The following is a 57,671-nucleotide window of genomic DNA, read 5'->3' as shown; positions in this document are numbered from 1 at the left end:
CGGCGGCCGGCTGACCGTCGAGGTCAGCGCGGACCGGTTGCACGACGCGGTGGCCACCCAGCAGCGCACCGTGCCGCCCGCCGCGCGCCGGGCCGGCCGGGTGGGCGTCGCGGCCCGGGGCAGCGGCGCGGCGGCCGACAACGTGGGCGCGGCCAAGCTGTACACACCCGTCACACGGCGGGTCGCCGAACCCCGGACCGGACCGCTCCTGCCCGCCTACAGCGACGAGTTCGACGGCGGCACACTGTCCGACGCCTGGAGCTGGGTGCGCGGCCCGGCCGCCGGCGCCGCGCCGGGCGGCGGTGCCCTGTCCTGGCCGACGCAGAGCGCGGAACTCCACCTGGGCACCAACACCGCGTCCGTGCTGACCCGGCCGGCACCGCGGGGCGACTTCACCGTGGAGACCAGGCTGCGGCTGGCCTCGGGGCCGGCCAACCAGCAGGCGGGACTGGTGCTGTACGGCGGTGACGACCGGTACGTCAAACTCGTCCACGCCGTGCTGCCGCTGAGCCACACCGGCACAAAGGTCAGCCACGTCACCGAGTTCGCCAAGGAGGGCGCACGGCCCACCACGACGCCGCCGACCCCGGTCGCGTACGGGCCGATGTTCGGCGGCCCGGCCGCCGGGACGACCTGGCTGCGCCTGTCCTACCACGCCGACCGGGCCGGCGGTGAGCACGAGGTGCGCGCCGCGAGCAGCACGGACGGCATGCACTGGACCTGGACCGGTGTGTGGACCCTGCCCCACGAGCAGCCGCTCGGCATCGGCCTGGTGTCCCTCAACACGGCGGGCGCGACAGCCCGGTTCGACTACCTGCGCACCTACGGAGCACCGTGACCGCCGCCGGCACGGGCGGGGCCCGTCCCGACCGCGTACGGGTCGGTTCCCGCGGTGTTCACGAACTGGCCTTGTCCGGTGTCTATATGTGGTGTGGTTGATACCCATGTAGCCCCCTGACCCGCGAGCCCCCGCTCGCGGGTCCCTGTCAGCGGCTGTAGAGGACCAGTACACCCATGTGGAGATCCGTTTCGCGGCGTGCGCCGCGGCCCGGCGCCGGACGGCGCCGACTCCTGGCCGGCGCCCTCGCGCTGGGCACCGTCCTGTCGGGCCTGCTGCCCGGCACGGCAGCGGCGTCCAACAGCACCATCGACCCCTTCGACGCGGTCGACCAGTTCATCGGCACCCGGCTGGACACCAGCCAGAACAAGGGCAACAGCGCCTACGGAGACACCTATCCCGGCGCCACCGTGCCGTTCGGCATGGTGCAGTCCAGCCCCACCACCTACCGGACGAGCGACGGCGACCAGAAGGGCGGGTACGAGTACACCGCCGACCGGATCCGCGGCTTCGGCATGACCCGGCTGTCCGGCACCGGCTGCGAGGGCCGGTTCGGCGCGTTCGACTTCCCCGTCCTGCCGTACACCGGCGATCTGCCCGGCGGCGCGCTGCCCACGAGCCCGGCGACCCGCATCACCGACTACTACCTGCCGTTCAGCCACACCGAGGAGAAGGCCGAGCCCGGCTACTACTCGGTGCGCACTGATAACGATGTCAAAACCGAGCTGACGGCCAGCACCCGGGCCGCGGTCAGCCGCTACGACTTCCCCGGCAGGGCCGGCTCCACCCTGTTGATCGACGTCGCGGGCTCCAACAACCGCATCTTCGGCAGCCAGGTCAGCATCGAGGGCAACACGGTGAGCGGCTGGGTCGACGCCGCCTCCATATGCGATGTGGGCGGCCACTACCGCGCGTACTTCTCGACCACCTTCGACAAACCGATCCGCTCCTTCGGCACCTGGCAGGGCGGCACCGTCACCCCCGGGTCGACCAGCGCGCAGGGCACCGACACCAAGCACGGGGTCGGCGCCTACCTGGTCTTCGACAAGGGCGCCAAGGTGACCGCGAAGAGCGGGCTGAGCTACGTCAGCACCGCCGGCGCCGCCCTGAACCGGGACACCGAGGTCGGCTCGTCCGGCTTCGACAAGGTCCGCGGTCAGGCGGCCAAGACCTGGCGCAACGCGCTGAAGACCGTGACGGTGGACGGCGGTGGCAGGGACCAGCGGGTGAAGTTCTACACCGCGCTGTACCACGCGCTGCTGCACCCCAACGTCTTCGAGGACGTCGACGGCCGGTGGACCGGCTACGACGGCGAGATCCACCGAGTGGCCCGGGGACACCACCAGTACGTCACCTTCTCGGGCTGGGACACCTACCGCGGTCAGGCCCAACTGGTCGCGCTGCTGTTCCCCAAGGTCGGCGACGACATCAACCAGTCCATCGTGGACATGGTGCGGCAGACCGGCAGCTGGCCCAACTGGCCGCATCTGAACCAGTCGCAGCAGAAGATGAGCGGCGACTCCCTGCAGTCGCTGCTCGCCTCGGTGGACGCCTTCGGCAGCACCCACTACGACCGCTCCGCCGCGCTGGCCTCCATGGTCGCCACCCAGTCGCTGCCCGCCACCGCCACCAAACGGGCCAACGGCTACCAGTACTTCAGCACCGGGTTCATCGAGAACCGCAAGGGCAACTCGGCGACCTCCACGACGCTGGAGTACGCGATCGACGACTTCGGGATCGCCCAGCTCGCCGGGCGGCTCGGCGACCATGACGCCTACCGGACGTTCATGGCGCGGGCGCAGAACTGGCAGAACGTCTTCGACAGCCAGACCCAGCAGATCAGGCCCCGCGGCCGCACCGGCTTCGACCAGGGCTTCAACCTCGGTGAGCGCGGCGACCAGTTCGACCAGGCCACCGGCTACCAGTACGGCTGGCTGGTGCCGCAGAACGTCGGCACGCTGATCGAGAAGCGCGGCGGGGTCGCGAAGACCACCGCCGAACTGGACGAGCACACCAAGAACCTGGACGCCGGCGTGTACAACGTCACCGGTGCCTACCTCAGCAACCAGCCCAGCTTCTCCATGCCGTACGTCTACAACTGGCTGGGACGGCCCGACCGGACGGCCGACGTGCTGCGCCGTGCGACCACCGAGATGTACGACACCTCGCCGTCCGGACTGCCGGGCAACGACGACCTCGGCTCGCTGAGCGCCTGGTACGTGTGGGCGAACCTGGGTGTCTACCCCTCGATCTACGGCACCGCCAACCTGGTGATCTCCGCCCCGATGTTCGAGCACATCAAGGTGAAGAGCGCCGGCACGGGACGCACGATCACCATCGCGGCCGACGGCGTCGCCCACGGCCGCCCCCATGTCGACGCCCTCAAGGTGAACGGGCACCGCACCACCCGCTCCTGGGTGGGCGAGGACTTCGCCCGCAAGGGCGGCACCCTGAAGTTCACCATGGCGAAGACCCCCGGCGCCTGGGGTACCGGCGCGGGCGACGTGCCGCCGTCGTACACCGACGGCAGTGACGCCCGCAACAACATCGGGACCACTGCGGCGGGCCGGGGCAACCTCGGCTCGCTGGACCTGAGCGACAACTCGCTCTCGCGCGAGCAGTTGGCGGCGGCCGGTGCCACCCCGGGCGCGCGACTGCCCCTGGGCGACACCGGTGCCGTCTTCACCTGGCCGGACGCCGCGCCGGGCGAGCCCGACAACTGGATCCCGCACGGCCAGCGGATCGACCTGCACGACGCCCCGGCGACCGCCATCAGCTTCCTCGGCCTGGCCACCAACGGCCCGTCGCAGGGCACCGCGGTCGTCGAGTACACCGACGGCAGCAGCCGGCAGGTGCCGGTCCAGTTCACCGACTGGACCCCGGGCACCGCCTACCAGTTCGGCAACACCCCGCTGATCACCACCAATGGGCGCAACAACGTCTCCGGCGGCTCGGACAGCGCCCAGGCGAAGGTGTTCGCCACCGTGCCGACCGCGCTCGACCCGGGCAAACGTGTCGCCTCCGTCGTCCTCCCGCAGGGCTCGGACCGGGGGGTGATGCACATCTTCGACGTCACCCTGACCACCCGCTGACCGACCCGAGGCGCCCGCCCCGCACTGCCGCGGGGCGGGCGCCGCCGTTCCGGCCGGCCGACACGGAACCGCCGCCGCGGTCAGTGCCCGCGGTGGTCCTTGCGGTGCCGGTCGTGCGTGGTCTTCACGGTCCAGCGGTCGAAGTCGTAGACGACGCTCGTGCCGCCCGCCGAGGCCCTGAACCGGGCGCCCAGCTTGTCCTGGTGCAGCCAGGGCGTGCCGAACAGCGGGTAGGCGTCGTAGTCGATCGGTGTGCCGTTCACGAGGTGGGCGGCGCCGGGTGCGCCCGCCGCGGAGTCGAAGGTGAGGTCCAGGTCGTCGCGCTTCAGGCTGTGGTAGACGATCCGGGGACTGGTGTCGTCGATCCGGCTCACGTCCCAACTGGTCTTGCTGACAAGCGCGTTCGTGAAGGCGTCGAGGTCGGCGTACTGGGACCTGTCGGCGGTCTCCAGCACCCAGCCGTTCCGGTCGGCCTGGCTGCGCAGGATGTCGTAGCTGTAGCTGAGGGAGGCGGTGGGGTGGGTCTGCGCCGTCGTCTTCACCTTGTTGGCGGGGTCGTTCGGCGTCTGGTGGTACCAGGTGCCGGGCTTGACCGTTCTGTACGCGAAGTACATCGTGCCCGTGTCGGCGATCGTCCAGCCGCCGGCCTCACGGCGTTCCCGGATCGAACCGTTCGCGGGGAACAGCGCGTTGACGTAGTTCGACGTCTGGCCGCCGGAGGACCTGTAGACGCCGACCGCCGTGGGACCGTCCTGCATGATCCGGTGGTCGGCGGGCTGGTCGTAGGCGCCGATCGGGGCGTTGCGCTGGTCGGTGGAGAGCCGGAACAGCGGGTTGGCGGCGTCGGAGTGCCAGCGGAGCACCACCGGCAGGTCCTCGATCCAGTTGTCGACCCGGCGGTACTGGACCTCGGTGCCCAGGCCCCAGGTGGGCCGCACATAGGTGGTGCGGTAGATGTCCATGGCGCGCCCGCTGGAGTTCTGCAGGGTCGCCTTGTGCGAGGTGTACGCCTTGTCGGTCTTCCGGCCGATCCTCACCGCCAGTTCGGGCGGTGTGTAGGTCGTGCCCGGCCAGGCGACCAGCCCGGCGTATTCGAGGTTCGGGCGGTAGGCGGAGGGCGCGGGGTTGTCCGATTCGCCGACGCCCTGCTGGACGCGGTGGGCGCCGAAGTAGGTCCAGGCGAGCGTGGAGTGGTCGGCGGGCCGCCATGTCGGGTCGTTGACCGCGGCCAGGTCGCCCTTGGCCCGGCTCTCCGAGGAGATCATGTAGCCGTCGATCCAGTCGTTCGCCCACTCGAACCACATGACGTCCATCGCCATCTTCACCTGGCGGCGCAGTCCGTCGTCGTCGGCCCACTGGTAGAGGGCGTTGAGGCAGAAGTACGTCATGAACGTGTACTCGGGGCTCTGGTACTCCGCCCAGCCGCGGCGCACACCCGCGTTCACCATCTCCAGGACGTTCGCCTTGTTGATGGCCTTCAGCCGGTCCCCCGCGTTCCCGTTGAGGTCGACGAGGTCGGGGAAGTACTGGCCGACGAGGTATCCCGTGGCGTAGTTGCTCATCCGCAGGTTCTCGGTCTGCGGCAGCTTCTGGTAGGCGTAGGAGGCGAAGTAGTTCCGCACATGTCCGAGCATGGCGGCGTCGAACTGGTCGCCGGTCATGAGGTAGGCGTACATCTTCGCCATCGTCTTGTACTGCTCGTAGTCGTAGCTCTGGAACTGCGCGTCGAGTCTGGCGAGGTTCGTCGCCACGTTCTCGTGGTCGGCGAGTTGTGCGGTGTACGCCGCGACGTTGACGGCGCCGCTCTCCTCCTTCATGGCCTTGGTCTTGTCCCACAGCCACTGGGTCCGGGTCTGCCGGGTGCCGGGGTAGGGCGCGGGTTTCTCCGGCACGTACGGTCCGGTGGTGATGTCGAGGGGCGCGCTCATCGGGCTGACGTTGCCGCTGGCGTCCCTGGCCCGCACCGTGAACGTGTAGCGGGTGGCGGGCATCAGGCCGCCGATCGCCGCCGAGGTGGTGCCGCCGCCGACGGAGGCGGCCTGGTAGCCGTCGCGGAAGACGTCGTAGCCGGTCACGCCGAGGTTGTCGGTCGACGCGGTCCAGCCGAGCGAGACGGTGTCGGCGGACGCGCCCGCGCGGGTGAGACCGCCCGGTGCGGTCGGCGGCTCGGTGTCGGTGACACCCCCGCCCACCTCGTAGACACCCATGTCGTCGACGGTGATCGCCTCGTCGGTGCCGCCGGTGTCGACACGTACCGAGAAGCCGAGTTCGACCGTGGAGATCAGCCGCTGCCCGCCGTTGGGCACGATGGTGAAGCGGTACTGCTCGATGTCGGTGTCGTCGACGGAGGACAGGGCGCCGGAGGTGTCGGTGTAGGCGGAGGTGGTCGTGATGCTCACCGCCGGCACGGGGAACCGGGGCACCAGGTTGTTGTCGAAGTTGCCGAACTGGATCTGCGCGTAGATGTCCTTGGCGACCGGTTTGTCGCCGGCGGCGCTCCGCCTGAGGTCGTAGCGCAGGACGAACTGGCGCGCGGGGCTGCCGACGGGCTGCCGGTAGATCTCGTTGATGCGGTCCTTCAGCGTGCCGGTGGACCAGCGCCGGTAGAAGTAGCTGGAGAGATTGCTGCCCTGGGAGGCGTCGCGCAGTTCGAGGGCGTTGTCGCCGCCGACGCTCACGATCTGCTGGGACCCTCCCGACGCCGGGTTCAACAGGGTCAGCGGGCTCGTGCCGCCGTCGAGTCCGGTGTCCATGTCCGCGGCGAGGAGGTTGACGGGCGGGGGATCGTCCGCCGCCCGGGCGGCCGTGCCGGCTGCCGCGAGCAGCACCGCGGCGCACAGGCACGCCACCGTTCTCGTCAGGATGTTCATCATCATCCTTTCATTGGTGCGGGGTGAGCTACTTGACGGCTCCGGTGACCAGGCCCTTGCTCCAGAACGACTGCAGGGAGACGAACATGGCGACGACCGGCACGACCGAGACGAGGGCGCCGGTGACGACGGTGGTGTAGCTGATGGGGTAGCCCTGCAGTTCGCGCCAGCCGACGAGGCCCACGGTCACCGGCTGGAGCCGGGTGTCGGCGAGCATCAGGGAGGGCAGCAGGAAGTTCGTCCAGATCGCGACGAACTGGAACAGGAAGACCGTGACCATCGCCGGTGCCATGAGCCGGGCGCACATGGCGAAGATGCGCAGTTCCCCGGCGCCGTCGAGACGGCCCGACTCGATCAGCGCGTCGGGTACCGAGGAGGCGGCGTAGATCCGGCTCAGATAGACGCCGAAGGGGCTGACGATGCTCGGGATGAACACGGACCAGAAGGTGTTGATGGTGCCGGTGTAGCTGAACATCAGATAGAGCGGGATGGCCAGCACGGGCGCGGGCAGCAGCACCGCGGCGAGCACCGTGCCGAAGACCGCCTCGCGTCCGGGGAAGGGGAACTTGGCGAGGGCGTATCCGCACATGGCCGCCAGCAGGGTGGAGACGATGCCGCCGCCGACCGCGTACAGCAGCGAGTTGAGCAGCCAGCGCGCGTAGATGCCGCCCTGGGCCTGGAACAGTGTCTGGACGTTCTCCACGAGCGCGAAGTGCTTGCCGAACCAGAAGCCGTTGCCGGAGAAGATCTCTCCGTGGCCCTTGGTGGCGGAGACGACCAGCCACCACACCGGAAGCAGGAAGTAGACGGCGAAGAGGGACATGACGGCCAGGACGAGCAGCCGCGAGGCGGGATTGACGGTCGTGAGCGGATGGGTGCGCGGGCGCCGCGGTCGCGGCTTCCCGGTCTTGGTCTCTGGGCGGGTGGGCGGTTGCAGGGTGGCGGTCATCAGTCGACGCTCCTGGCCGATGCGCGGAAGACGAACACGGACAGCACGCAGATCAGGGCGCCGAGGAGCACGGACTGGGCGGCCGCGTAGTGGAAGTCGTTGGCCGACAGGGAGCGGAGGGCGGCCATGATCGGGGTGTATGTGGAGGACAGGTTGGGGGCCACCGACTTCATCGTGGCCGGCTCGTTGTAGAGCTGGAACGTGCCGATGATGGAGAAGACGAGGGTGAGCAGCAGGGCCGGCCGGATCTGCGGGACCTTGATGAGCAGGGCGGCCTTCCAGCCGGAGCAGCCGTCGAGTGCGGCGGCCTCCATCGTCTCCTCGGGGACCGCCTGGAGCGCCGCGAAGATGAGGATCGTGTTGTAGCCCGTCCAGGCCCAGGTCAGGATGTTGGCGATGGAGAACGGCAGGGCGCCGTCGCCGACGAAGCTGATGTCGATGCCCAGCGAGGCGAACCCCTTGGTGATCGGGCTGAGGGTGGGCGCGTAAAGGAACGACCAGACGAGGCCCGCGATCACGCCGGGCAGCCCGTAGGGCACGAAGTAGGCGATCCGGAAGAACCTGCGTCCCTTCGAGGCCGCCGAGTCGATCAGCAGGGCCAGGACGAGCGCGATGCCGAGCATGACGGGCACCTGGATGACGCCGACGAAGGCGACCCTGCCGAGGGAGGAGAGGAAGTCGCCGTCGTGGAAGGCCCGTACGTAGTTGTCGAAGCCCGCGAAGACGGTGTCGGCCCCGCCGAGGCCGAGGCCGGAGCGTTGCACGGTGAAGAAGCTCTGCTCCACGGAGTAGAGCGTGGGCACCAGGTAGACGATGACGAAGAGCAGGAGGAACGGCAGGACGAACGGCGCGGCTCGCCGGAACTCGCGCAGGCGGCGCCGCCTGGTCGTCACGGAGGACACGGTCACCTTTTCTGTGGAAGGAGGATGACGACGGCGCGGGGTCCGTGCGGCCGGCGGGCCCCGCGGGGGCCGGGCGGGCCGGGCACGGTCCGCTCCGGTGCGGCCGCGGCCCGCGGGCGCGGGTGACCGGGCGGCCGGCCATGACGGGCCGCGGACGGCCGACGGCGCGTCACGGCCCTTTCGCGGCGGTCATCCGCTGACGGAGAATCCCTGGGACCGCAGCGTGTCCAGGGTGCTCTTCTGGGCGTCGGTCAGTGCGTCCTGGATCGTGGACCGCCCGGTGTGCACCTTGCCGAGCCCGTCCCCGAGCGCGGTCGCGGTGGTGGACATGACCGGGCCCCACATCCAGCCGGTGTTCACCTTGGCCGCCTCGTCGCGGAACAGCCGGTAGATGGACTGGCCTCCGTAGTAGCTCTGCGGTGCGTCCAACGCCTTGTTGGCGAGGCCGGACTTGGAGGCCGGGAGGATGGCCGCGGAGGCGATCAGGTTGGACACGGACTCGGTGTCGGTCGACATCCACAGGGCGAACTCCGCGGCCTCCTCGGGCCTGTCGCAGTCCTTCATGACGGCCGTGGCCGATCCGCCCGAGTTGCCGACGGTGTCCGAGCCGTTCCAGCGTGGCATGGGTGCGACGGCCCATTTGCCCGCGGAACCCGCGGCGTTGTCGCGGATGAGGGAAGCGGACCAGACCGGGCCGACCTCCGCCCAGACCTTGCCCTTGCTCCAGGCCGAGTACAGCGTGGCGTCGAAGGCGGGGTAGGAGGTGACGAGTTTCTTGTCGAACAGCCCCTGCCAGTAGTCGGCGACCTTGGTGTTGGCGGCGCTGTCCAGCGAGACCGACCAGGCGTCGTCCTTGGCCCCGAACCAGGGGGCCCCGCCCTGCCAGGCGAAGCCGGCGTACAGATAGGGGTCGGTGGGGAGGTTCATGATGCGGGCCGACGGGTCGGCCGCCTTCACCGCGGCCGCCGCCCTGGTGAAGTCCTCCCAGGTCTTCGGCGGCGCTATGTGCGCCTTCTCGAAGAGGTCGGCACGGTAGAACATGGCCATCGGCGCGGTGTCGACCGGCACGCCGTACGCCTTGCCGTTGACGCCGACGTTGCCCCACACCCAGTCGGCGAACTCGGCCCGCTTCGGCTTCACGTAGTCGCTGACGTCCTTCAGGACGCCGGCGGCGAGGAAGCTGGCGAACGTCTCGTAGCCGACCTGTGCCAGGCAGGGCGCCTTGCCCGCCTTGGCCGCGGTGAACATCTTGTCGTAGCCGCCGGCCCCGCCGTCGGTGATCGCCTCGTACGTCACATGGATGTCGGGGTGGGTCTTGTTCCACAGCGCGACGGACTTCTCGTAGCCGGAAGCCCAGCCCCAGAAGGTGATCTCGGCGGGGCCGGTGGAGCTCGTCCCGGTGCTGCCGTTGCACCCCGTCAGCACGACGCCGGCGGCGACGGCCGCAGCGGCGAGTCTCGCCGTTCGCATGACCATGTCTGCCTCTTAACTCTCTGGTTTGTGCGGCTCTGGTCGAACGGCGGGATACTTGCATACAAGCAACGGGCATGCAACGATCCTGCCGTGAATTCCCCTGAAGAAGCACGCACTTGGGAGAGGTCGTCGGCCGACAGCGATCTTGCGCTGTCACCGGTCGTCCGGAGCCGGACGCGCACCCGGACGTCGGATCTCGTCTACGACGAACTGGTCTCGGCGATCCGCGAACTGCGGCTCGCCCCCGGGGCCTCCCTGTCGGAGACGGACCTCGCCAACCGCCTGCACGTCAGCCGCACTCCGGTCCGCGAGGCCCTGGCGCGCCTCGTCGACGCCGGGCTGGTCCATGTGGTGCCCCAGGTGGGCACCCGGGTGGGGCTGATCCGGCTGCGCGACGTCGAAGAGGCGCGCTTCGTCCGCGAGAGCCTGGAGGTCGCGGCCTTCGAGGTGGCGTGCGCCGAACCGGCACCCGACGTCACCGCGCTGCGCGAACTGCTCGACCGCCAGGAACACAGCTACCGCACCGAGGACTACGCCGCGTTCTTCGCCGCCGACGAGGCACTGCACAGCGAGATCTTCTCGCTCAGCGGCTACCCCGGGGCCTGGCAGGCCGTGCAGCGGATGAAGTTGCAGCTCGACCGGTTGCGCCGGCTCGCGCTGCCCGACGCCGACGCCATGCGGGAACTGATCGACGAGCACCGGCTGATCGTGGACGCGCTGGAGAACGCCGACGCGACCGCCGGCCGCGCCCTGATCAGCCGGCACGCCAGGCGCGCGCTGGAGCGCGGCCCGGCGCTGCGCGCCCAGTACCCGGGCTACTTCACCGAATGAGCACCACGACGGGCACCGCAGATCCGGGGCCCGGAAAGGACCTTGCCACGTGAGCAGATTCGACGGACGGACGGTGCTCGTCACCGGCGCGGGCTCCGGCATCGGCCTCGCGATGACCCGCCGGTTCCTCGACGAGGGGGCCACCGTGTACGCGGCGGACCTCGACCCCTCCGGTGCCCCGGACGGCAGCATCGCGGTGACGGTGGACGTGACCGCACCCGACTCCTTCGCGGCGGCGGTCTCCCGGGCGGTGACCGAGACCGGCGCGCTGCACGTCCTGTGCAACAACGCGGGCGCGTCCTCGACCACGGACCCCGTCAGCTGCACCGTCGAGGAATGGGAGCACACCTTCGCGGTCAACAGCCGCGGGGTCTTCCTCGGCACCAAGTTCGCGCTGCCGCACATGCTGGCCCAGCGGCACGGCGTGATCGTCAACACCGCTTCCGTGGCAGGGCTGGTCGGCCTGAAGGACCGTGCGGCCTACTGCGCCAGCAAGGGCGCCGTCGTCGCCTTCACCCGCCAGGTCGCCGTGCAGTACGCCGGAACCGGGGTGCGCTGCAACAGCGTGTGCCCCGGAACCGTCGACTCGCCCTGGGTGGGACGGCTGCTCGACGCGTCCGACGATCCGGAGCGCTCGCGCGCCCAACTCGTCGCACGGCAGCCGATGGGCCGGCTCGGCACCCCCCTGGAGATCGCCGCGGCGGCGCTCTATCTCGCCTCGGACGAGGCCGAGTTCATCACCGGCACGGAACTGGTCGTCGACGGCGGACTGCTCGCCGCCTGACGGCCGGCCCCTACCAGCGAACGGATCACCATGAAAATGATGCGGATCGGGCCGCCCGGCGCCGAACGGCCCGTCGCCCTGCTCCCGGACGGCCGGCACCTCGACATGTCGTCTCTCACCGACGACATCGACGGCACCTTCCTCGGCGACGGCGGACCGGACCGGCTGCGCGCGGCGATCAGCGCGGACGCCCTGCCGGAGACCGACGTCCGCGGGCAGCGCGTGGGCCCCCCGATCGCCCGGCCCGGCGTCGTCCTGTGCATCGGGATGAACTACGCCGCGCACGCCGCCGAGTCCGGCTCCGCCGCCCCCGAGTGGCCGGTGGTCTTCTACAAGTCACCGCACTGCGTCGTGGGCCCCGACGACGAGGTGCTGCTGCCCCGCGGTTCGCACAAAACAGACTGGGAGGTGGAGCTGGCGGTCGTGATCGGGCGCCGCGCCCGGTACCTCGACTCCCCCGCCGACGCGCTGCGGCACGTAGCCGGCTACGCCGTCTCCAACGACGTCTCCGAGCGCGCCCTGCAACTGGAGACCAGCGGCGGCCAGTGGTCCAAGGGCAAGAGCTGCGAGACCTTCAACCCGCTCGGCCCCTGGCTGGTCACCCCCGACGAGGTGCCCTCACCGCAGGCGCTCGGCCTGCGCTCCTGGGTCAACGGCGAGACCCGTCAGGCGTCCAGCACCAAGGACATGGTCTTCGACGTCGCCACGCTGATCCACGAACTCAGCCAGTTCACCGTCCTGGAACCGGGCGACGTCATCAACACCGGAACGCCCGAGGGCGTCGCGCTGTCCGGCCGGTTCCCCTACCTCGAGGAAGGCGACGTCATGGAGTTCGAGATCGACGGTCTCGGCCGGCAGCGACAGCGGGTCGGCCGCGCATGACCGTACGGCTCTCCCTCGGCCACATCGACACCTACGACGCCCGGATCGCCACCTTCGCCCACCAACTCGGGCTGTCCGGCGTGCAGTTGCACACCCCGGACGTGCTGCCCGGAACCGACGGCTTCTGGGGCCCGGCCGAACTGCGCGCCCTGCGGGAGCGCTGCGACGCCGACGGACTGGCCATCGACGGCCTGGAGAACGTCCCGCTCGCCCACTTCTGGAAGATCCAGCGCGGTCTGCCCGGCCGCGACGAGCAGATCGAGAACTACCAGCGGACGATCCGCAACCTCGCCGCCGTGGGGATCGACCTGCTCGGCTACAACTTCCTCGCCACCTACGTCTGGCGCACCGACATGTCCGCACGGGGCCGCGGCGGCGCCCGGGTCACCGCCTTCGACCTGGCCGACGTGCACCGGGGCAACGCGCTCGCCGGGTACCGGCTGACCCCGGACCACCCGGTGGACGAGCCCATCAGCGCAGAGCGGATGTGGGCGAACCACCAGTACTTCCTCGACGCCGTGCTGCCCGTCGCCGAGGAGGTGGGGGTGCGGCTGGCCCTGCACCCCGACGATCCCCCGACCGACGCGCCGCTCGGCGGCACGGCCCGGATCTTCACCTCGCCGGACGCCCTCGTGCGGGCCCACGGCCAGGCCGGCGGCAGTCCGTCCTGGGGGCTGAACCTGTGCCTGGGCACCGTGTCGGAGATGGCCGGCGAGCAGAGCGTCAACGAGGTCATCGACCGGCTCGGACCGGCCATCTTCTACGTCCACTTCCGGGACGTGGACGGCACCGTGCCCCGCTTCAGCGAGTGCTTCCTCGGCGAGGGCAACCTCAATCCGGCGCGGGTGATCCGCAGGCTCGCCGACGCCGGCTTCGACGGGTTCCTCATCGACGACCACGTACCGGCCATGATCGGGGACCTGGACACCTGGGGCGACATCTCGTCCGAGGCGTACTGCAGCCGCGGCCGGGCGCACGCGATCGGCTATCTGCAGGGCGTCCTGAACGGGCTGGGTCTCGACTGACCGCACCCGAACCGTCGGCGGGCACCGGACGATCCGTCCGGTGCCCGTCCGCGTTCCCGGCGGCTCAGCGGGCCCGTCGCAGCACCCGCGCCCCGCCCGCCGGCACCGTGACCGAGCCCTCGTGCGCCGACCCGTCCAGGAGGTCGGTCCCCGCGCCGGGCACCGTGGCGGCGGTGTCGCCGTGGTTGATCAGGAAGACGTAGTCATGGGCGGCCGAGCGGCGGGTCACTGTCTCCAGCCCGCCCGCGGACTCCACCGCCGTCGCCCCGGACCGCTTGACGAGCTGAGCCACCAGGGCCGCCCGCGCCGCATCCGGCAACTCCACACCCACGTACCAGGCTTCGCCCGCGGCGCGCGTCGCACGGGTGATCGCGGGGCCGCCCGCGATCTCACCGCCGGTGTACCAGCCCGCGGCCTCGGCGTCCATGAGCTGGATCTCCTCGTGCCAGGTGGCGACCTGAGCGGGCCCGGTGACACCGTCGATGTCCACTCGGTCACCGTCCACCAGCGGCCCGAACTCCTCCACGCGCACCCCCAGCAGTTCGCGGAACGCACCGGGGTAACCGCCGAGCCGCACCCGGTCGAGCGGATCGACGATCCCGGAGAAATAGGTGACCAGCACGGTCGCGCCCGCCGCCACGGCACCGGCGAGGGCCGCCGCGTCCGCGTCGGACACCAGGTAGAGCAACGGCACGACGATCAGCCGGTAGCGCGACAGATCCGCCGACGGCGGCACGACGTCGACGGTGACGCCCGCCTCCCGCAGGCTCCCGTACCAGCGCAGCGCGGTCTCCATGTACGACAGGCCGTTGTGCGGATGCGACTCGCGTTCGGCGGCCCACCACGACTCCTCCGAGAACAGCACCGCGCAGTCCGCGACCACCTCGCTGCCGAGCACTTCCGCGCAGGCGGCCAGTTCCGCGCCGAGCGCCGAGACCTCGCGGAACTTCCGGCTGTCGGCACCGGCGTGCGGCAGCATCGCGGAATGGAACCGCTCGGCACCCGCCCGGGCGGCCCGCCACTGGAAGAAGCAGATCCCGTCGGACCCGTGGGCCAGATGCGCGAGCACGTCCCTGCGCAGCCGCCCCGGCCCCTTGGCCGGGTTGACCGGCCGCCAGCTGGTGGCTCCCGTGGCCGTCTCCATGAGCAGCCACGGCCTGCCCTTCGCCAGGCCGCGGGCGCGGTCGGCCGAGAACGCCAGCTCGGCCTGGGCGTCGCCGGCCGGCCTCGGATAGTGGTCACTGGCCACGAGATCCATGTCGTCGGTCCACGAGCTGTAGTCCATGTTCTTGCCCGCGTCGAACAGCACCAGGTTGGTGGTGACCGGCACCGTCGGTGTGATGCGCCGCAACACCGCTGTCTCCGCCCGCAGTTGTGCGCGCAGCTGGTCGGAGCTGAACCGGTCGAAGTCGAGGACCTGGGTGGGGTTGGAGTCGGTGAAGGTCAGCCGGGGCGGCTGGATCTGCTCCCACGCCGAGTAGGTCTGGCTCCAGGCGCTGGTGTTCCAGGCGGCGTTCAGTTCCTTCAGCGAGTCGCCGTACCTTTCCCTGAGCCAGGCCCGGAAGGCCAGGGCGCTCGCGTCGCCGTAGCAGCGCGCGTTGTGGCCGCCGAGTTCGTTGGACACATGCCACAGGGCGAGCGCGGGGTGCTCGCCGTAGCGCTCCGCCAGCTTCTCCACCAGCGCGAGCGAGTGTTCGCGGTAGACGGCCGACGACGGCGACCAGGCCTGGCGTCCGCCCTGCGCCATGGTCCGCCCGTGCCGGTCGACGGGCAGCACCTCGGGGAACAGGGTGGTCAGCCATGGCGGCGGCGAGGCGGTCGCGGTGGCCAGATCGACGGCGATGTCGTGCGCGTGCAGCAGATCGAGCACTCGGTCGAGCCAGCCGAAGTCCCAGCGGTCGGGCGCCGGTTGGAGCGTGGACCAGGCGAAGACACCGACCGTCACCAGGTTGACGCCCGCCGCGCGCATCAACCGGACGTCCTCGGGCCACACGCTCTCGTCCCACTGCTCGGGGTTGTAGTCGCCGCCGAAGGCGACGGGTTCCCCGCCGAACCTGTCGAGGACGTTGACGGGCCATCGGATCCACTCACGCGGCACGAGTTGCTCTCCTTCGAAGTACACGAAGTGCACGAAGAAACCAAAGAAAACCCAGAAGACGAAGAAAACACAGAAAACACAGAAAGCCGAGAAAGGGGACATTGCCCCGAGGACCGCCGATGTGCGGACCGAGTACAGACTAGCGGGGCGAGACAACGTTGTTTAGAGTGTGGGCGGCGCCACCGGAGGCAACCGTCTGGTGCACACACCCAGGGAGTGGATCGTGGCGGAGTTCGACGGCAAAGTGGCCATCGTCACCGGTGGGTTGAGCGGCATCGGGCACGCGACCGCCCGGCTGCTGGCGGCGCGCGGCGCCACGGTGGCGGCCGCCGGCATCCCGCCCCGGCACGGCGGTGCGGCCGCCCCCTTGCCCGCCACCGTGCGCAGCGTCGAGGTGGATGTCACCGACGAGGCCGCCGTCGCCCGGCTCGTCGACGACGTCGCCGAGACCCACGGCGGACTCGACGTGCTGGTCGCCGCCGCCGGCATCCAGCGCTACGGCACCGCGGCGGACACCGGCGCCGACGAGTGGAACGAAGTCCTCGCGGTCAACGTCACCGGCGCCTTCCACGCCGTCAAACACGCCCTGCCCCACCTGCGGTCCCGTGGAGCGGGCTCGATCGTGATCGTCTCGTCGGTCCAGGCGTTCGTCACCCAGACCTCCGTCGCCGCCTACACCACCAGCAAGGGGGCGCTCAACGCGCTCGCCCGGTCGATCGCGGTGGACGAGGCGAAGCACGGGATCCGCGCCAACGCCGTCTGTCCCGCCTCGGTGGACACACCGATGCTGCGCGCCTCGGCCCGGGCCTTCTCCGACGGCAGCGACACCGCCGCCCAGGCGCTCGTCGAGGCATGGGGCGGGATGCACCCGCTGGGACGGGTCGCGCGGCCCGAGGAGGTCGCCGAGGCCATCGCCTTCCTGGCCGGCGACCGGGCCAGTTTCATCACCGGTGTCTCGCTGCCCGTCGACGGCGGTCTGCTCGCCAACGCCGCGGTGGCGCTCCCCGATTGAGCCGCACCCGGCACCCGGGCCGCTTCCGGCCGCCCGAGGACACCCCGAGACACCCCGAGACACCCAGGGACAACGGAGGACTCCGGATGACGCCCGAGATCGCGGTCCGCGCGCGGGCCCGCGTCGGTGAGGGGCCGGTGTGGGACGCCGGGCGTGGCCTGCTGCACTGGGTGGACATCCCCGCGGGGCACATCCACACCAGCGCCCCGGCGACCGGCCGGACCACCAGCCTCTCGCTGCCGACCCAGGTCGGCGCGGCGGTGCCCCGGCGCGGCGGAGGTTTCGCCGCGGCCACGGCCGAGGGGTTCGCCTCGGTCGACGCCGACGGGACCGCGACCGTACGGCGGGCGGTCCTGCCGGACGGCGAGCGCATGAACGACGCGAAGTGCGATGCCCACGGGCGGCTCTGGGCCGGGAGCACCGCGCTGGACTTCCGGCACGGCAGGGGCGCCCTGCACGTCCTTCTGCCCGACTGGACCAGCCGGGTGGTCCTCGACGGCCTGGCGCTGCCCAACGGGCTCGGCTGGAGCCCCGACGGCCGCACCTTCTACCTCGCCGACTCGATCGCCGGGGAGGTGTACTCCTTCGACACCGACCCCGGGGACACCGTCCTTCGCCGCCGCCGCACGCTGGTGCGGATCCCGGAGCGGGCCGGACTGCCGGACGGGCTCACCGTCGACGCCGCGGGATGCCTGTGGATCGCCGTGTGGGGCGGCGACCGCGTCGTACGCGTCTCGCCGGAGGGCGATCTGCTCGCCGAGGTCCCGATGCCGGTGCACCAGCCGTCCTCGTGCGCCTTCGGCGGACCCGGTCTCGACGTCCTGTATGTGACCTCCGCCCGCGAAGGGCTGGAACTCGCCGACGACGACGTGGCGGGCTCCGTGTTCGCCGTCGGCCGGACGGGCGCAGTGGGGCTGCCGTCGACGGCGTTCGCCGGCTGAACCGGGCCGTGGCGCACCACAGCCCCCTTTGAGACAACGTTGCCTCGAAGAGGACTGCTGCTCAGCCGAGCGGCATCGTGCAGAAGCCCCCGCCCACCCGGTGGTTGCGCGGATCCGCCGGGTCGTAGGCCGTGGCACCGGGGATCGACGCCGCGTACCGCTCGGCGTCGTCCTCGGGGTGGTAGCCGATCGCCTCCGCCTCCTTCAACGACCACCAGCGGCGGGTGTTGCCGGAGATCCCCCACAGCACCCGGAACCCGGCGGGAGCGGCGCGCAGGCCGGCCTCGACCAGCCGGGCCGCGTCACCCGGCGACAGCCAGACGGCCAGGTCCTCGGGGGCGAGCGGCAGCGTCCGGAACGCGCCGATCCGCAGGCAGGTCACGTCGATGCCGAACCGCGAGTGGTAGAGGCTGCCCAGCGCCTCGCACGCGGCCTTGCCCACCCCGTAGTAGGTGTCCGGGCGGGGCGGCACGTCCGCGGGCAGCGTGCCGTCGACCATGTAGTCCATGGCACCGCGGGTGTGGAATCCCACGGCGTGGATGCTCGACGCGAGCACCACCCGGGGCACCCGCCGCCGGCGCACGGCCTCCAGGACCCGCAGGGTTCCCTTGACGTTGGTCTCGGCGATCCGCTCCCAGGTCGCCTCGCCGGCGAGGCCGCCCAGGTGGAGCACCGCGTCGACGTCGCGGCAGGCCGCGTCGATCGCCTCCGGGTCGGTGAAGGACGCCCGCACGATCTCGGCGTCCTCCCCCGGCGCGGGCGGGCCGACCTCGGCGATGTCCAGCAGCCGCAGCGTGCGGCCCGGCCGGGCCAGGCGTGGTCGCAGTTCCCGTCCCAGGCGGCCGGCGGCGCCGGTGATCAGGATCCGCTGCCGGGTCACGGCACCTGCCCGAAACGGTCGGCGAGCGCGGGCAGCGGCGGGGGCGGGGCCTGTTCGTCGTAGGGCGGCGGGGTCGCGTGGGCGGGGACGTAGGGCGACTGGTTGTAGGTGTGCCGTCTGCGGAAACCCAGCTCCGTGGGCGGGTACCAGTGGCGCAGGGCCTGCGGGTCGGTGTCCACGGGGGCCGAGCGCGGGCCCACGCCGTTGCCGTTCTCGGCCGCGACCGCATACTCGTAGACGGTCACGTCCGCCGCCCGTGCGGCCGTGTCCGGCTCGCGGTGCCCGGGGACGACGCCGGGCGCGTCGTCGGTGTACCGGAAGCCGAGTCCCGCGAAGATCTCGCGATACGTGTGCTCGCCCCTGCGGCGCCGGTAGAGCCGGTAGCGGCCGGCGCCCAGGACCTCGCCCCACGTGAGGGTGACCGTGCCGGTGCCGAGCCGCAGCCGCAGCCCGTCCGGCGGTTCGGGTGCCTGCCGGCCGGCGTAGACCGGGTAGTCGGCGCCGGGCGCGGCGCGGCGGTCGGCGTTCTGGGCGACGATCCGGACGTGGTACTTCTCGCCGTCGGTGAGGCCGGTCAGCCGGCACGGACTGTGTTCGGCCTCGGCGACCGTCGTCCAGCCGGTGCCGCCGTCCACGCTGAGCTGTACGAGGTGGCTGTCGGCGGCGGCCGGTGCGGTGAAGTGCACGATCGCGCCGCCGGGAACGGTTTGTGTCCGCACGATCTCGGCGGGCAGGGGTTCCGGTCGCCGTCGCGTCAGCTCCCAGCGGTGCCGGCCGCGGGGCAGCCGCACGGTGACGGTGTCCTCGGTCAGGACGGAGTGTGCCGCCCTGGCACCGTCGATGTAGAAGGCGGCCGTCGGGTCGAGTCCGGTACGGATCCACAGACGGACCGAGCTGTCCGCGGCGGCTTCGAAGATGCCCCCGCACTCGGCGGGATCCCGGTAGCGGACGCCAATGGCGAGTCCGTCGTCGTCGGTCACAAGGAGCAGGTCGCGGGTTCCCACGGCGCTGCCGCGAAACAGTGTCAGTTCCCGCAGGCCGTCGTCGAAGAGCCGGATCGCGCCGGCCGTACCGGAAAAGCGCAGCCCGTCCTGTGCGAACTCGGCCGACTTCGGCTGGAGATGGGTCGCCGCCTCGTACCGGAACACGTGGTCGAGGCTGTGCGGGGTGCGGATGCGGGCGCCCCAGGGCGTCGTCCGCTCGAGGGCGATCACCAGGTCGTCGCGGTGGCTGACGACGGCCAGGGTGTTGCCGTTGTCGCCGTCGGCCCTGCCCTCCAGGCGCACGCCGCGGGACACGTCGGTCGTCCAGGAGCCGCCGTCGAGGGCGCCGTCGGTGCGTACCCCGCGCACCACGTGGATGAACGGCATGCGCTCCGCGAGGTGGTCGCAGCCGTTGGCGTCGTGCGCGGTGGCGGTGGTGAGCGCGGACCATGTCCACACCATGCGCTGGTTCGGCGCGAACGCGTCGTAGGTGACGAGGTAGTCGCTGCCCATGAGGAGCACGCCGCGGCTGCGGTAGAGGCCGCCCACGGGGCCGTCCGGGTCGGAGGTGATCTCCGCGTACTGGGCGCCTTCGAGGTCGTGGAGGGGCGAGTCGAGCGTGTGGGGGCCGATGGAGCGGTAGCGGCCGTCCTTCCAGATCGCGCACGAGGTGACGTAGGTGGCGTCGGGCGCCCTGCGGTCGCCGGCGTCCTCCGGGCCGTGACCGCTGTAGGAGCGGCCCGCGGCGTAGTAGTAGAGGTGGCCGCAGCCGTTGTCGTCGGCGACGCCCCAGCGGTAGTTGGGGCCGCGGTCCACCTGCTGGAGGAAGACCGCGACCTCGCCGGGGCCGTCGACGTCCGCGCGGAGCGTGACGCCGTACCCGGTGTACTTCGTGCTTCTCAGGCGGGGGTTGGTGCCCTGGTTGCCGGCGGTCCGCACGAGGGGCCGCCACGGGTCCGGCGCGCCGTGCGGGCTGTCGAGCCGGCGGGCGGACGCGTCGCTCGCCCACAGCAGGTGCTCGGCGACGAGCGGGCGGTAGCGGCGCAGAGCCTCGCCGAGCAGCCGCAGTTCGACGGGTGGGCGGCGCGGCCAGGACGCGTGGGCGCCCTGTGGGGGGTGCAGCCGGTGTCGCTCGCCGTCCGGGCTGGTTTCGACGGGCGCGGTCAGGGCGTCGACCAACCAGCCGCCGACCGCGGCGAGTTCCGGTGTGGCGAGGCGGTTGCGGCCGTCGGTGAGCTGTCCGAGCGCGTTGGCGTGGGTGGCGGGGCGCAGGAACGCCCAGACGTAGGTGGCCAGGCTCTCGGTCCAGCGGCCGGCCCGTGCGCCGCGTGCCGGCAGCGCCGGGCGGGTGTGGAAGACCCCGGCGAGTTCGGCGAACTTCTCGAACCCGTCGAGCCAGTCCGACGCCGCCTCGTGGTCCGGGAAGAGCCAGGCGAGGCAGGCGAGCGCGGCCTTCCCGTCGGCGAGGAAGTTCGGGTGGCCGCCGATCATGCGCCGCAGCGGGCCGATCTCCTCGCCCGCCGAGACATGGGCGGTCAGCAGGAACAGGGCGTCGACGCGGGCGCGTTCGTCCGCGTCGAGGCGGTCGGCGAAGCGGTCGTAGCCGTCGAGCAGCCGGTCGTAGAGCGGGCGTTGGCCGATGTTCAGGTAGCCGGGGAGTTCATTGACGCCCTGGGCGATGAGCCGCGGGCCCTCGGGGCCGGCGAACAGCGCGTCGGTGAACTCCTCGGGTGTCCTGAACTCCCCTTCCGGGCACAGCCGCTGGGGCCGTCGTCCCGTGTAGGTGAGGTTCCAGTCCTTGACGCGGTCGAGGCTGAGGGTGCCCTGCCAGTGGTGCAGGAACCGCATACGGCTGGACGGGTGGGCGGCGCCGGCCGGCTGGGCGCGCAGTACCTCCAGGTCGCGCTCGTGGTCGTAGAACGCGAGGGCGGTGGTGCGGGTGCCGGAGCGCAGGGGCCAGGTCCAGCGCAGTACGCCGTCGTACCGGAAGCGGATCCGCAGGGCGCCGGCGGAGGCCCAGGACGCGTAGGTGCGGTCGTCCCAGTGCGCGTGGTCGCGGATGAAGACGCCCATCGCGTCACCGCGGGCGGCGTCCCAGAACGTGGCGTGCGGCCGGACGTCGAAGGCGTGGCTCGGCGCGTAGGGGCCGACGGTGAAGGCCATGTCGACGTCCGGGCGTTCCGTCCCGCCCGGCCCGGAGAACGAGGGGTCCTCGCCGCTGTCGCCGAGGACGATGGGCTCGTCGATGCCGAGCCAGTGGTACAGCTGCGGCGATCCCGCGTCGGCGTGGTCGGCCGGGGACTGCGACAGCGGCCAGGTCGAGGAGAAGCGGTGGCTCGGCGTGACCCCGTCCCAGGTCAGCTCCCAGGCGGTGGCCGTGGAGTCGAGCGCGGTCATCTCCTCGGACAGCTCGACGTGGTCGCAGCCCTGGAGGCAGCGGACCGTGGCCGTGTACGCGGCTCCGCTGGTGAACCGGTAGCGGATCTCGTGGGTCGCGAACAACGGGCCCGCTTCGACGCGGCGCACGTCCAGGCGGGCGAGGCGTTCGCCGCCGCAGCGCAGTGCGGACGTGCCCACCCAGCCGTGTCCGCGGTCCAGGCGCAGGACGGGCCCCGGCACGGCGCCGTCTAGGTAGCGGCCCGGGGACGGCAGCCGGATCCGCAGCGGCCCGCCGTCCACGACGAGGCCGTCGCCGTCCGCGTCGACGCGCACCGGCCGCGGGACGTCGGCGTACGGCAGCGAGTCGTCGGCGCACAGGGTGACGTCGTAGGACCCGCCGGAGGGCAGGTCGGTGAAGAAGCACACGACGGCCGAGGCCAGGTGTCCGTCCGCGAGGCCGACCTGGGACAGCTGGAACGGCACCGGCCGGCCCGCCCGGTCCACGAGCCGCAGTTGTTCGGGCCGCAGGGCCGGCCGGGGCCAGCGGACCGGGTGGTGCAGCAGCGTTCTGGGCCAGGCGAACTCCGGATGGCGCAGCGCGTCGGTGTACCGGAACCGTATCCGGTCGGCGTCCGTGGGCCATAGTGTGACCTTGGCTGTCACGGTCGTTCCCCTTCCCCGGCGTCCGTGGCTGGCGGTGAGGCGGTGACGCCCTGGGTGCCGAACGCGGCGCCGCCCGCGACGCCTTCGACGAGATAGCGCTGGAGCAGGACGAACAGCAGCAGGATGGGTGCCGCCACGATGAAGGTGCCGGCGGCGATCAGCGGCCAGTTCTGGGTGTACTCGCCGAAGAAGGAGTACAGCCCGCGGGTCACCGGCCACAGTGCCGCGTCGGAGAGCATGACCAGCGGCAGGATGAGGTTGTTCCAGGCGTGCACGAACCCGAAGACGGCGAAGGTGGCCAGGGCCGGTTTCATCTGCGGGAGGATGATGGTGAGGATGAACCGCACATAGCCGCAGCCGTCCAGTGCGGCGGCCTCGTCGATCTCGCGCGGGATGCCCTTGATGTAGCCGACGAAGAAGAAGAAACCCGCGCCGGACAGGCTGGTCAGGATCAGGTATCCGGCCATGCTGTTGTACAGGTGGAGCGAACGGGCCTCGATGAACAGCGGGATGAGGCCGCCGGGCAGGAACCCGGAGAAGACGAAGAACGTGTACAGCAGGTTGGAACGCTTGAAGTAGCCGCGGGAGATGGGGAAGGCCAGGAAGACCCCGAGGATCAGGGTGACCGTGTCGGGGATGATGGCGTAGATCAGGCTGTTGACCATCTGCCGGCCGAAGTTCCCCTGTTTCCACGCGGTGGTGAAGCTCTCCGTGGTCCAGGGGTCCGGCAGTCCGGTGGGGTTCTGCAGGAAGCCGGTGTACGTCTTGAATGCCTGGAGCAGCATGTACACCAGCGGCAGCGCGAACAGCACGGCGGCGATCGCGAAGCAGATCAGGTTCACGCCGACGGCCTTGGCCGCTCTGCCGGGCGGGGCGGGGGTCTTCACAGCGAGATCTCCCGTCGGCGCAGGGTGAACAGGAGGCCGCCGCCGATCACCACGGTCAGGAAGAACTGGAGCATGGCCAGCATGGAGCCGTAGCCGAGCTGGCTGTCGCCGCCGAACGCCGACTGGTACATGTACAGGCCGAGCGTCTTGGTGCCGAAGTTGCCGCCGGTGAGGACCATGATCAGCGCGTATTCGCCGAGCGTGCCCATCGCCGTCAGGAACACGGTCACCGTGGTGGCCGGGGCGAGCAGCGGCCAGGTCACGTGACGGAAGACACGCAGCCGGCCCGCGCCGTCCATGGCCGCGGCCTCGTAGACGGAGGGCGGGATGTTCCGCAGCCCGGCGATGTAGATGAGCATCGAGTAGCCGGAGAACATCCAGACGTTCACGAGGATCACCAGCGGCAGGGCCAGGGTGCCGGATCCGAGGAACGAGGACGTGGTGCCGAAGACGCCGTGCACGATCTTCTCCACCGGGCCCGAGTAGGGGTCCAGCATGAGGGAGAAGACGGCGCCGACCACCGCGACCGAGAAGATCTGCGGCATGAAGATGATCGCGCGGTAGACGGTGTACGAGCGTCCTGGCCGGTTCAGCAGCAGGGCGAGTCCCAGCCCGAACGCGGTCTGCAGCACCGTCACGCCGACCACGTAGATCAGCGTCACCCGTAGCGCGTCCCCGACGGCGGACGACAGGGAGGTGAACGCCGCCTGGTAGTTGCACGGACCGCAGATGTTCAGGGGGGTGCCCGGCAGTCCGGAGTACCGGGTGAACGAGTACCCGATGGTGGCGAGCGACGGGTACAGCCCGAACAGGAGCCATCCCGCTCCCGGTATCGCGATGCTGGCCCAGGGGATGAACCGCCGTGTCCGCCGCGTTCCGAAGGGGCAGCGTGCCACTTGGGCCTCCTTTCCGAGGGTGCGTGCGCTACTTGCCGACCGACTTGCGGTACGCCGAGGCGGAGCGGGACAGGATGGTGTCGATGCTGTCGCCGCCGATCGGCGCCAGCTTGTAGAAGTCGGGGCCGAGCGCGTCCTGGGGTGCCCCGGCCGGTGTCCAGGGGTTGGTGAGCTGCGGGAAGGCGTCGTCCATGTGGGAGTTGAGCCAGTCCATCCACGGCAGGCCGGTGTTCTTCAGCGCGGGCTGGGTGGAGATGGAGCCGGTCGCGGCCAGCCACTCCTTGTAGTTCTCCGGCTCGGAGAACAGGGCCAGCCACTGCATGGCCAGGTCCTTGTGGGGTGCCGTCTTCGGCACGACCCAGGTGAGGTCCGGTTTGAACGCGACCCGGTTGGCGGCGGGGTCGTCGGTGCCGGGCAGGGTGAAGAACCCGATGTCGAGGTTCGGGTTGGCCTGTTGGATGGTCAGCCCGTCCCAGGAGCCGTCGAGCAGGAACGGGTAGTCGTCGCTCTTCGCCGCCCACACACCCGGGGCGGTCTGCTGGGACACACCCGCGGCTCCCGGCTCGATGTACTGCAGGACCTTCTGGTGCCGTTCGGAGATCTCCTTGTAGACGGGGTCCTTCCAGGACCGGGTGCCCTTCCAGAACGCGACGGCCCGGTCCTCGGACACCTTGACGGACTCCGTGGGCCGATGCCCCTTCATGAGCGTCTGGTTGGCGACGCCCTGCCACACACCGCCGTGCATGCCGTCCTTCGCGGACACGAAGATCGGTGTGATGCCGGCCTTCTTCAGGGTCTCGCAGGCGTCAAGGAACTCCTGGAAGGTGGTGGGGAGGGAGATGTGGTACTTCGCGAGGAGGTCCTTCTTGTACCAGAGGGCGCCCGCACCGACGTACTCGGCGGCCATCACGCCGTACACGCCGCCCTTGTGGCCGACCGCGGCGGCCTGCACCGCCGGGTCGTAGTTCTTCATGAACGGCTGGTCCTTGAGGTCGGTCAGCTGTCCGGACGTGATGAGGGCGGCCGCTCCCCCGGGCTTGATGTCGGTGTAGTCGGGGGCGAAGCCCTGCTGGGTGGGGGCGAACTGGGCGAGCACGTCGACCGACTTGGACTGCAGCATGCTGTTCCACAGTTGCTGCCAGGTGCCGTTGACGGTCGGCGCGGTCTGCAGTTTGACCTTGACCCCGGGATGTTCCTTCTCGAACCGGGCGTTGAGTTTCCTGGTGAACTCGACGGCGCCGGGGTTCGTCCACTCGGCGACGGTCAGGGTGACGTTCTGCTGCGAGCCGCCGCCGGTGTCCGAGGACGGGGTGGTGCAGCCGCCGAGGACGACGGCCAGGGCCGCGGTCGCGGCGAGGATCGAGGCGGGTGTGCGGGTTCTCATGCCTGGTGCTCCTTCGGACGTCGGTCAGGGGCGTTGCAGGGCGCCGTCCGCTCGGCGCGGCGGCCGCCACGCCCGCCCGGGTGCGGCGGGCCGGGGCGGGAACTTCCGGGCCAGTCCTTCGTCGAGGTCGATGCCGAGTCCGGGCGCGTCGCTCGGCCACAGGTGGCCGTCGCGGATCTCGGGGCAGCCGGGGAAGACCTCGCGCACGGCCGGGGCGAACAGGTGCTGCTCCTGGATCCCGAAGTTCGGGGCGGCCAGGTCCAGGGCGAGGTTGGCGGCATGACCGACCGGCGAGACGTCGCCGGGCCCGTGCCAGGCGGTGCGCACGCCGAACAGCTCGCACGCGCCGGCCAGCCGCCAGGCCGGGGTGATGCCGCCGATCGCGGAGATGTGCACACGGATGAAGTCGCACAGCCGTTCCTGGACGACGGGCCGGTACTCCGCGGGGTTGGTGAACAGTTCGCCGATCGCGATCGGCGTCACGGACCGGGCGCGCAGGATCCGCAGCCATTCGATGTCCTCCGGCGCGACCGGGTCCTCCAGGTAGAACAGGTCGTACGGTTCGAGGTCCCGCGCGATGCGGACGGCGTCCGTGGGGTGCACCCGCTCGTGCACGTCGTGGATCAGCTCGACCTCGGTGCCGATCTCCTGCCGCAGATGCTCGAACAGGCCCCGCACGGTGCGCCGGTAGGCGGCGGGGTCCCAGGCGTTGGGGGTCAGCGGCGGGCGGGCACCGGCGCGGGCCTCGGCGGCCGGCGCCCCGTAGGTGCCGGCCCCGGGCACGGCGACCTGGCAGCGCACATGCCGGTAGCCCTCGGCCATCAGGGCCCTGACCTCGTCGGCGGTCTCCTCGGCGTCCCGTCCGGCCGCGTGCGCGTACAGCGGCACGGCGGTACGGCACCGGCCGCCGAGCAGCTGCCACACCGGCAGGCCGGCCTGCTTGCCCTTGATGTCCCACAGCGCCATGTCCACTCCGGACAGGGCGTTGTTGAGCACCGGACCCGAGCGCCAGTAGCCGCTCACATGCAGGGTGGCCGCGATGTCAGTGATGTCCGCGGGGTCACGGCCGATCAGCTGGGGTGCCAGATACTCCTCGACCGTGGTGGCCACCGCCGCGGCCCGCTGGGTGAAGGTGGCGCAGCCCAGTCCGTACAGACCGGGTTCATCGGTGTCGACCCGGACGACGACGAGGGTCGTCCCGGCCGGCGCGGTGAGAACCGCACGAACAGAGGTGATCCGCACCCCACCCGAGGCCCCCCAGGGCGGCTCGACGTCCTTGTCACTGACATCACTCACAGGGAGGACTCCTGTCGTCAAAGCCCCCGAAGGGACAGAGGATGAAAGGGGCGCGGGGTTCGGGCAGCGCCCCGAAGGGGCGCGGGGAACTGCGCGCCCAGCCACAACGCATCCGCACCCGACCGACGACGCACACAGCGGCCCCCCAAACAGGCGCGGGCTCTTCAGATATGAGGCCGCGGGCACGACCAGCACAACGCACCCGCAGCAGACCGACGACGCACAACGGCCAAGCCCAGCGGAGCGCTCAGTGGCCGATGCCCCACCGCGTATCCACCCGCCCGCCGGTGAACTGCGCTCCCGTGCCCCAGAACGGGGCGAAGTTGTAGCAGCCGGAGACCGGGGGCGCCGACTGGGTCGTCCAGTAGGTGGCACCGCGGCCGGTCGGACCCGAGTCCTGCACCTGGACGGCGAAGCTCATCGGGGTGACGCCGGCGGGCGGTGCCTTCTTCACCGCCGTGGCCAGTTCGGGCAGTTGGCTCCAGGCGAGCGCGATCTCGTACCTGGTCAGCCTGTTGCCGTCGTCCCGGGAGACGAGCACACGGCCTTCGGTGCCGTCGGCCGGCCCCGCGTCCATCGGGCCGAGGGGGGTCGGCAGCACCGCGTTGGTCGGGTAGTAGGTCTGGTAGTTGGTGCCGGGCGCCAGCAGCCGGTGCAGTTCCGACCGGCCCCCGGTGGCCAGGGTGGCGGCGAACAGGTGGGACAGGGACCGCAGGCACTTCTCGTGGTGCGCGTCGCCGGCCAGCAGGTCCTCGGTCTTGTCGGCGACGGCGTCGAAGGCGAGCTGGATGCTGTCCGCCTTGAACGGAAACTGGTACTGGTCCTGCTCGAACGGCGGGTTCGACACCTGCGCGTCGTCCTCGATCAGGGCCCTGAGGTACAGGAAGGCGTCGTCCCAGGCGCCCTGGAACGTGTAGGTCCTGGTCTCACCGGCCGCGGACACGTTGGTCATCGTCACCGGCAGCACGTCGTTCCACTGGCTCGCGCTCCCGCCGACGGTGATCTGCCGGAACGGGAGATAGGCGACCTGCACGGTCCGCGAGCCCGTCTGGTGCAGGCCCGGGCGGTCGGACACGGTGACGTCGTAGCCGATGGTGTACCGGTTGTGCGCGTCGAGCCGGTGGCGCGTGACGGGGAAGGAGACGACACGGGCCTCGCCGGGCCGGATCCCGCTGACCGGCGCGGTGCGCCGCGCCGTGCGCCAGCCCTGAGGCAGGGTGACGGTCAGGGACGCGTCCATGGTCTTCGGCGACACGTTCTCCACGCGGATGTCGACGGTGCTGCCGGCGCCCAGCGGTCTGACGAAGGACAGCGGGCTGATGTGCAGCGGGGTGTCGTAGTCGAAGTGCGCGTCGCGGGTCAGGGCCCGCCTGAGCGCTTCGGGTGTCAGGTCGCTGTCGAAGTAGACGACCTCCCACGGCTTCAGGGTCAGGGTGACACGGCGTGCTGTGCCGTCGGTGAGCCGGCGGCCCAGGTAGTCGTAGGCCCGGATGCCGCGCGCGTCGTGCAGGGTGAGGGTGCCGGTGTAGCCCGCGTCCTGGTGCTCGTCGGTTCCGTCGTAGATCTGGTCGGCGTAGAGGGCCGCCCGGCCCCTGCCGTCGGTGCCGCGGAACAGGAAACCCCATGTCGACTTGGCGTCCGGGTACAACTCGGCCTGCATCTCGGCGTCTTCGAGCAGGCTCGTCATCGTGGCGTAGGCGACGACGGCGGGCAGCGGGGTCTTCGTCGTCACGTCGTAGATGTTGAAGTCGTCTCCGGAGTACCCCTTGTCGTAGGACAGGGAGAACCAGAAGATCCGGATGGGTGACTGTTCCTCGGCGCCGGCCAGCATGTGCAGCAGATAGGTCGGGGCCAGCGTCCTGGCCACCCCGTAGTCGGCCTCCTCGCGCGGCAGGTCCGCGAAGTTGTAGCGGGTCGCGGTGCCCAGCTCGGTCTGCCACTGCCCGCCGCGCCCCTTCGTGCGCGACCAGAGCTTGTCCATCCTGATCTGCGTCTTGGTCATGGCGTACTGGGTCGCGTCCGGGTAGCCGTAGGCGTGGTTGACGGAACCGTCGATGTACCCGGTGTCCTTGGAGCCCTGGGCGTAGACGATGTCGCGGTTGTAGGAGACCGAGCCGCCGCCGATCAGGTGCACGTCCGGGAACTCGGGCTTCACCCGCTCCCAGATCATCCTGCACATGTCCCGGTAGTCCTGCGCGTCGCCGGTCTTCCAGGTCCAGCCGTGCACCCACGGCTCGTTCCACAACTCCCAGTAGTGCACGAGGTCCTGCAAGGGGGCGATGGCGTGGTAGACCATCTCGACGTGCGCGGCCATGTCCTTGGGCCGGTTCTGGTACAGCTTGAGCGGTTCCCCGTTGGGTCCCGGCGCGACGTTCCACGACATGTTGTAGTTGATGCCGCCGAGGGTCTCGATGCCGTGCCGGTGCCATTCGGCGATCTCGGCCCGGGCGGCGTCGATCCTGGGCTGCTGCCAGAACACCCCTCGCGAGGGGGACACGATGTCCGGCTGGACGGCGTCGATGCCTCTGGTCCACTTCACGCCGATGCGCTGCGCGATCGTCTTGGTGATGGCGGGTGTCGACTCCGGCCGGATGCCCATGCCGAACACCGACCGCGGGCGCCGTCCCTCGGCCGCGGGACGGATCACGCCCAGTCCGAGGGTGTCGGCGAACAGCCGGGTGCCCGCGTCGTCGGTGACGGTGACGGTGACCGTGTAGTGGTCGGGGCCGAGGGAGCCGAGCGGGACGGTGACGGTGCGGGGGGTTGCGGCCGCGGCCGAGAACGGCTCGGTTCCGCCGTGCAGCGGCGCGCCGAGCCGGGCCGATATCGACCAGGTGATGGTCCCGCTCAGCGCGGTGGTGCTGTTGACGGTGACCAGCAGGTCGGGGGTCGCGGCTGTGTCGCCGCTCACCGGGTAGAGCCCGGTGGGATCGGAGAATCCGACGGTGACCGGGGACGCGGCGAGCGCGGCGGCCGGGGCGTCGGCGGCGCGTGCGCGCGGGGCCAGGGCGCCGGCGGCGGTGACGCCGAGGGCGGTGGCCGCGCCCAGACCCACGAGGGTGCGGCGGGACATCTCGCCGGGCGCCGGCGATGCCGCGGTGCTGCGAGGACGTCGATCTTGGCTGTCTGACACGAGCGGACCTCTCCAAACGTCAGCGCGGGGATTGCTCGGATGACACCGGCCTGAGCACACACAGGCCGGACGGGGGTACGGGGACGGTGTTCGGGCCGGGAACCAGGGTCTGCACGGCCGATCCGGCGGGCCGGCCGCAGGCGTCGTGGGCGTCGAGCCGGACCTCGGCGGCGCGCCCGCCGACGTCGAGGACCACCTGCGCGGCGGCGGTTGAGTTGACGAGGGCCACCTCGGTGAGGCCGGCCAGGTCCAGTGGCGCCGAGCGGTGTTCGGCGTAGAAGGTGAGCACGGCCCGCCGTCCGTCGGTGGCGAGCACCGTCTCGTACAGCTGGTCCGGGCGTCCGGCCCGGATCTCGCCCTGAGTGAGGACGTCGCGGTGGTCGCGCCAGAAGCCGAGCCAGAACGCCGTCAACGCGCGGTGTTCCTCGCTCTGCCCGGCGAGCCGGACGGAGATCTGGGGCGTCGCGTACAGGGCCGAGTGCAGCTGCCTGGCCGCCGCCCGCGCCGAGGCGCCCGGGTCCCACATGAGCATGTCCGAGTGGACGGATCCGGCCCTGGCGGCGGCGCGGATGTCGAGCGTGCGCACCCGGTTGGCCGTGGCGTCGGCCGGGCAGTCGCCTGCCCGCAGCAGGTTGCCGAAGCCGAGCATGCCCGGGCCCGCGTAGGGCTGGCGGAGTTCGACGAGCAGGTCGTCGCCGCGCAGTGCGCGCAGCCGGTCGCGCAGTTCCGTCAGGAGTCGGTGCATCGCCCGGCCGATGTCCTCCTCTGCCGGGGTGCCCTCCTCGTCGGCGTAGACCGTCGCGAAGTCAAGGAAGTCGATCTTCAGTCCGTCCAGTCCGTACCGGTGGACGAGGCCGGCGCAGGAGTCGACCACGTGCCGGCGGACCTCATCGTGCCGCGGGTCGAGGACACGGCAGCCGAGCCGCGCCACGGCGTGCGGGGCGTGGCCCTCCAGCGCCTGGTAGGCCTCGGTGCGCTCGCCCAGGAGCAGCGGCGCGATCCAGGCGACGTAGCGCAGCCCGAGCCCTCGCACGGTGCTGACGTGCGCGGCGAAGTCGGGGAATTTCGCCGGGTCCGGCGTCCAGTCGCCGCTGCCGGAGTAGCCCGGGCCCTCGGCGCGCGTCTGCCAGCCGTCGTCCAGCAGGAGCACCCCGCAGCCGGCCTCGGCCGCGCGCCGTGCCTCCGCCTCGACCCTGGTCGCGTCCATGTCGCGGTGCAGCGAGTACCAGGTCGAATAGGCCGGGGTGCGCGCCGCATCGGGCACCGGGAGCGTGCCGGGGGGCGTGAGCGGCCCGGTCAGGGCGCGCAGCGCGTCGGCGAAGGGCGCTCCCGGGGCCCCGATCCGGATACGGCAGTGCTCGTCCGGCGACAGGTCCATGGCAAGCCAGACGCCGAAGCGGGCCGATGCCTCGTTGAGGCCGAAGCGGATCCTGCTCGTCGCCGTGACCCGGTCGGACGCGAACGCCAGCAGAGTCAGGCCCGCCGAGTCGTACAGGCAGCCCAGCGGCGCCGAGTCGACGAGGCCGACGGTGCGCCAGCGGCCGGCCCAGTCCGCGGTGAGATGGCGGTCCCAGCCCACCGCGGGGTGCCAGTAGCCGACGGCGTCGCCCAGCGGAACGTCCAGGCGGAGCACGGTCGTTGCCGACCCTGCGGCCCGCACATGGAGCACCGCGCCGGCCGCGTCCTGCTCCAGTTCGAGGGGCGGGCCCTCGGTCAGCCGGCTGACACGCACGCCGTGCGTGTGCAGTGCGTCATGGTCGGCCCACAGCCGCGCCAGCTCCATGATGTCCGCCATTGCCGTTCCTCTCCGAGGTGCGGGTCAGGGACACAGCCCGAGTCGAGACAACGTTGCCTCGTCGCCCAGAGGGCTCCCCGGTGGGCTGATGGCGACGAGGTGGACGTGCCGGATCACACCGGCGAGCAGCCCGCCGTGCCGTGCTGCGGGGGCCAGTCGTGAACCATAGCCATCCGGGACAACGTTGCCTAGGGCTTGGACAAGCTCCGTGTCACCGGCCCGAAGTGGATCAACCCGCCGCGGGTGCGCCGGAACTGCCGCGCTCGACCAGCGTCGTGGGGATCACGACCGTCTGCGGCCGGGACGTGTCGCCCGCTATCCGCTTGAAGAGCAGTTCCGCGCCGATCCTTCCGATGGCACGGACGTCGTACGACACGACGGTGAGCGGACGGGCCATCAGACCGGCGGTCTCGAAGTCGTCGAAGCCGATCACGGCCACGTCCCGCCCGAGCCGGTTCAGCGCGCCGAGCGCGCCCAGCGTGATCCGGTTGTTGAGCGCGAACAGGGCGGTCGGCGGCTCGGGTCCGGCGAACATCTCCACGATGGCCGCCTCGGTCTGAGCCAGGGTGTGCAGGCCGTACCGGATCAGGTCGGGCCGGTAGGGCAGCCCGCCCCGTTCAAGGGCCTCCTCGGCGGCCGACAGGCGCTGCGCCATGGGCTGGATGGTCAGCCAGTCCGACAGCACACCGATCCGCTCGTGCCCGCGGGCCACCAGGTGTTCGATCGCGGCCCGCGCGCCCGCCTCGTTGTCGATGAGCACGGTGTCGGCGCGCAGGTTCGTGGGCGGGCGGTCGAGGAACACGGCCGGCGTGCCCATCTCTATCTCGGCGCGCAGATAGGCGTGGTCGGCGGTGCTGCCCGCCGGGACGATCAGCAGCCCGTCCACCCGGTTCTCGCACATCCGCAGCAGGAGCCGGCGTTCCCGTTCGGCGTCCTCCTCCGAACTGGCCGTGATCAGCAGCGTGTCGTTCTCCAGGGCGCACTGCTCCACGGCCGCCGCGATGCCCGCGTAGAACGGGTTGGCCAGATCCTCGATGAGCAGTCCGACCGTCGCCGAGGTGCTGCGGGAGCGCAGGTCCCGGGCCATGTTGTTGCGGCGGAACCCCAGCCGGGCCACCGCGGCCAGCACCCGCTCCGCCAGTTCCGGGTCGACGGTGGAGACACCGTTGACCACGCGCGAGACCGTCTTGAGGCTGACACCTGCCTCGCGTGCGACATCGACCATCGTGGGGCGCCGTGGCCTGGCGGTGTTCGGCCTCGGTGTGGTCATGGACGGAACGCTCCTCTCGGCGGCACGGCGCCGAGAGGCTGCCGAGGCCGCCCGCTGGGCGAGGGCACAGCCGCCGGGGCCGCGAAGGTCACCCTACGCCATGGCGGGCCCCCGCTCCGCCGGGTCCGCGTCCGGCGCCGAGGTCAGTTGGCCTGCGGGGGCGGGGCCGTCGAGGCGCGCACCTTCAATGTGCTCGGTACGACGTTCTCGCGCTGCGTCGGCGGGTGACCGGCCAGGATGTCGAGCAGGATCTGTGCCGCGCGCCGCCCCACGTCGACGCTGTGCGGGCTGACGCTGGTCAGCGGCGGGTCGACGAGTTCCGCTGCGGTGGTGTCGTCGAAGCCGGCGACCGAGACCTCGCCGGGCACGGCCCGGCCGTCCTCCCGGAGCCTGCGCAGCGCCCCGAACGCCATGCCGTCGTTGAACGCGAAGATCGCGGTGGGCGGCTCGGGCCGGGACATCAGCCGTCCGGCGGCCGCATGGCCGGACGCGGCGGTGAAGTCGCCGTGTTCCATCAGGTCGTCGGGGACCGCGCGGCGCGCGTCGGCGAAGGCACGGCGCAGCCCGCGCAGCCGGGCGGCCATGGCGAGCCGGTTCTCCGGCGGTCCGCCCACGACGCCGATCCGGCGGTGCCCGAGGGCGAGCAGATGCTGGACGACCGCGTAGGCGCCGCCCTCGTCGTCGGGGTGGACGCAGTGCAGGTGTTCGTCGGTGTAGCCGATGACGACCGTGGGATAGCCGGCCCACCGCAGCGCGGGCAGTGCCTCGCCGCCGACCCCGGCCTCCACCAGCAGGCCGTCGACCTGGCGGCGCCGGGTGAAGCGGCGGTGGGCGGAGGCCGCGTCGTCGGGCACCTCCCGGGTGGACAGCAGCATGCCGTACCCGCGGGCGGCCAGTTCCTGGTCGGCGCCGCCGACCAGGCGGATCAGATGGTCGTTGGAGAACGCGAAGTCGGGGTTGTGCGGCAGGACGACGCCGATGACCTCGGTGCGCCCGCTCGCCAGGGCGCGGGCGCCCGCGCTCGGCCGGTAGTCGAGCCGGCGCATGGCGTCGAGCACCTTGCCGCGGACGCCGTCGGTGACCGTGGGGTCGCCGTTCACCACCCGGGAGACCGTCTGGTGGGAGACGCCCGCCTCGGCGGCGACGGTGCGCAGGGTCGGCCGTTGGGGCACGCGTACGTCCTGTCCGTGATCGCTCACTTGATCTCAGGCCCATCTTAGGAATCACGGTCGCCCAAAGGGAAGGCGGTGCACATGGATTGACGCGTCGCTCGGCGGGTTCTAGCTTCAACTCAGTCACGTGAACGGTCACTTACCTCTGATCAGCCGGAAGCGGCTCGCCGAACAAAGGACCCTGATCATGAGCGACAGGAAGCCGGACCGGAACCTCACCTCATCCGCGGACAGTGCGGTCACCCGCCGTCAGGCGCTCGCCTACGGCGGGAACGCCGCGCTCGCCGTGGGGCTGGCCGGTGTGTTCACCGCGCAGAGCGCCGGCGGCGCGGCGGCGGCGCCGGGCACCGCACGGGGCGGCCTCACCGCGGCGGGGGCGGACCTCTCCCAGGCCGCCGGCACGTCCGGCGTCGTCACGTCCTGGATCGGGAACTCCTTCTCGGGTGCCACCGAGTGGATGCAGGACTTCGTCTTCGACATCGCGGTCGCCGCCGACGGCACTGTCTACACCGTCAGTTTCTGGGACGAGGGCGGCAACTACGCGGGCATCTACAAGGACGGCCGTCTCGTCGGCAACTGCAAGGGCGCCAAGGGAGACGCGGTGGCCGTCAACGGGTCGTACGCGTATCTGTCCGTCGGCAACGGCCTGACGCGGTTCAACCTGAACGGCACCGGCACCTCACTGACGTTCCCCGTGGGCAGCCCGCCGGCCGCGGCGGCGGCCTCGGCGACCCAGGTGGTGGCCACCGACCGGGCGGCAGGCCAGGTGAAGGTCTTCGACGCGGCCACCGGAGCGCTGCAGCGCAGCTGGAGCGTCAACCAGCCCGGCGCCGTGGCCATCGACGCCGCCGGGGGCATCTGGGTCGTCGAGAACATCACCCGGGACACCAACGACGGACACTTCTGGCATGTCGACCCGGCACGGCCGGCCCGGATCCTGCACTTCTCCAGCACCGGCGGCGCGCTCCCGGGAACCATCAGCGGGCCGTCGAAGGACTGGATCCCGACCTCACTGGCCATCGACGTCCACGGGGACCTGCTGGTCGGCGACAACGGCCCGCTGCGTCAGGTCCACACCTACGGCAACCTGTCCGGGACGCCGGTGCTGACCCGCAGCCTGGGCCAGGCCGGCGGCATCGGGGCGGGCACCCCGGGCCGGAACCTCTCCGACAAGTTCTTCGGCATCAGCGGGGTCGGCGCCGACTCGGCCGGCAACGTGTATGTCGCCCTGTGCGAATTCGGGTCGTGGATCCGCAAGTTCGACTCCTCCGGCACCCTGGTCTGGCAGCTCATGGGGAGCGCGTTCGTCGACAGTGCCGACTTCGACCCGCAGTCCGACGGGCTGGACGTCTACACCAAGCAGTGTCACTACCGCCTCGACGTCGGCAAGCCGCCGGGCAAGGACGCGGCCTGGCGCGGCTACTCACTGGACTCGGTGAAGTATCCGCAGGACGCCCGGCTGTTCCTGACGGGGCATCAGCATCATGCCGCCTCACCGTTCCTGGTGCGTCTGAACGGCTCCCTGTACATGTACCTCACGGGCATGTACTGCTCGCATCTGCTCATCTACCGCTTCGACGGTGAGATCGCGAAACCCTCCGGGGCGTTCTTCAAGCAGCACTGGAGCGGCGACGACCCGAGCTGGCCGCCGTACCAGCCCGCGCAGGGCCAGTGGATCTGGCGCGACATGAGCGGGAACGGCGCGTTCGAGGTCGGCGAATACCTCCAGCCGGGCACCGGTCTCAACTCCCCCGGCAACTGCTGGGTGTGGTTCGTCGACACCGCCGGAGACATCTGGGAGGGCGGGGACCGCGATCTGCGGCGCTACCCGCTGCGGGGCTTCGACACGCACGGCAACCCGGTCTACGACTATGCGAGCATGGTGACGATCCCGCTGCCCGCGCCCTTCACCACCGTCCGCCGGCTGCGCTACGACCCGGCCACCGACGTCATGTATATGGCCGGGTACACACCCGCCGCGCCGTTCGAGAACGCGTACTGGAAGGAGGCGGGCAAGGTCCTCGCCCGCTACGACCGTTGGAGCACCGGCAACCGCACACCCACCTGGACCGTCCCGCTGCCCTGGGACACCGCGGCCACACCGGCGGTGACCACCGTGAGCCTCGCCTGGGCGGGCGACTACGTCTTCAGCGTGGGCGTCCAGACCCGCGGCAAGGTCTGGGCCTGGCGGGCCGACAACGGCGCCGCCGTGGGCAGTTGGGAACCGGACGGCACCGTCGGCGGGGTGGACCGTACGGGATGGGTCGACATCCCCTACGGCGTCTCGGCGGTCCGGCGCTCCACGGGTGAGTACCTGGTCACCGTGGAGGAGGACCTGTTCAACAAGGTGCTGGTCTACCGCTGGGTGCCGTAGGAATGCTCGCGCCGGCGCGGCGCGGCCGGTGTGTGTCCGCGGACCCGCAGGGGCAGCCGGACGGCCGGTGGGAGCGGGGCCACCGCCTCGGGCCTGGCCCGGAAGGACTGGATCATCAGTGCCGCGAAGCGACGGGAGGCCGCCACCGCGGCGGCGGGGGAACCGGCGTGGATGCCTCCGTTGGCCATCACCACCAGAACGAAGTCGTCCAGGACGAAGTCCGGCCGCAGCTCCCCCGACTCCTTCGCGCGCCGGATCAGCTCCAGGAGCGAGCGCAGCGCCCGGTCGCGCTCGGCGCCGAACGCGAAAGCGTGGGGGAACCGGGCCATGAGGGCCGCGGTCACACCACGGTCGACGGCGTGCGTCGCCAGCAGTTTCTCGATCACCAGGCAGAAACCCGCCCAGGCGTCGGCCGCGGCAAGACCCTCGTCGAGGATCGCCGTACACACGGCCATCTGTTCCGCGAAGGCCGCCGTGACCAGCGCCTCCTTCGTCGGGAACCGCCGGTAGAGGGTCGCCGCGCCGACCTCGGCCCGCCGGGCGATCTCCCGCATCGGCGCATCGAGGCCCTCGGTCGCGAAGACCTCACGGGCCACGGCGAGGATGCGGTCCCGGTTGTCCCGGGCGTCGGAGCGCAGCTTCCGGGTCATATGTCCGCTCACCGCCCTCACTCTAGCCATCAGGGCGGGGTGTCCCCCCACGGCCCGGCACCGCCGCCCGGTGGTGCCGGGCGGCGGTGCCCCGGTCAGGGGACGAGGATCGCGCGGCCCCTGACCCGTCCGGCGTCCAGGTCGTCCAGGGCGGTCTGGAAGTCGTCCAGGGCGTACTTCCGGGTGTGCAGACGCACATGTCCCTGCGCGGCGAGGACCATCAGCTCGCTCAGGTCGGTGTACGAACCGACGAGGTTGCCGATGAAGTTGATCTCCGCCGAGATGATGTCGATGGTGGGTACGTCGATGTTCTCGCCGTAGCCGACGACGTGGTAGTCACCGGCGCGGCGCAGCATCGCCACTCCGTCGCGCGTCGCGCCCGCCTCGCCGACGAAGTCGATCACGGTCTCGGCGCCCTTCCCGCCGGTGAGGTCGAGGACGGCGGCGACATGGCTGCCGTCGGCGACGATCCCGTGGTCGGCGCCGACGTCGGCGGCGAGCTTGACCGCGTCGGCGTTGCGGTCGACCACGACGATCTCGGCGGCGGTGAGCGCGCGCAGCACCTGCACGCCGATGTGGCCGAGGCCGCCCGCGCCGATGACGACGCAGCGGTGCCCGGGCCGCAGCTTCCGGGCCGCCTTGGCGACGGCGTGGTACGCGGTCAGTCCGGCGTCGGCCAGCGCGGCGACGTCGGCCGGCTCCAGGGAGTCGTCGATCCGTACCACGCTGCGCGCCGACGTCTTGAGGTATTCGGCGTAGCCGCCGTCCGTGTCGATCCCGGGGAACCGGCTCTGCTCGCAGTGGACGTCGTCGCCCAGGCGGCAGGCCGGGCAGAGCCCGCAGGTGACGAGGGGGTGCACGATGACCTTGTCGCCCTCGGCGACGTTGCCGACCGCGCTGCCGACCGCGTGCACCCAGCCGGCGTTCTCGTGCCCGATGGTGTACGGCAGGGCGACCCCGCTCTTCTCGGCCCACTGTCCCTGGAGGATGTGGAGGTCGGTGCGGCACACTCCGGCGCCGCCGATCCTCACGACGACGTCGTGGGGGCCGGTCGCCTCGGGTACGGGCACATCCGTCATGCGGAGGTTCTGATGGTAGCCGACGACCTGTACTGCCTTCACGAGACGTTCTCCTTCACCGAGTCGGAACACACCGGAGCCTCCGGGAGGTCCGCGGAGTGCTGGGGGCGGGTGGCGTCCCAGGCGCGGGGTGCCTGGTCGGCCGACGAGTCCGGGTAGCGGGTGCGCAGCAGCCCCCGGCAGAAATGGGCGTTGCCGTCGACGGAGATCCGGGTGGACCGGGCGCGGCGCAGGCGCAGCGGGATCTCCGCGGGCGCCGGGCGGCGCCCGTCGTCGTCCACGAGGACGGCGTCGGTCGGGGCGACACCGAGCCCGGCCGCCGCGCGCCGCCGCAGCAGGGCGCGGGTGGCGTCGTCATCGGGCAGGTCGCCGAGCACGATGCCGTACAGCGCCTGCTCGGACAGGCCGGGGCGGGCGCGCAGCAGCCGGGTCAGGGCCCGTTCCATCGCCGCCGCGTGTGCCTTGCGCCGGAAGGTGCGGCGCAGTTCCTCCAGGTCCTGCTCGGCCTCGGGCCCGAAGGTGCCGCGGTAGCCGGCGTCCGCGGCCAGGCCGCGGTTGATGGTCTCGGAGTCGTGGTGGTCGTCGAGGAGCACCGTGACCGCCGTGACGCCGGGCAGCGCGGTCAGGACGTCCTTGGCGTCGGCGGCCATCAGGTAGGCGAAGTTGGGCGCGCAGAAGGAGGTGGGCAGCCGGAGGTGGACGGTCAGCCGTCCCGCGCCGTCGGCGGTCAGGGACCGGACGAATCCGAGGTCGGTGACGGGTTCGTCGAGTTCGGGGTCGAACACCTGGTCAAGGGCCCGGTACGCCCGGTGCTCCAGGGTGTCGGGTGTCATCTCACACCCCCGCCGGTTCGGGCAGGGCGCACTGGGCGGGCACCGGGATGTCGTACATGGCCGCCGCGTTCAGCCCGAGGATCTTCTTCTTCTGCGCCACGGTGAGCGGCGGGTACTCGGTCATGTCCGCGGGGATCTGGAAGTCGACGAACCGCTCCACCAGCCAGCGGGGCGTCCACAGCGCGTAGTCGCTGGAGAACTGGATGCGGTCCTCGTCCAGCCAGTACAGCAACTCGCCGATGATCTGGGCGAAGTAGCGGGGCCTGGTGTGGATGAACGGCATCGCGACGGCCAGTCCGGCGTGCACGTTCGGCTCCTGGGTGGCGATCCAGCAGAAGTCCTCAAGGCGGGGCAGCCCGCAGTGCTCGACGACGAAGTTCAGCTCGGGGAAGTCCGTGGCCACCTTGTCGACGTCGGCGACGTCGAACGCGTCGCGGTCCAGCGGGCGGATGGTGGGGCCCTTGTGGATGTGGATGTTCCTGATGCCCAGTTCCTGGGCCGTCTCCAGATAGCGGTACGACCAGGGGTCGTCGAGCCGGTAGCCGCGGGAGTCGCCGAACCACTCGGCGGTGTACAGCTTGACGCCCTTCAACTGGAAACGTTCGGCGTCACGGCGCAGTTGGTCGAGCCCGCCCTCGGCGAACCGGGGGTCCCAGCAGTGGTTGTAGGTGAGCTTGTCGGGGTGCTGCAGGGCGAGAGCGAACGCCTCCTCGGTCTGACCGAAGCCGTTGCGGTAGAAGGCGCCCAGCCGTGCGGGCTGGAAGATGGCGTGGTCGACGTGACCGTCGGTGAACAGGTCCTTCATCAGGCGTTCGCCGCCGTAGTACAGGTACTCCTCGTACGGCCACAGCTCCGATTCCGGGCTGAGGTTGCGGTGGTAGTCGTAGAAGCAGTCGATGAACTGCTTGCCGTGGATGTTGAGCTGGTTCTCGGGGCGGGCGTCCCAGAGCGCTATGTGTGCGTCCACGATGAAGTAGGTTTCGCCGTCCTTGGCGTACATGTGCGGCCTCCATGTCCGTACCGGCGGGGCGGGTCTGCTGTGGACGCTAGGCAGCACGTCGCGGCGCGGGGAGACGGCGCGTGTCTCACTTTGAGACGCCCGGCCATGTGCCCTTCCGGGCCGCCGGACCTAGGCTGGCCGAGCAGACGCAAGGACGCGGCCTGTGGAGGTTTCGATGGACGAGTTTCGGTGGACGGCGCGATGAGCGGACCGCGCGGCGTCCACACGGCCCGGCCGGCAGACGGCGGCGGGATCGACGCCCTCGCGCCGCGGTTGCGCGCGTCCTGGCAGCGCAGCCGGCGCTACGGTGTGGCGGCCGACCGTGTACAGCCCGTGTTCACGGGCTCCGTCGACACGGAGTCGCTGCTGTTCGAGTGCGGCCGTGAGGTGCTGCAGGGGCTGCGGGCGACCCTGGCCAACGAACCGGTCAGCATGATGATCACAGGTGGTGACGGGCTGGTCCTGTGCCGGATGTCGGACGATCTCGCGGTCGACCGGGCCCTGGACCGGGTCCATCTGGCGCCCGGTTTCTACTTCGCCGAGCAGAACGTGGGCACCAACGGGCTCGGCCTCGCGCTCGCCGACCGGGCGCCCTCCCTCGTACGGGCCGACGAGCACTACTGCTGCGACCTTCGCGGATTCACCTGTGCGGCCGTTCCGGTGCTGGATCCGGCGACGGGCGACGTGGCCGGCAGCGTCAACCTGACCACCTGGTCCGACGCCTCCTCGGCGCTGCTGCTGGCGCTGGCGCAGGCCGCGGCGGGCAACACGGCGGCGCTCATGCAGGCCCGGGGGCGCGGCGGCGGGCGCATGGCGCGGTCCGCGCCACGCGGTGAGGTGTTCCGGGTGCAGACCGCGAGCGCGGCGGAGCAGGAGGCGGTGGAGCCGCTGTCGCCGCGCTGGACGCATGCGGTCGACCGGGCCGAGGCCGCGATGGTCGCCGGTGACGTCGTCGCCGTCGTGGGCGAGCCCGGGGCGGGCAAGACCGCGCTGGCCTGCCTCGCGCGCCGGGCGGCCCGGCCCAGGGAGCGGCTGCTCGGTGTCCGGCCGCCGAGCGACACCGATGTCGAGCCGTGGCTGAGCCTGTGGGCTCCGGAGCTGGCCAAGGACGACACGTGTGTGGTGCTGGAGGCGGTGGACTCGCTCCCGGCACCGGCGGCCGGCCGGCTCGCCGAGGTGCTGACGGCCGCCCGGCGCCCGGCCGTCGCGGCGCCGCTGCCCTCGCCGCAGCCGTTCGTGTTCACCGCCGAGGCGTACGACCTGATCCCCGAGGCGCTGCGGCACCTGGTGGGCGCCGTGGTGGAGGTGCCGGCGCTGCGCGTGCGTCCCGACGACATCCTGCCGCTCGCGCATCTGTTCGCGCGCCGTCACCGCGGCCGGGCCATCGCGTTCACGGCCGCCGCGGGGCGGGCGCTGACGGCCCATCAGTGGCCGGAGAACGCACGGCAGTTGCGGCGCGTGGTGCGTGAGGCCGCGTCCCGCACGGACACCATCGACGTCCAGCACCTGCCCGCCGAGGTGTTCACCGACCCGGGCCGCCGGCTCAGCCGTCTGGAACGTCTGGAACGGGACGAGATCGTGCGGTGCCTGACCGATCCCACGGTCACCGTGGCCCAGGCGGCCGAACGTCTCGGCATGAGCCGCGCGACTGTGTACCGCAAGATCGCCCACTATGGCATCCAAGTACCTGGGCGCTCCGCGCGGGGCGCTCCGCGCGAAGGGCCGTGACACGCCGTCAGTCGGCTGCGGCTGCGTCGTGGCTGGTCGCGCAGTTCCCCGCGGGCCCCTGCGGGGTGCTGCCTGCAGGGTGCTGCCTGCGGGGTGCTGCCTGCGGGAGGTCGTCGGTCAGCTGCGGCTGCGTCGTGGCTGGTCGCGCAGTTCCCCGCGCCCCTTTGGGGCGCTGCCGGCTAAGGGTCGTCGGTCAACTGCTGCGCCGTCGTGGTTGAGCGCGCAGTTCCCCGCGCCCCTTCGGGGCGCTGGACTTCAGGGCGTCGGTCAATAGGTCGAGTAGGCGGGTGGTCTGGGCGGGGGTGGCGTCGTTCGCTGTGGCCAGGAAGACGCCGAGGAGCATCAGCGTGGCGTCCTCGGGAGCCACGTCCGCGCGGAGCGTGCCCGTGCGGGCGCCGGCCGCCAGGAGTGTGCCGAGCGCGCCGGTGATGCGCTCCCTGGTGGCGGAGGTCGCGATGCGTCCTGAGGCCCAGCCCGCGCGGAGCGTGTCGAGCATGCCGCGCTTGGTGACGACGAACGCCGCGTAGCGGTCCATCCAGGCGCGCAGGGCCACTTCGGGCGGGAACGCGTCGAGCAGCGCGGGCGCGCTCGTGGCCACGTCGTCCAGTTCGGCGGCGTAGACGGCTTCGACCAGTGCCTCGCGGGTGGGGAAGTTGCGGTAGAGCGTGCCGATGCCGACGCCGGCCGCGCGCGCGATCGCTTCCAGCGCGACGGTGTCGTCGCTGGCCGCGAAGGCGGCCCGAGCGGCGTCGATCAGCTTGTCGCGGTTGCGGCGTGCGTCGGCGCGGACGGGGCGGCCGGCGTCGGCCGGCCGATCGGCTCGGGCGCCCGTGGGCACCGGTTCCGGCGGAGTCAAAGCGGAGGAACCTCCGGTTGTGTTACGGTCAGACAAGCGGAGGATCCTCCGCTTCACCCATCATCGCACGGGGACGGTTCTCCCATGACCTCTGCCGACACCCCTTCCATCGACGTCACGGCCGGCGGCGCCCCGCGCCCCGGCGGCCCCGGCCCGCTGGCCGGCCGCACCGTCTCCCGCATCGGGTACGGGGCCATGCAGCTGGAACGCCTGCACGGCGACCGCAAGGCCGGCGTCGCGCTGCTGCGCCGCGCGGTCGAGCTGGGCGTCGACCACATCGACACCGCCCAGTTCTACGGCAACGGATTCGTCAACGACCTGATCCGCGAGGCGATCCGCCCGCAGGACGAGGTCGTCGTCGTCAGCAAGGTCGGCGCCGACCCCGATCCGGACGGCCCCCTGCCGCTGCGGCCCGCGCAGCGGCCCGAGCAGCTGCGGGCGAGCGTGGAGGCCAACCTCACCGCCCTCGGCGCCGAGCGGATCCCGGTCGTGAACCTGCGGCGCCTGGACGCCGGCCCTGGGCTGCGGGCCGAGGGCGACCAGGCGGTCGACCTGGACGACCAGCTCGCGGTGCTGACCGGGCTGCGCGACGAGGGCAAGATCGGCGCGATCGGGCTGAGCGGCGTCAGCTACGACGTGCTGCGCCGGGCGGTCCCGGCGGGCATCGTCTGTGTGCAGAACGCCTACAGCCTGGTGAGCCGCGTCGATGAGGACATGCTCCGGCTGTGCGCGGCCGAGGGCATCGCCTGGGTTCCGTTCTTCCCGCTCGGCGGCGCGTTCCCCGGCATGCCGAAGGTGACCGACGAGCCGGCCGTGCGCGACGCCGCGCGGTCGCTGGGCCGCACCGCGTCCCAGGTCGGCCTGGCCTGGCTGCTGCGGCACGCCGAGAACGTCCTGCTCATCCCCGGTACCGCGGACACCGGTCACCTGGAGGAGAACATCGCGGCGGGCACGGTCCGGCTGGACGACGCGACGCTCGCCGCCCTCGACGCCGTTCCCTCCCGGACGACCGAGATCCCGCTGGACTGAGCGGCCCCGGCAGAAACCGCCCGCGCCGTCGACGGGGACACGTGGCAGGAGCGGCCCCGGGCGCCGAAGGCACCCGGAACCGCCCCGCGCAAGGCCCGGGAGTCACTCCTCCCGTTCGTACTCCGCCTGGGCATTGCGGTTGAGCAGGTCCTCCTGGGCCGAGTGGTAGATGCCGCTGACGAACTGGCGGGCGTGCTCCCGGTCCATCGCCGTGCCCTGTTCGCTGACCAGGCGGTCCGTCCACTCCTGGACCGTCTTCTCCATGTTGATGTCGTCACCCTTGGCCATGGTTCTCCTCCTCCTGGGGCCGGCGCCGGCGCGGCCCGCGGGGCCGGCGGGCTTCCCGGTCATGGGAGAGCGTCCGTACGCCTCACACGCTAGGTCCACGCGCCGCGCTCGGCGACTCGTGTCCCGTGCGGCGGCCGGGCGGGCGCCGGCCCGTGAAGAGGTGCCGTGAAGAAGGGTCAGGACCGGGTCAGTGCCGAGTGGAAGGTCCAGCGGCCGGAGCCCACCGCGTACACCGCCTCCGAGCCCTCGGTGCGCAGCAGGCGTGCGCCGCGGGGAGCGTCGGCGTGGCCCGCGTCCGCCGGGACGTGGATCTCCGCCGTGCTGCCCGCGGGTACGTCCACGGTCAGCCGGAAGCGGCCGGAGTCCCGCCGCCAGTCGGTGCGCGCCACACCGTACGGGGTGGTGTACGAGCCGGAGGCGGACGTCATGTCGCCCTCGACCGCGGGATCGATGAGCAGCTTCGCGTAGCCGACCGAGTCGGCCGTCTGCCCGATGCCCGCGACCTTGCCGGTGAACCATCCGTCGATGGCGCCGAGCATGAAGTGGTTCTGCGACTGGCCGGGGCCGCCGTCCCAGGATTCGCCCAGCGTCGTGTTGCCGGCGCGGACCTGGTAGCCGTAGCTGGGGCTGGTCGTCTGGGTGGCGATCCGCCAGACGATGTCGTCCCGGCCCGCCGTGGACAGCACGCGGAAGGCGGCCGGCAGGGATATCTCGCCGAGCACCAGATGGTCTCCCGCGTCCCGTACGGACGTCGTGAAGTGGCCGAGCAGACGGTCCCGCTCCCCCGCCGGGTAGGCGCCCATGTCGAGTGCCAGGGCCTCGGCGCCCTGCCCGCCGCCCCCGAAGGTGCCGGTGGCGGTGTCGTAGTACTTGGCGGCGAGCGCCTTCGCGCTCGCGTCGGCCTTCGCCCGGTACTCCTCGGCCGCCGCCCGGTCGCCGAGGACGGTGGCGATCCGGCCGAGGGTGTCCACGACCCGCCAGTAGCCATAGGTACCGGCCACCGCGCGCGGGAAGGTGCGGTCGGGGGTGAACCAGTCGCCGAGGCCGTAGTCCAGGATGCCGCCCGAGACCTGGTTCTCCAGGAAGGCCGCGTACTGCCGCATGCGCGGGTAGTACGTGCTCAGCGTGGACCGGTCGCCGTAGGTGGTGTACAGCTGCCAGGGCACGAGCACGAAGGCGCCGCCCCAGTTGGCGTCGTTGCGGTAGGCGCCGGGCAGGTTCGTGTACTCCGGCACGGTGCTGGGCACCAGGCCGTCCGCGGTCTGCGCGTCGGCCATGTCCCGGACGATCTTGCGGAGGTGTGCCTGCATGTCGTAGTTCCCGGCGAGCGCGGGAAAGACCAGCTGGTCCTGTTCAAGCCAGCCCAGCTTCTCCCGGCTGGGGCAGTCGGTGAGGACGCTCATCATGTTGCCCTCGATCGCCCGCCGGATCAGCCCGTGGATGTCGTTGACCAGCGGGTCGGAGGTGGTGAAGGTGCCGGCGGACGCGTTGTCCGTGCGCAGGACCCTGCCCCGTACGGTGACCGTGGCGCCCTGGGGGACGCCCTTGAGTTCCAGGTAGCGGAAGCCGTGGTAGCTGAACCGCGGATGCCAGGTCTCGGTGCGGTCGCCGCGCGCGGTGTAACTGTCCCACAGCGGGGCGCCGACGTTGCTGATGGACTGGAAGGCGTGGCCGGCCTTGAGGCTTTCGGCCGGGTAGACGCGGATCTCGGTGCCGGCGGGCGCGGTGACGGTGATCTCCGGCCAGCCGGCGATGTTGCGCCCGAGGTCGAAGACGCGGCTGCCGTCCGCGCCGTCGACCTCCTTGCCCGTGAGGGTCTCCACGACCCGGATCGGCTCGGTCTCCCGGGCGCTGAGCTGGGCCGGCCGCTCCGTGCCGCCCGGTCCCGGCACGGTCACGGCGCGGCGCCAGTCGTGGCGGTCGCCGCGCGGCTCGTCCCAGCGCGGGATCTCCCGGCGCGCGTCGTAGTCCTCGCCTCCGTACCAGTTGGACGAGGTGGTGGGTCCGAGCGTGGTGCGCCAGTCGTCGCCGCTGGTGACGGTGCGGACGCTGCCGTCGGCCAGGGTCACTTCGAGCCGGGCGATCAGCTTGGGGTCGCTGAGGTTGCCGTACAGCTTGCGGTAGCGGTCGGCGGTGCTGACGACGTTGGACATGCCGTTGCCGAGGGCCACACCGATGGTGTTGGCGCCGGTCCGCAGCCGGTCGGTGACGTCGTAGGTGGCGTACTGGACGCGGTCGGCGTAGTCGGTGTTGGCGGGTTCCAGGACGGCGTCGCCGACCGGTTCGCCGTTGATCGTGGCGTCGTAGACACCGAGTCCCGCGATGTAGAGACGGGCGCTGCGCACCGCGCGCGGGAGGGTGAAGTCGTCGGCGAGCAGCGGCAGTCCGGACGGCAGGTAGGGCTCGGGCGGGCGCTGGCCGGTGACGTGGGCGAGCGGGGTGAAAGGTCCGGACGGATCGTCCGCGCCGGCGAGCGCGTAGTCGACGGGGAAGCCGGGGACGCGGCCGTCGTCGGTGAGGACGTCGGCGCGCGGGTAGAGCGCCACCTGGTCGAAGGTCTTCGCCGTCTTCAGGTCCAGGGTGAGGATGACGGGGGTGTCGGCGACGTCGGGGCCGGGGTGCGCGGCGCTGGAGTATCCGGCCGCGGTCTGCAGTGCGCTGTTGGGCAGCCCGTCGACGGCGAGGGCGGGTTCCCAGGTCTTGCGGACGGTGTTGCTCTCCGACGCGGTGACCGCGGCGCCCTTGGCGAGGCCCGTGGCGGCGGTGACGGAGTCGCGGACGTCGATCTCGCCGAGTTGCAGGCGCCAGGTGCGGGCGGGGAAGTCCTCGGCGAGCGGCAGGCCGAGCCGGGTGACGTCCAGGCGCAGGTAACGGGCGGTGGTGCGCGGCACGTCGACCACGACCGGCTGGACGGTGCGCCGGCTCAGCTGCCAGTCGGGGTGGGTGATCCAGTCGGCGTTCCAGTCGGACCGCCGGGTCAGTCCGGTCTCGAAGACGGCGGTCTCGCTCCAGGCCGATCCCCGGGTCCCGTGCTGCGACCACAGCATGACCCGCCAGTACACGCGGGTGCGGGAGCCGAGTGCCCGGCCGGCGTAGGTGGTCTCCGGGGTGGCCGAGCGGACCTTTCCGGAGTCCCACAGGTCGGGCCGGCCCGCGCGCAGCCGCTGCGGGCTGGTGGCGGCCTGGACCCGGTAGGCGGACTGGAGGACGTTCGCGGTGCGGGCGGTGGTCCGCCAGCTGAGCGAGGGGGTGGTGTCGTCGATGCCGAGGGCCCCATCGAGGTGCTGGGTGCGCAGCAGGCTCGCGGCGAGCGCGCCGGTGGCCGTGGTGGCGTCGGCGCTCACGGCGCCGGCCAGCACGGTCGCGAAGGCCGTGAGCGCGGCGGTCAGCAGGGGCAGGCGGCGCCGGGGGCCGCCGGGTACGCGGGATCTGTGCATGGTGCTCCTACGGGTGGCGTCGGGGGCCGGACGGGTCAGACACGGGTGAGCCGGGCGGTCACCCGGCGCCTGAAGCGCAGCGTGACGGGGCCGAGCAGCCCGGACGGCAGGGGTTTGTTGCGCTCGTTGGACAGGGTGTTGGAGACGCGCACGTCGAGCCGGTTGCGACCCGGGGCGAGCAGTCCGGTGACGTCGGCGACGAAGGGTGCCCACAGCAGCGGCCCGAGTTCCCTGCCGTTGACGGTGACGGCCGCCACGTCGCGTACGTCCCCGAGGTCGAGCAGCACCCGCCGCCCGGCCAGAAGCGAGGGCGTGACGTCGACGGTGGTGCGGTAGGTGCCGCTGCCGGAGAACAGCCGGTCCACGTCGGTCCAGCTGCCGAGGGGGCCGGTGACGGGGGCCGCGCCGTCGCGTTCCAGGGTGAGGGTCCAGTCGTCGTCCAGGGTGAGCGGTGCGAGCGGGTCGTCGACGCGTACCGTGCCGTGGTAGGTGTGGCCGCCGTCGGTGCCGGTGAGTCGGTGGACGCCGGGCGCGGCGGCCTCCGCCGTCACCCGCAGGGCGTGGCCGTCCCTCTCGACTTCGAGCACGGGCAGCGTGGCCTGCGTCAGGTGCGGCGGGGTGGGGCCGGTGCGGCGGACCACGACGATCCGGGTCTGGTACGGCTCGAAGCCGAGCGGCACGTGCAGTCCGCGCCCGGTGCTGCGGTACACCGGCGCGGGCCCGGTGTCTCCCGTCGCCGGGTCCCACAGTTCGGGCACCCCGGTGGCCGGGAGGGTCGCCACGGTCTCGACGGGCTCGCCGCTCTCGTTGTTGAGGAGGAACGCGGTGTCCGTGCCGCGGTGCACGCGCAGCACCCGGATCGCGTCCCGCGGGGGGTCGAGCACGGCGGCCGCCGCCTGGGCCCGCTGGGCGACGGCGCGCAGACCGGAGACGTCGGCCACGCGTACGGCGTGCCCGGCGCCCAGGGCACGGCTGCCCGGCAGCGCGTCCCCGAACAGGTCGGACAGGGCGCGGGTCAGGGTGCGGTCGTTGCCGTCCGCGGCGTCCTCGGGGAACGGGCCCACGGCGACGGCGGTGCCACCGGAGCGCACGAACTCCCGCAGGGTGCGCACTCCGGCCGCGTCCAGGGTCAGGGACCGCGGGACGACCACCAGGTCGTAGCGGGCCGCGCCGACGGCGAGCCGGCCGCCGCGGGCATCGGCCCGGTGGCGCAGGTCCGGATCGTCGCCGAGGGCGCCCTCGTGGAGCAGGTCGAAGTCGACCTGGGCGCGTTCCAGGGCGTAGGCGGCGTCCGCGAGCGGGCCGTCGACCTCGCCCTGCCGGGCCGTGCCGGTCCACTGCTCGGCGGCGCGCTGGGGTTGCAGCAGGGCGGTCCGCGCGCCGGATGTGCCGCGCCCGGCCTCCATGACCCGGCCGATCCACTCGGCGAGCGGGCGCATGGCCCACCACCAGGGGGCGCGCGGGCCGAACGGCGGCGGGAAGTACACCCGGCTCTCGTCGGTCCACAGGGCGTGCAGCACCGTCAGGTTGATGCCGCGGGCGGCCTGGGCCCCGACGGTCGCGTGCACGAAGCCGGGTGTGACCTGCCAGCCCATGTTGCCGAACATCTCCAGCAACGCCCGTTCGCGGCCCGCCTGGTGGGCGGCGGTGGCCGGGTTGCGGGGAATCATGGTGGGCTGCCCGGCGACGTACTCGGCGGTGATGATGTCACCGCCGGGCACGTGCGCCCACTGGTTGACCTTGTGCAGGTCGCCGGTGGAGGGGATGCGCTTGGCGGGGGCCGTCTCGTCGTACAGCGGGTTGGTGATGAGGGCGACGCCGCGGCGCTCGTACCACTGTGCCTGCTTGCGGAAGTACTGGGCGAAGCGGTTGGAGACGGCCTGCCAGTAGCGGCCCCGGGCGATGCGTCCCGCACGTCCCAGGTCGTCGAAGGCGCTGGCGTAGGCGGTGCCGGGTGCGGCGCCCACGGCGCGCAGCGCCCTGTCCAAGGCGGGTGACCACGGCAGCCGTTTGAAGTGGGCCTCGGCGGAGCCGAAGAACGGCTCGTCGTCCCAGAAGCCGGGGACGACGGTGCCGAAGTAGCGGGCGAAGCGCCGGTGGTACTCGCCCGGCACGATGTCCAGGAAGAGGTCGACGGGTTCCTCGTCGAGCAGGTCGAGGTAACCGCGGCTGTAGCCCTGGGAGTCGTCGACGAGCGGCACCCCGCCGAACAGGTCGATCTGCCAACGGCCCGCGGGCACCTGCCAGGTGTGGCCGTCGGCGAGCTGCGCCGTCAGGTCGACGGCCTCGGTGGCGTCCGCGGAGCCGGCGGGCCGGGCCGCGGCGGCGACGGCCTCGGCGGCCAGCGGGGCACGCTCGGGGAAGTCCCCGGCGGCGGCCGGGTCGTCGAAGGCCGACCTGTACAGCGTGGTGCCGTCGGCCGCCGTGACGGCGAGGGTGTCCCACAGGCCGCGCTGGTCGCCGACCGCCCGCACACCCGCGCCACCGGTGGGGTGGCCGGTGTCGTCGACGCCGCCCTTGTCCTTGCCGTCCAGGGTGACGGACAGGCGCGGTCCGCGCACGGTGACGGCGAGGGTGTGGAACTTGGTCTTGTTGAAACCGTCGGTCCGGCTGCTGCGCAGCAGTTCGACGGGTTCGGCGCCGCGGGCGAGCCGCAGCACGGTGACGACGCCGGTCTGGTCGAAGGTGACCGCATAGCCGTCGAGGCCGTCCTGCGCGGCCCGCACCACGACCCCGGCGGCCGTGTGGTCGGCCTTGCCGTCCGCGGTGAGCGTGTAGTCGCCCCAGCCTTCGCTGTCGCGGAGCACGGCGGCGCCGTCGAGGAGCGCGGCGTCGGCGACCAGGCGGCCGGCCTCCACTCCCACGCCCGTCGTGCGGCGCAGATCGACGCGGGCGGGTCCGGACACGACGGTGGTCGACCGCCACAGTGCCTTCAACCGCAGGTCGGGGCGGGGCTCGTAGGTGCGGGAGCCGACGGTTCCGCCCTTGACGACGTACTCGCCGGCCCGGCCGGACGGGAAGTGGTCGTCGTTGAACAGCCACACCCGCATGCCGGTCCGCTCCGCCGTGCGCAGGACGTGTCCGACGATGTCGAACCACTCCTCGGTGAAGAACACGGGTTGCATCTCGGCGTTGTCGAACGGGAACAGGACGACTTCGTACATGCCTTTGGAGCGCAGGTCGGCGAGCTGGCGGTCGACCAGGTCGGCGGTGACGGGCCCGTTCCAGTACCAGTAGACGGTGGGGCGGCTGTCCCTGGGGGGATCGGCGAAGTGCCGCGCCGGGTACCCGGGGGTACCACCGCCGTCCCGGGGCTGCCCTGCGTCGGCGCCGTGGGCGAGGCCGGGCAGCCCCGCCACGAGCGCGGTACCGGCCGAGGCGGCGGCGACGAAACGGCGTCTGGACAGGTCGTGTTCGGGCATGCGGGAACTCCTCGGGAGGTACGGAAGGGCACGGCGCGGCGTGCCGTGGCGGGGCGGGTTGCGGGGCCGAAGGCCGGTCAGCCGACGGCGAGTCGCGCCACCTCGGCGGCGGTCAGGGCCCGGTTGTGCAGCCGGAGGTCGCGCACCACACCCCTGAGGTAGGGGTGGGTGGTGTTCTGCGAACGGCCGAGGAAGTTGCGGCTGGTCGTGCCGAGCAGCAGCGGACCGGCGGCCATGGCCGGGTTGCGGCCTGCTTCGACGCCGTCGAGGTAGAGGACGCCGGTGCCGCCGCCGAGCGTGAGGGCCACATGGGTCCAGCGGCCCACCGGGAGCGGGCCCGCCGCGTCGACGACGTCCTCCGCGGCCATGCCGGCGATCTTCAGCGCGGCGCGGGCGCGTCCTGCGCCGGTGGTCGCGGCGAGGAACAGATAGGTCTCCTTGTGGAATCCGAAGTCGAAGACGCGGGCGGAGGCGGCGAGCGCGTCGACGCGTACACGCACACTGACGGTCAGCTCCGTCAGGCCGGTCAGCAGGCCCTTGGGCAGGGCGACATGGCCGCTCACGCCGTCCAGGGCCACGGCGTCGGAGGCGCCGTCCCGGATCCAGGAGGCGCCCTGGGCGAGCAGGGCGTTCGGGAACGCGCCGGTGCGGTCGGCGGCCGAGGTGCCCGTGCCCTCGTCCAACGGATAGCGTGCCACGTCCCGTTCGCGGCCCTGCCTCGGTGTCACCGACCAGTACACGTTGTACCGCTGGTGGTGCACCTCGTGGAACGGCCGCAGGGACACCGGCCGGCCGTCGGCGACGGCGGTGAACGCGGTGGCCGCGCCGGGCACGCGGCGCAGCGTGTCCGGGCGGATGACGGGCGGCACGGCGAGCGGGGTGTCGCCGTACTCGCCCGCCAGGACGAGCGGCCCGTACGACACCGTTTTCACCTGCGGGTTGTCGGGCGCCGGGCGCCAGACGGGGGTGCGGGGCAGCACGAGTTCGACGGTGTCTCCGGTGCGCCAGTGACGCCGGATGGTCGCGTACGTCCCCGGCCGCGGGTCCGCGCCGGCGCGGAGGCCGTTCACCTTGAGCCGGGCGGGACTGCCGCTGTCCGCCACCCAGGCGGGGATGCGGATCTTCAGCGCGAAGCGCGCCGCTCCCTGGGTGACGGTGATCCGGACGCGGTCCGAGTCCGGGCGGCCCGTCTCCTGACGGAGTGTCACTCCTGTTTCTTGCCAGCGTACTTCGGAGGGGATGAACAGGTTGACGTACAGCTCGGCGGCGCGGGTGTCCCGGGAGCGGAAGTAGATGCTGTCGGCGAACTTGGTGTGTGTCTCCAGGCCGGTCCCGTGGTCGCAGGAGAAGTTGTCGTAGTCGCCGCTGTAGCTGCCGGGAGCCGCGCCGAGCCCGCCCTTGGGCTGCCGCCGCGAACCCGCCCACAGCCCGGTGTAGTAGGTCACGAAGCCGTGTGCGGAGTCGGGGTCCTGCTCGCCGAGCATCTGGTTGTAGAGCGTCCACTCGTAGTGGTCCATGTAGGCGGCGCGCGAGGGGCGGTGCCAGAAGAGCTGCCGGCCCAGCTTGAGCATGTTGTAGCTGTTGCAGTTCTCGCAGGTCACCTCCGACAGCCGGCTGACGATCTCACCCGGCGGGCCGAACAGTTCCTGGTTGGAGTTGCCGCCGATGGCGTACGAATGGTCCCGTACGACCACCGTCCAGAAGGTGTCGGCGATGTCCAGGTAGCGCCGGTCCCCCGTGGCCTCGAAGGCGGGCACCGCGCCGACCACCTTGGCTATCTCGGTGTTGGCGTGGCGCCCGGCGAGTTCGTCGCGGCCCGCCGCGAGCGGCGCGTACAGCTCCTCGTGGTCGAAGCGCCGCGCGGTGCGCAGATGGGCCGGGTCGCCGGTGAGCAGGTGCAGCCGGTCGAGGACGTCGTTCATGCCGCCGAACTCCACCTTGAGCACGGTCTGCATCCGCTCGTGGGACAGCGGTGCGGTGCGCGCGTCCACCCAGGCGGCCATCTCCAGCAGGACCGTCAGCGCCTGCCGGTTGCCGCTGAGCTGATACTGGTCGAGCAGCCCGGCCATGATCTTGTGAAGGGTGTAGTACGGCGCCCAGGGCTTGCCGCCCGCCTCCAACTGGTCGAACACCGACTCGGGGAAGGCGGAGAGGTAGCCGCGGTGGAATCCGGCCCGCTCGGCGGCCTCCTGGCACTCGGCCAGCGCGCGCACCAGGCCGTCCGCCTTGTCCGCGTAGGCCCGGTCGCCGGTGCCCGCGTGGGCCTGCGCCAGGGCGCTGAGCAGATGGCCGGTGGTGTGACCGCGCAGTTGGACGTCCGGGGCCTCCCACCCTCCGCAGGGCTGGGCCGCGGACGGCAGCCCCACGTTCAGCCGGAAGGTGTGCAGCAGCCGGTCGATGTCGACGAAGAGCAGATAGGCGCAGGTCCGGCGCATGTTGTCCAGGAACGGGCTGTCGAGCAGCCGGACCGATCCGAGCGCGAAGGGGGCGAGCACCGGTTCGGCGCCGGACGCCCCGGCCGGCGGCCGGCCGGCGGCCGCGGCCGAAGGAGCCCACCCGAAGGTGGACGACAGGGCGGTGGCGCCGGCCGTGGCCGACGCGGCGAACAGGATCTGGCGGCGGGACGGGCTGGAGGTGTCACGCGGTGCGGGCACGTGCCGGATTCCCTTCGGACGGACAGACGGGGCACCGGATGTGCGCGCGGCTCGGGCAGGTCCGGTGGCGGGGTTTTGAATCGTTCTATTTCATTCCGCCGGAGACGCTAGGTGTGGCCACCGTCGGCGTCAAGGTTTCTCACAGGACGAGCGCGAAGACCCTTGCCCATGTTGGTGATTGATGACGCAAAGTGGCAGGTGGGGCCGGGTCCCCACGCCGAACGACGGACGGGTGCCCGCCAGTTGACGGCACATCATCCAGCTTCTGTGCACGGGGAGTTGAAACGTTCAAGCGGGCGACGATACACAACGCGGGTGTGTCCCCCGTCGGAACACGCCGAAGCACCCGGCGGCGATGTGTGCCGCCGGGTGTGTCGGGTGTGCCGGGTGCGCCCGCGGGGGTCAGGCCACGGTCGCCTGCACATGGGGCACGAGACGGACGGGCCCCATGAGGCCGTGGGCCTGCCGTGCGACGCCGCCGAACACGGCCGGCTGAACCACCCTCAGCCGGTTGATGAGCGGTGTCGCCACCTCGATCTCGATGACGTTCGTACCGCGCCGCAGCAGGGCCCCGACGTCGGCGACCGGGTGCAGGCGGTCCACCGGTGCCGTTCGCGTGCCGTTGACGGTCACCCGGAACGTGTCGCTGACCTGCCCGAGTTCCAGCAACGCGCCGTGGGACGCGTCCCAGCCGGCCGGCAGCACGACCGTGGTGCGGTACCGGCCCACCCCGGCGCAGTCCGCCAGTTCGGTGATCTGCGACCAGGGCAGCAGGGTGTCGAGGGTCAGCGTGCGGCGCACCCGCTCGGTCCGTGTCGCATCGGCTCCGGGACGCCAGTCCTCGACGTCCAGCTGCCAGCGGTCCGGGATGATCGGCGCGGGCACGGCGGGGACGACCGTGGTGACCGTACGGCCCCGGGACAGCCGGGTCGTGTACCTGCCCGCGCTGGTGGCCCGCACGGCCAGCCCGCCCCGGGTGAACAGCACCGCATCGGCGTCCGTGGCCAGGGCGTGCGGGCGGGCCCCGTTGCGGTCGCCGAACAGACCGGGCCGCCCGAGCGCCACGATCATCGCCTGCCCCGGCTGGAGCGTGACCCGCAGGGTGAAGTCGTCGCCGTCCTCGGTGTACTGGGCGAGCCGTACGCCCTCGCCGGTCCAGGGGTCGAGGAGATACGGCACGGTGGCGCCGCGTCGCGTGCCGCGCAGGGTCACCTCGTGGTCGATGGCCGCCACGGGCGGCTTGACCGTCTCGGCGTGCTTGCCGTTGCACAGGTAGTAGTAGTCCGCGTCCGGGGTGGCCCGGTGTGCGTTCAGCAGCGTGGAGGAGGTGGCGTAGCGCACGTCGGGTGTCACGCCGAGCCGGGCGAGGGCGTCCCCGACCGCCGTCTTGTCGGCGACCTGGAGCACATGGGGCAGGGCGAGCAGCTTGGCCAGGATCCCGCGGAGCCGGTCCGTCTCGCCGGGGGCGGGCACGCCCGGAGTGAGCGCCTGGTCGAAGGCGCCCAGCAGGACGATCGGCAGGCCGGCCCGGGCCAGTTCGAGCAGCTTGCGGGCGTGCGGCTCCGCGAGCGTGGGGGTCGAGCCGTAGAAGAAGTCGCCCTCGACGAACAGCGCCTTGTACGCGGGCCCGTCGGGCGCCAGCCGGCCGCCGGACACGGTGGCGGAGGGCAGATCCAGCAGCGGGCCGCTGAGGAACTGGTGGGTCCAGCCGAGCGGGACGCCGGTCGAGGTGAGCCAGGACGCGCCGATGCCGGTGGCGGTGTAGCCGGTCTGCCGGAAGACGGCGACGTCCGCCCGGGCGGTGCCGGACTGCAGGACCCCGTGCACCCGGGCGAGATACCCGGAGATGTCCTCGATGTGCCGCCAGGTGGGCTGCCGCGGCCCCCAGGACTCGCCGTAGCCGGGCGTCCCGTTATACGGGCTGAACGCGGCGAAGCCGGGCCAGCTCACCTGCGGCGCGGTCGCGTAGGAGAAGCCGTGCACCACGGTCTGGTTGACGCCGGCCGCGTAGGCGCCGCCCATGGTGCGCAGGAACCTGTCCCATGTCGTGCTGTACGCGGACCCGTTGTACGCGCCCGCCTCGCAGGACAGCACCGTGTGCCCCGCCATGTCCCGGCCGCCCGCCAGGCAGCGGTAGTCGTCCAGGTTCTTGAAGCCGAGCGACTCGCCCTCGGAGACGTCCAGGATGGCGGCCGACGCGATGGCGTCGGTCTGCAGGCCGTACGGCTGGGAGCGCAGTCCCATGCCGAGCGAGTGCGCCCAGTCCCGCAGGGCCCGCAGATGATGGCGGTTGAACAGGTCGGAGACGGTCTCCCAGAAGTCGTGTCTGATCTGCCGCGTCACCTCGGCCTCGAAGGCGAAGACCTGGTTGCTCTTGTCGAGGACGAGCGCCGGCAGATACGGCAGCAGCGGGCGGCCGGTGTGCTTCTCGAATGCCTCCGGCAGCAGCGGCGTCCAGGTCAGCCCGTCGGTCTCCAGTTCCACGGAGTCCTCGAAGAACGTGCCGCCCGCCGCCTTCAGCAGCCGCCGCAGGTTCGGCGTCAGCACCTGCCGCGTCCAGTACTCGGTGACCGCGGCGGTGCCGTCCGCGGAAAGGTGGTCCACGGCGTACGCGGCCGGATCGGAGTGCGGGCCGGACTCGGGCTGCTGCCCCGAACCCCGCTGCCAGTACGAGACCAGCACCCAGTCGCCGTCGTCGGGTGCCGTCCAGGTCAGTGTGCCGTCGGTGACGGTGGCGGTGAGGTCGCGGACGCTGGCCAGGTCGAGCCCGGTCTCCTTGCGCGTGGAGTTCGCGGGTGCCACCCGGGCGGCCTGCACGGCGAGGAGTCGCTGCCGGGTGACACCGGCGGCGGCCTCGCGCAGTGGCGGCGGCACCGGGCCCCGGTAGCCGGCGCCCGCGGTCAGGTCGACCCGGCCGTGGACGAGTTCCTTGGCCGCCGCCGCGTCGTCGGGTACGACGCCGGGCACGGCGACGGGCCAGCTCGGGCCGAGGGTGAGGTCGACGGTGACACCGCGGCGCGCGGCGCGGCGCAGCGCGGCCTCGACGCCGTCCCGCCACGGTCTGCTGCCCCAGCCGTGACGAGCGGTGTCCAGCACCGACTTGTCCTTGATGCTGTGGTGGACCGCGGCGATCTCGACCCCGCCGAAGCCGGCGTCGGCGATCTGGTCGATCTCGCGGGCGATCTCGTCGGGGTCGACCAGGCCGTCGGGCCACCACCAGCGGAATCTGGGGCGCACCGACCGTGCGGGGTCGGCGAACCAGTCGCCGCGGGGACCGCTCCCGGTGGCGGGCGACGCGAGCGCGCCGGGGGACGCGGTCCAGAGGGCCGCCGCTGTGCCGGCGGCCAGTCCGGCGGTCAGGACCGAGCGGCGTGAGATCCCGCCACGCTGCGAGAAGTGTTCATGCATGACTGCGCCCCAAAGGGAGTTGGTTCCTGGTGGTGATGGTGACCAGGGATTGAAACAGGGATGTTGAATCGTTTCAATCACCGTGGACGCGGGAACCGTAAGCCGCTGGTTCGAACAAGGTCAAGATGTCGGCAACACGTTTCTGACCGGCGGGGGCGCAACGGGTGTCCTTGGAACCTGGTGGAGCATCCGACTCTTGAGTCGCTCCCAGCCGTCCGCTGCGAGGCCCGGTATTGCTGCAGCGGGGACTCGCGCGGCGTCCTCCGCAACTGAAAAAGGCGACGAACCCCACTCCCCGAGGTGGGGTTCGTTCGTGGCCCGCGGAGCCCACGAGGGGTACCGCGGCCTCCGGATCGGCCGCCACGATACTCGGCCGGCACTAAGGGGTTGCCGGGAAACAAGTCGTGGCTTCCAACTCTGTGATTCGTTTCAGTGGTATGGGGAAACCGGAGGGGATCGAGGCCGTCCTGGCCGCGAA

General features: G+C 71.8%; 36 protein-coding genes (1 of these 36 running past the window's edge). 11 read left to right on the top strand and 25 right to left on the bottom strand.

Annotated elements, in window-relative coordinates:
• Together ACIRFL_RS21595 and ACIRFL_RS21590 are read left to right on the top strand one after the other, a co-directional pair.
• On the top strand, positions 1–838 hold the 3' portion of the coding sequence (locus ACIRFL_RS21595; protein ID WP_404030731.1) for a hypothetical protein. The gene continues 494 nt to the left of window position 1, outside the view; 838 of the gene's 1,332 nt are visible here — the last part of the coding sequence; its start codon lies off the left edge, out of view; it ends in the stop codon at positions 836–838.
• 176 nt (positions 839–1,014) lie between these two features.
• Positions 1,015–3,930: a GH92 family glycosyl hydrolase gene (locus ACIRFL_RS21590; protein WP_404030595.1), complete on the top strand. Its 2,916-nt coding sequence runs from the start codon at positions 1,015–1,017 to the stop codon at positions 3,928–3,930.
• 80 nt (positions 3,931–4,010) lie between these two features.
• Here the strand turns inward: ACIRFL_RS21590 and ACIRFL_RS21585 are convergent, their stop codons facing one another.
• From ACIRFL_RS21585 to ACIRFL_RS21570, 4 genes are all read right to left on the bottom strand, one after another.
• On the bottom strand, positions 4,011–6,806 hold the full coding sequence (locus tag ACIRFL_RS21585) for a fibronectin type III domain-containing protein (RefSeq protein ID WP_404030593.1): 2,796 nt from the start codon (positions 6,804–6,806) through the stop codon (positions 4,011–4,013).
• 22 nt (positions 6,807–6,828) lie between these two features.
• Positions 6,829–7,749, bottom strand: a complete 921-nt coding sequence (locus ACIRFL_RS21580; RefSeq protein WP_404030591.1) for a carbohydrate ABC transporter permease — start codon at positions 7,747–7,749, stop codon at positions 6,829–6,831.
• Positions 7,749–8,642 (bottom strand): carbohydrate ABC transporter permease, encoded by an 894-nt coding sequence (locus ACIRFL_RS21575; RefSeq protein ID WP_404030589.1) that lies wholly within the window; start codon positions 8,640–8,642, stop codon positions 7,749–7,751. Before ACIRFL_RS21575 ends, ACIRFL_RS21580 begins: the two co-directional genes overlap by 1 nt.
• A 198-nt stretch (positions 8,643–8,840) precedes the next feature.
• Entirely contained in the window at positions 8,841–10,127 is a 1,287-nt protein-coding gene (locus tag ACIRFL_RS21570) for an extracellular solute-binding protein (protein ID WP_404030586.1), read from the bottom strand.
• Between the two features lie 87 nt (positions 10,128–10,214).
• Between ACIRFL_RS21570 and ACIRFL_RS21565 the strand changes: the two genes are divergently transcribed.
• The 4 genes from ACIRFL_RS21565 to ACIRFL_RS21550 are packed head-to-tail and all read left to right on the top strand — an operon-like array spanning position 10,215 to position 13,646.
• Positions 10,215–10,955: a GntR family transcriptional regulator gene (locus ACIRFL_RS21565; protein ID WP_404030584.1), complete on the top strand. Its 741-nt coding sequence runs from the start codon at positions 10,215–10,217 to the stop codon at positions 10,953–10,955.
• Positions 10,956–11,004: 49 nt separating this feature from the next.
• Complete coding sequence (locus ACIRFL_RS21560) at positions 11,005–11,739, top strand: SDR family NAD(P)-dependent oxidoreductase (protein WP_404030581.1); 735 nt, start codon at positions 11,005–11,007, stop codon at positions 11,737–11,739.
• Positions 11,740–11,769: 30 nt separating this feature from the next.
• Positions 11,770–12,621 carry a fumarylacetoacetate hydrolase family protein gene (locus tag ACIRFL_RS21555; protein WP_404030578.1) on the top strand — a complete coding sequence of 284 codons (852 nt, stop codon included), beginning with the start codon at positions 11,770–11,772 and terminating at the stop codon, positions 12,619–12,621.
• Positions 12,618–13,646: a mannonate dehydratase gene (locus tag ACIRFL_RS21550; protein ID WP_404030575.1), complete on the top strand. Its 1,029-nt coding sequence runs from the start codon at positions 12,618–12,620 to the stop codon at positions 13,644–13,646. The genes ACIRFL_RS21555 and ACIRFL_RS21550 overlap by 4 nt, the downstream gene beginning before the upstream one ends.
• A 64-nt stretch (positions 13,647–13,710) precedes the next feature.
• Here ACIRFL_RS21550 and ACIRFL_RS21545 read toward each other — a convergent pair whose 3' ends face one another.
• A complete protein-coding gene (locus ACIRFL_RS21545) occupies positions 13,711–15,777 on the bottom strand; it encodes a beta-galactosidase (protein WP_404030572.1) in 2,067 nt (688 codons plus the stop codon).
• 190 nt (positions 15,778–15,967) lie between these two features.
• On the opposite strand from ACIRFL_RS21545, the gene ACIRFL_RS21540 reads away from it, so the two are divergent.
• Together ACIRFL_RS21540 and ACIRFL_RS21535 are read left to right on the top strand one after the other, a co-directional pair.
• Positions 15,968–16,756 carry an SDR family oxidoreductase gene (locus ACIRFL_RS21540; RefSeq protein WP_404030569.1) on the top strand — a complete coding sequence of 263 codons (789 nt, stop codon included), beginning with the start codon at positions 15,968–15,970 and terminating at the stop codon, positions 16,754–16,756.
• Between the two features lie 86 nt (positions 16,757–16,842).
• A complete protein-coding gene (locus tag ACIRFL_RS21535) occupies positions 16,843–17,697 on the top strand; it encodes an SMP-30/gluconolactonase/LRE family protein (protein ID WP_404030566.1) in 855 nt (284 codons plus the stop codon).
• Between the two features lie 61 nt (positions 17,698–17,758).
• On the opposite strand, the gene ACIRFL_RS21530 is transcribed toward ACIRFL_RS21535, so the two are convergent.
• The 10 genes from ACIRFL_RS21530 to ACIRFL_RS21485 form a co-directional block, all read right to left on the bottom strand.
• A complete protein-coding gene (locus ACIRFL_RS21530) occupies positions 17,759–18,577 on the bottom strand; it encodes an NAD-dependent epimerase/dehydratase family protein (RefSeq protein WP_404030563.1) in 819 nt (272 codons plus the stop codon).
• Positions 18,574–22,602, bottom strand: coding sequence for a hypothetical protein (locus tag ACIRFL_RS21525; protein ID WP_404030560.1), 4,029 nt, complete (start codon positions 22,600–22,602; stop codon positions 18,574–18,576). Before ACIRFL_RS21525 ends, ACIRFL_RS21530 begins: the two co-directional genes overlap by 4 nt.
• A complete protein-coding gene (locus ACIRFL_RS21520; protein ID WP_404030557.1) occupies positions 22,599–23,489 on the bottom strand; it encodes a carbohydrate ABC transporter permease in 891 nt (296 codons plus the stop codon). Before ACIRFL_RS21520 ends, ACIRFL_RS21525 begins: the two co-directional genes overlap by 4 nt.
• The gene (locus ACIRFL_RS21515) at positions 23,486–24,385 is read right to left on the bottom strand and encodes a carbohydrate ABC transporter permease (protein WP_404030554.1); all 900 of its coding nucleotides are present in this window, start codon (positions 24,383–24,385) and stop codon (positions 23,486–23,488) included. Before ACIRFL_RS21515 ends, ACIRFL_RS21520 begins: the two co-directional genes overlap by 4 nt.
• A gap of 28 nt (positions 24,386–24,413) precedes the next feature.
• Complete coding sequence (locus tag ACIRFL_RS21510) at positions 24,414–25,769, bottom strand: ABC transporter substrate-binding protein (RefSeq protein WP_404030552.1); 1,356 nt, start codon at positions 25,767–25,769, stop codon at positions 24,414–24,416.
• A 24-nt stretch (positions 25,770–25,793) separates the two neighbouring features.
• Complete coding sequence (locus ACIRFL_RS21505; protein ID WP_404030549.1) at positions 25,794–27,065, bottom strand: enolase C-terminal domain-like protein; 1,272 nt, start codon at positions 27,063–27,065, stop codon at positions 25,794–25,796.
• A 247-nt stretch (positions 27,066–27,312) separates the two neighbouring features.
• Positions 27,313–30,138 (bottom strand): hypothetical protein, encoded by a 2,826-nt coding sequence (locus ACIRFL_RS21500; RefSeq protein ID WP_404030546.1) that lies wholly within the window; start codon positions 30,136–30,138, stop codon positions 27,313–27,315.
• Positions 30,139–30,217: 79 nt separating this feature from the next.
• The gene (locus ACIRFL_RS21495; protein WP_404030544.1) at positions 30,218–31,993 is read right to left on the bottom strand and encodes a glycoside hydrolase family 36 protein; all 1,776 of its coding nucleotides are present in this window, start codon (positions 31,991–31,993) and stop codon (positions 30,218–30,220) included.
• Between the two features lie 229 nt (positions 31,994–32,222).
• Positions 32,223–33,263 (bottom strand): LacI family DNA-binding transcriptional regulator, encoded by a 1,041-nt coding sequence (locus ACIRFL_RS21490; RefSeq protein WP_404030541.1) that lies wholly within the window; start codon positions 33,261–33,263, stop codon positions 32,223–32,225.
• Positions 33,264–33,406: 143 nt separating this feature from the next.
• Positions 33,407–34,435, bottom strand: a complete 1,029-nt coding sequence (locus tag ACIRFL_RS21485) for a LacI family DNA-binding transcriptional regulator (protein ID WP_404030538.1) — start codon at positions 34,433–34,435, stop codon at positions 33,407–33,409.
• 187 nt (positions 34,436–34,622) lie between these two features.
• Here ACIRFL_RS21485 and ACIRFL_RS21480 point away from each other — a divergent pair, with 187 nt between their 5' ends.
• Positions 34,623–36,809, top strand: coding sequence for a hypothetical protein (locus ACIRFL_RS21480; protein WP_404030536.1), 2,187 nt, complete (start codon positions 34,623–34,625; stop codon positions 36,807–36,809).
• Here the strand turns inward: ACIRFL_RS21480 and ACIRFL_RS21475 are convergent.
• The 4 genes from ACIRFL_RS21475 to ACIRFL_RS21460 form a co-directional block, all read right to left on the bottom strand.
• Positions 36,791–37,459, bottom strand: a complete 669-nt coding sequence (locus ACIRFL_RS21475) for a TetR/AcrR family transcriptional regulator (RefSeq protein WP_404030728.1) — start codon at positions 37,457–37,459, stop codon at positions 36,791–36,793. The genes ACIRFL_RS21480 and ACIRFL_RS21475 overlap by 19 nt on opposite strands.
• A 95-nt stretch (positions 37,460–37,554) precedes the next feature.
• Positions 37,555–38,580 (bottom strand): NAD(P)-dependent alcohol dehydrogenase, encoded by a 1,026-nt coding sequence (locus ACIRFL_RS21470; RefSeq protein ID WP_404030530.1) that lies wholly within the window; start codon positions 38,578–38,580, stop codon positions 37,555–37,557.
• Entirely contained in the window at positions 38,577–39,371 is a 795-nt protein-coding gene (locus ACIRFL_RS21465) for a metal-sulfur cluster assembly factor (protein ID WP_404030527.1), read from the bottom strand. Before ACIRFL_RS21465 ends, ACIRFL_RS21470 begins: the two co-directional genes overlap by 4 nt.
• 1 nt (position 39,372) lies before the next feature.
• Entirely contained in the window at positions 39,373–40,371 is a 999-nt protein-coding gene (locus ACIRFL_RS21460; RefSeq protein WP_404030524.1) for an amidohydrolase family protein, read from the bottom strand.
• 201 nt (positions 40,372–40,572) lie between these two features.
• Between ACIRFL_RS21460 and ACIRFL_RS21455 the strand changes: the two genes are divergently transcribed.
• Positions 40,573–42,099 carry a helix-turn-helix domain-containing protein gene (locus tag ACIRFL_RS21455; protein ID WP_404030520.1) on the top strand — a complete coding sequence of 509 codons (1,527 nt, stop codon included), beginning with the start codon at positions 40,573–40,575 and terminating at the stop codon, positions 42,097–42,099.
• A gap of 193 nt (positions 42,100–42,292) precedes the next feature.
• On the opposite strand, the gene ACIRFL_RS21450 is transcribed toward ACIRFL_RS21455, so the two are convergent.
• Positions 42,293–42,955 (bottom strand): TetR/AcrR family transcriptional regulator, encoded by a 663-nt coding sequence (locus ACIRFL_RS21450; RefSeq protein WP_404030517.1) that lies wholly within the window; start codon positions 42,953–42,955, stop codon positions 42,293–42,295.
• Positions 42,956–43,039: 84 nt separating this feature from the next.
• On the opposite strand from ACIRFL_RS21450, the gene ACIRFL_RS21445 reads away from it, so the two are divergent.
• Positions 43,040–43,984, top strand: a complete 945-nt coding sequence (locus ACIRFL_RS21445; RefSeq protein ID WP_404030515.1) for an aldo/keto reductase — start codon at positions 43,040–43,042, stop codon at positions 43,982–43,984.
• A gap of 102 nt (positions 43,985–44,086) precedes the next feature.
• Here ACIRFL_RS21445 and ACIRFL_RS21440 read toward each other — a convergent pair whose 3' ends face one another.
• The 5 genes from ACIRFL_RS21440 to ACIRFL_RS21420 form a co-directional block, all read right to left on the bottom strand.
• Complete coding sequence (locus ACIRFL_RS21440) at positions 44,087–44,272, bottom strand: hypothetical protein (protein WP_404030512.1); 186 nt, start codon at positions 44,270–44,272, stop codon at positions 44,087–44,089.
• A gap of 176 nt (positions 44,273–44,448) precedes the next feature.
• Entirely contained in the window at positions 44,449–47,709 is a 3,261-nt protein-coding gene (locus ACIRFL_RS21435; protein ID WP_404030510.1) for a family 78 glycoside hydrolase catalytic domain, read from the bottom strand.
• 35 nt (positions 47,710–47,744) lie between these two features.
• Positions 47,745–51,131 carry a glycosylhydrolase-like jelly roll fold domain-containing protein gene (locus tag ACIRFL_RS21430; RefSeq protein ID WP_404030507.1) on the bottom strand — a complete coding sequence of 1,129 codons (3,387 nt, stop codon included), beginning with the start codon at positions 51,129–51,131 and terminating at the stop codon, positions 47,745–47,747.
• A 77-nt stretch (positions 51,132–51,208) separates the two neighbouring features.
• Complete coding sequence (locus ACIRFL_RS21425; protein ID WP_404030505.1) at positions 51,209–53,785, bottom strand: beta-L-arabinofuranosidase domain-containing protein; 2,577 nt, start codon at positions 53,783–53,785, stop codon at positions 51,209–51,211.
• A gap of 402 nt (positions 53,786–54,187) precedes the next feature.
• A complete protein-coding gene (locus tag ACIRFL_RS21420) occupies positions 54,188–57,193 on the bottom strand; it encodes a glycosyl hydrolase (RefSeq protein WP_404030502.1) in 3,006 nt (1,001 codons plus the stop codon).
• Positions 57,194–57,671: the final 478 nt, after the last annotated feature.

It is taken from the genome of Streptomyces sp. NPDC102462 (genome assembly GCF_044765425.1).
In the GTDB taxonomy this organism is placed as follows: domain Bacteria; phylum Actinomycetota; class Actinomycetes; order Streptomycetales; family Streptomycetaceae; genus Streptomyces.
Note: the sequence above shows the minus strand (reverse complement) of the source record. Positions and strands in the feature narration are given on the sequence as shown.

Coding starts and splice junctions, on each gene's coding strand:
- ACIRFL_RS21585 (WP_404030593.1), bottom strand. CDS start 6,806: ATGATGATGAACATCCTGACGAGAACGGTGGCGTGCCTGTGCGCCGCG.
- ACIRFL_RS21435 (WP_404030510.1), bottom strand. CDS start 47,709: ATGCACAGATCCCGCGTACCCGGCGGCCCCCGGCGCCGCCTGCCCCTG.
- ACIRFL_RS21495 (WP_404030544.1), bottom strand. CDS start 31,993: ATGGCGGACATCATGGAGCTGGCGCGGCTGTGGGCCGACCATGACGCA.
- ACIRFL_RS21580 (WP_404030591.1), bottom strand. CDS start 7,749: ATGACCGCCACCCTGCAACCGCCCACCCGCCCAGAGACCAAGACCGGG.
- ACIRFL_RS21455 (WP_404030520.1), top strand. CDS start 40,573: ATGAGCGGACCGCGCGGCGTCCACACGGCCCGGCCGGCAGACGGCGGC.
- ACIRFL_RS21460 (WP_404030524.1), bottom strand. CDS start 40,371: ATGTACGCCAAGGACGGCGAAACCTACTTCATCGTGGACGCACACATA.
- ACIRFL_RS21555 (WP_404030578.1), top strand. CDS start 11,770: ATGAAAATGATGCGGATCGGGCCGCCCGGCGCCGAACGGCCCGTCGCC.
- ACIRFL_RS21590 (WP_404030595.1), top strand. CDS start 1,015: ATGTGGAGATCCGTTTCGCGGCGTGCGCCGCGGCCCGGCGCCGGACGG.
- ACIRFL_RS21480 (WP_404030536.1), top strand. CDS start 34,623: ATGAGCGACAGGAAGCCGGACCGGAACCTCACCTCATCCGCGGACAGT.
- ACIRFL_RS21490 (WP_404030541.1), bottom strand. CDS start 33,263: ATGACCACACCGAGGCCGAACACCGCCAGGCCACGGCGCCCCACGATG.
- ACIRFL_RS21535 (WP_404030566.1), top strand. CDS start 16,843: ATGACGCCCGAGATCGCGGTCCGCGCGCGGGCCCGCGTCGGTGAGGGG.
- ACIRFL_RS21500 (WP_404030546.1), bottom strand. CDS start 30,138: ATGTCCCGCCGCACCCTCGTGGGTCTGGGCGCGGCCACCGCCCTCGGC.
- ACIRFL_RS21445 (WP_404030515.1), top strand. CDS start 43,040: ATGACCTCTGCCGACACCCCTTCCATCGACGTCACGGCCGGCGGCGCC.
- ACIRFL_RS21430 (WP_404030507.1), bottom strand. CDS start 51,131: ATGCCCGAACACGACCTGTCCAGACGCCGTTTCGTCGCCGCCGCCTCG.
- ACIRFL_RS21570 (WP_404030586.1), bottom strand. CDS start 10,127: ATGGTCATGCGAACGGCGAGACTCGCCGCTGCGGCCGTCGCCGCCGGC.
- ACIRFL_RS21550 (WP_404030575.1), top strand. CDS start 12,618: ATGACCGTACGGCTCTCCCTCGGCCACATCGACACCTACGACGCCCGG.
- ACIRFL_RS21465 (WP_404030527.1), bottom strand. CDS start 39,371: ATGACACCCGACACCCTGGAGCACCGGGCGTACCGGGCCCTTGACCAG.
- ACIRFL_RS21510 (WP_404030552.1), bottom strand. CDS start 25,769: ATGAGAACCCGCACACCCGCCTCGATCCTCGCCGCGACCGCGGCCCTG.
- ACIRFL_RS21420 (WP_404030502.1), bottom strand. CDS start 57,193: ATGCATGAACACTTCTCGCAGCGTGGCGGGATCTCACGCCGCTCGGTC.
- ACIRFL_RS21440 (WP_404030512.1), bottom strand. CDS start 44,272: ATGGCCAAGGGTGACGACATCAACATGGAGAAGACGGTCCAGGAGTGG.
- ACIRFL_RS21475 (WP_404030728.1), bottom strand. CDS start 37,459: ATGACCCGGAAGCTGCGCTCCGACGCCCGGGACAACCGGGACCGCATC.